General features: G+C 69.1%; 45 protein-coding genes and 2 pseudogenes (1 of these 47 cut by a window edge). 20 read left to right on the top strand and 27 right to left on the bottom strand.

Annotation, left to right across the window (positions count from 1 at the left end):
- On the bottom strand, nucleotides 1–1,811 hold the 5' portion of the coding sequence (locus ACN28I_RS10150) for a DsbA family protein (RefSeq protein WP_420941862.1). It extends 166 nt beyond the left edge of the window; the window shows 1,811 of its 1,977 coding nt (coding positions 1–1,811); it begins with the start codon at nucleotides 1,809–1,811; its stop codon lies beyond the left edge, outside the window.
- 219 nt (nucleotides 1,812–2,030) lie between these two features.
- Between ACN28I_RS10150 and ACN28I_RS10145 the strand changes: the two genes are divergently transcribed.
- Entirely contained in the window at nucleotides 2,031–2,270 is a 240-nt protein-coding gene (locus tag ACN28I_RS10145) for a sulfurtransferase TusA family protein (RefSeq protein ID WP_047858452.1), read from the top strand.
- 11 nt (nucleotides 2,271–2,281) lie between these two features.
- Here ACN28I_RS10145 and ACN28I_RS10140 read toward each other — a convergent pair whose 3' ends face one another.
- Entirely contained in the window at nucleotides 2,282–3,286 is a 1,005-nt protein-coding gene (locus ACN28I_RS10140) for an ABC transporter ATP-binding protein (RefSeq protein WP_420941861.1), read from the bottom strand.
- On the bottom strand, nucleotides 3,283–4,047 hold the full coding sequence (locus ACN28I_RS10135; protein ID WP_420941860.1) for an ABC transporter permease: 765 nt from the start codon (nucleotides 4,045–4,047) through the stop codon (nucleotides 3,283–3,285). The genes ACN28I_RS10140 and ACN28I_RS10135 overlap by 4 nt, the downstream gene beginning before the upstream one ends.
- Nucleotides 4,048–4,208: 161 nt before the next feature.
- On the opposite strand from ACN28I_RS10135, the gene ACN28I_RS10130 reads away from it, so the two are divergent.
- The 3 genes from ACN28I_RS10130 (at nucleotide 4,209) to ACN28I_RS10120 (ending at nucleotide 7,987) form a co-directional block, all read left to right on the top strand.
- Nucleotides 4,209–5,639 carry a penicillin-binding transpeptidase domain-containing protein gene (locus tag ACN28I_RS10130; protein WP_420941859.1) on the top strand — a complete coding sequence of 477 codons (1,431 nt, stop codon included), beginning with the start codon at nucleotides 4,209–4,211 and terminating at the stop codon, nucleotides 5,637–5,639.
- Nucleotides 5,640–5,806: 167 nt separating this feature from the next.
- On the top strand, nucleotides 5,807–6,250 hold the full coding sequence (locus ACN28I_RS10125) for a hypothetical protein (protein WP_420941858.1): 444 nt from the start codon (nucleotides 5,807–5,809) through the stop codon (nucleotides 6,248–6,250).
- 81 nt (nucleotides 6,251–6,331) lie between these two features.
- On the top strand, nucleotides 6,332–7,987 hold the full coding sequence (locus tag ACN28I_RS10120; RefSeq protein WP_420941857.1) for an RluA family pseudouridine synthase: 1,656 nt from the start codon (nucleotides 6,332–6,334) through the stop codon (nucleotides 7,985–7,987).
- An 11-nt stretch (nucleotides 7,988–7,998) separates the two neighbouring features.
- Here the strand turns inward: ACN28I_RS10120 and ACN28I_RS10115 are convergent, their stop codons facing one another.
- Entirely contained in the window at nucleotides 7,999–9,171 is a 1,173-nt protein-coding gene (locus tag ACN28I_RS10115) for a DUF4388 domain-containing protein (RefSeq protein ID WP_420941856.1), read from the bottom strand.
- A gap of 25 nt (nucleotides 9,172–9,196) precedes the next feature.
- On the opposite strand from ACN28I_RS10115, the gene ACN28I_RS10110 reads away from it, so the two are divergent.
- The 3 genes from ACN28I_RS10110 to ACN28I_RS10100 all read left to right on the top strand — a co-directional run bounded on the left by ACN28I_RS10110 (nucleotide 9,197) and on the right by ACN28I_RS10100 (nucleotide 12,277).
- Nucleotides 9,197–9,475 carry a glutaredoxin family protein gene (locus tag ACN28I_RS10110; protein WP_420941855.1) on the top strand — a complete coding sequence of 93 codons (279 nt, stop codon included), beginning with the start codon at nucleotides 9,197–9,199 and terminating at the stop codon, nucleotides 9,473–9,475.
- 129 nt (nucleotides 9,476–9,604) lie between these two features.
- Entirely contained in the window at nucleotides 9,605–10,549 is a 945-nt protein-coding gene (locus ACN28I_RS10105; RefSeq protein WP_420941854.1) for a GGDEF domain-containing protein, read from the top strand.
- Between the two features lie 72 nt (nucleotides 10,550–10,621).
- Nucleotides 10,622–12,277 carry a sigma 54-interacting transcriptional regulator gene (locus ACN28I_RS10100; protein WP_420941853.1) on the top strand — a complete coding sequence of 552 codons (1,656 nt, stop codon included), beginning with the start codon at nucleotides 10,622–10,624 and terminating at the stop codon, nucleotides 12,275–12,277.
- Nucleotides 12,278–12,410: 133 nt separating this feature from the next.
- On the opposite strand, the gene ACN28I_RS10095 is transcribed toward ACN28I_RS10100, so the two are convergent.
- From ACN28I_RS10095 to ACN28I_RS10065, 7 genes and pseudogenes are all read right to left on the bottom strand, one after another.
- The gene (locus tag ACN28I_RS10095; protein WP_420941852.1) at nucleotides 12,411–12,614 is read right to left on the bottom strand and encodes a hypothetical protein; all 204 of its coding nucleotides are present in this window, start codon (nucleotides 12,612–12,614) and stop codon (nucleotides 12,411–12,413) included.
- 122 nt (nucleotides 12,615–12,736) lie between these two features.
- Entirely contained in the window at nucleotides 12,737–15,889 is a 3,153-nt protein-coding gene (locus ACN28I_RS10090; RefSeq protein WP_420941851.1) for a DEAD/DEAH box helicase, read from the bottom strand.
- Nucleotides 15,889–16,599, bottom strand: a complete 711-nt coding sequence (locus ACN28I_RS10085; RefSeq protein WP_420941850.1) for a hypothetical protein — start codon at nucleotides 16,597–16,599, stop codon at nucleotides 15,889–15,891. The genes ACN28I_RS10090 and ACN28I_RS10085 overlap by 1 nt, the downstream gene beginning before the upstream one ends.
- A gap of 483 nt (nucleotides 16,600–17,082) precedes the next feature.
- Entirely contained in the window at nucleotides 17,083–17,838 is a 756-nt protein-coding gene (locus ACN28I_RS10080; RefSeq protein ID WP_420948613.1) for a DbpA RNA binding domain-containing protein, read from the bottom strand.
- A 3-nt stretch (nucleotides 17,839–17,841) separates the two neighbouring features.
- Nucleotides 17,842–17,967, bottom strand: a pseudogene (locus ACN28I_RS10075) (helicase-related protein); the annotation flags it as partial.
- A gap of 325 nt (nucleotides 17,968–18,292) precedes the next feature.
- Nucleotides 18,293–18,769: pseudogene (locus ACN28I_RS10070) on the bottom strand (DEAD/DEAH box helicase); the annotation flags it as partial.
- A 157-nt stretch (nucleotides 18,770–18,926) separates the two neighbouring features.
- Nucleotides 18,927–20,252, bottom strand: coding sequence for a sensor histidine kinase (locus ACN28I_RS10065; RefSeq protein WP_420941849.1), 1,326 nt, complete (start codon nucleotides 20,250–20,252; stop codon nucleotides 18,927–18,929).
- A 196-nt stretch (nucleotides 20,253–20,448) separates the two neighbouring features.
- Here ACN28I_RS10065 and ACN28I_RS10060 point away from each other — a divergent pair, with 196 nt between their 5' ends.
- The 4 genes from ACN28I_RS10060 to ACN28I_RS10045 all read left to right on the top strand — a co-directional run bounded on the left by ACN28I_RS10060 (nucleotide 20,449) and on the right by ACN28I_RS10045 (nucleotide 23,463).
- Nucleotides 20,449–21,243 (top strand): NAD-dependent epimerase/dehydratase family protein, encoded by a 795-nt coding sequence (locus tag ACN28I_RS10060; RefSeq protein ID WP_420941848.1) that lies wholly within the window; start codon nucleotides 20,449–20,451, stop codon nucleotides 21,241–21,243.
- Between the two features lie 126 nt (nucleotides 21,244–21,369).
- Nucleotides 21,370–21,849 carry an RNA polymerase sigma factor gene (locus ACN28I_RS10055; RefSeq protein WP_420941847.1) on the top strand — a complete coding sequence of 160 codons (480 nt, stop codon included), beginning with the start codon at nucleotides 21,370–21,372 and terminating at the stop codon, nucleotides 21,847–21,849.
- A gap of 1 nt (nucleotide 21,850) precedes the next feature.
- Nucleotides 21,851–22,657, top strand: a complete 807-nt coding sequence (locus ACN28I_RS10050) for an ActD protein (RefSeq protein WP_420941846.1) — start codon at nucleotides 21,851–21,853, stop codon at nucleotides 22,655–22,657.
- A 218-nt stretch (nucleotides 22,658–22,875) separates the two neighbouring features.
- Nucleotides 22,876–23,463, top strand: coding sequence for a tetratricopeptide repeat protein (locus ACN28I_RS10045; protein WP_420941845.1), 588 nt, complete (start codon nucleotides 22,876–22,878; stop codon nucleotides 23,461–23,463).
- A 13-nt stretch (nucleotides 23,464–23,476) separates the two neighbouring features.
- Here ACN28I_RS10045 and ACN28I_RS10040 read toward each other — a convergent pair whose 3' ends face one another.
- Nucleotides 23,477–23,920 (bottom strand): GNAT family N-acetyltransferase, encoded by a 444-nt coding sequence (locus tag ACN28I_RS10040; protein WP_420941844.1) that lies wholly within the window; start codon nucleotides 23,918–23,920, stop codon nucleotides 23,477–23,479.
- A gap of 112 nt (nucleotides 23,921–24,032) precedes the next feature.
- Here ACN28I_RS10040 and ACN28I_RS10035 point away from each other — a divergent pair, with 112 nt between their 5' ends.
- From ACN28I_RS10035 to ACN28I_RS10015, 5 genes are all read left to right on the top strand, one after another.
- Nucleotides 24,033–24,584 carry an RNA polymerase sigma factor gene (locus tag ACN28I_RS10035; RefSeq protein WP_420941843.1) on the top strand — a complete coding sequence of 184 codons (552 nt, stop codon included), beginning with the start codon at nucleotides 24,033–24,035 and terminating at the stop codon, nucleotides 24,582–24,584.
- Nucleotides 24,581–25,159: a hypothetical protein gene (locus tag ACN28I_RS10030; RefSeq protein WP_420941842.1), complete on the top strand. Its 579-nt coding sequence runs from the start codon at nucleotides 24,581–24,583 to the stop codon at nucleotides 25,157–25,159. Before ACN28I_RS10035 ends, ACN28I_RS10030 begins: the two co-directional genes overlap by 4 nt.
- A 23-nt stretch (nucleotides 25,160–25,182) precedes the next feature.
- Nucleotides 25,183–25,770: a hypothetical protein gene (locus tag ACN28I_RS10025; protein WP_420941841.1), complete on the top strand. Its 588-nt coding sequence runs from the start codon at nucleotides 25,183–25,185 to the stop codon at nucleotides 25,768–25,770.
- An 85-nt stretch (nucleotides 25,771–25,855) separates the two neighbouring features.
- Nucleotides 25,856–27,310 (top strand): amino acid permease, encoded by a 1,455-nt coding sequence (locus ACN28I_RS10020; RefSeq protein ID WP_420941840.1) that lies wholly within the window; start codon nucleotides 25,856–25,858, stop codon nucleotides 27,308–27,310.
- A 49-nt stretch (nucleotides 27,311–27,359) separates the two neighbouring features.
- Entirely contained in the window at nucleotides 27,360–27,968 is a 609-nt protein-coding gene (locus tag ACN28I_RS10015; RefSeq protein ID WP_420941839.1) for a hypothetical protein, read from the top strand.
- A 54-nt stretch (nucleotides 27,969–28,022) separates the two neighbouring features.
- On the opposite strand, the gene ACN28I_RS10010 is transcribed toward ACN28I_RS10015, so the two are convergent.
- The 3 genes from ACN28I_RS10010 to ACN28I_RS10000 are packed head-to-tail and all read right to left on the bottom strand — an operon-like array spanning nucleotide 28,023 to nucleotide 30,758.
- Nucleotides 28,023–29,006 (bottom strand): hypothetical protein, encoded by a 984-nt coding sequence (locus ACN28I_RS10010; RefSeq protein ID WP_420941838.1) that lies wholly within the window; start codon nucleotides 29,004–29,006, stop codon nucleotides 28,023–28,025.
- 11 nt (nucleotides 29,007–29,017) lie between these two features.
- A complete protein-coding gene (locus ACN28I_RS10005; protein ID WP_420941837.1) occupies nucleotides 29,018–30,319 on the bottom strand; it encodes a DUF2254 domain-containing protein in 1,302 nt (433 codons plus the stop codon).
- 4 nt (nucleotides 30,320–30,323) lie between these two features.
- A complete protein-coding gene (locus ACN28I_RS10000) occupies nucleotides 30,324–30,758 on the bottom strand; it encodes an EVE domain-containing protein (RefSeq protein ID WP_420941836.1) in 435 nt (144 codons plus the stop codon).
- A 107-nt stretch (nucleotides 30,759–30,865) separates the two neighbouring features.
- Here ACN28I_RS10000 and ACN28I_RS09995 point away from each other — a divergent pair, with 107 nt between their 5' ends.
- A complete protein-coding gene (locus tag ACN28I_RS09995) occupies nucleotides 30,866–32,257 on the top strand; it encodes an amidase (RefSeq protein ID WP_420941835.1) in 1,392 nt (463 codons plus the stop codon).
- Nucleotides 32,258–32,346: 89 nt separating this feature from the next.
- On the opposite strand, the gene ACN28I_RS09990 is transcribed toward ACN28I_RS09995, so the two are convergent.
- From ACN28I_RS09990 to ACN28I_RS09980, 3 genes are all read right to left on the bottom strand, one after another.
- On the bottom strand, nucleotides 32,347–32,550 hold the full coding sequence (locus tag ACN28I_RS09990) for a cold-shock protein (protein ID WP_043433126.1): 204 nt from the start codon (nucleotides 32,548–32,550) through the stop codon (nucleotides 32,347–32,349).
- Nucleotides 32,551–32,692: 142 nt separating this feature from the next.
- A complete protein-coding gene (locus ACN28I_RS09985) occupies nucleotides 32,693–33,361 on the bottom strand; it encodes a spermidine synthase (protein ID WP_420941834.1) in 669 nt (222 codons plus the stop codon).
- 82 nt (nucleotides 33,362–33,443) lie between these two features.
- Complete coding sequence (locus tag ACN28I_RS09980; RefSeq protein ID WP_420941833.1) at nucleotides 33,444–34,331, bottom strand: RNA polymerase factor sigma-32; 888 nt, start codon at nucleotides 34,329–34,331, stop codon at nucleotides 33,444–33,446.
- A gap of 365 nt (nucleotides 34,332–34,696) precedes the next feature.
- Between ACN28I_RS09980 and ACN28I_RS09975 the strand changes: the two genes are divergently transcribed.
- Entirely contained in the window at nucleotides 34,697–36,220 is a 1,524-nt protein-coding gene (locus ACN28I_RS09975) for a PAS domain-containing sensor histidine kinase (RefSeq protein ID WP_420941832.1), read from the top strand.
- A gap of 160 nt (nucleotides 36,221–36,380) precedes the next feature.
- Nucleotides 36,381–36,821, top strand: coding sequence for a DUF6918 family protein (locus ACN28I_RS09970; RefSeq protein WP_420941831.1), 441 nt, complete (start codon nucleotides 36,381–36,383; stop codon nucleotides 36,819–36,821).
- 58 nt (nucleotides 36,822–36,879) lie between these two features.
- On the opposite strand, the gene pip is transcribed toward ACN28I_RS09970, so the two are convergent.
- The 8 genes from pip to ACN28I_RS09930 form a co-directional block, all read right to left on the bottom strand.
- Nucleotides 36,880–37,803, bottom strand: a complete 924-nt coding sequence (pip, locus tag ACN28I_RS09965; protein ID WP_420948612.1) for a prolyl aminopeptidase — start codon at nucleotides 37,801–37,803, stop codon at nucleotides 36,880–36,882.
- A gap of 64 nt (nucleotides 37,804–37,867) precedes the next feature.
- Nucleotides 37,868–39,904: an amylo-alpha-1,6-glucosidase gene (locus tag ACN28I_RS09960; protein ID WP_420941830.1), complete on the bottom strand. Its 2,037-nt coding sequence runs from the start codon at nucleotides 39,902–39,904 to the stop codon at nucleotides 37,868–37,870.
- A complete protein-coding gene (gene treZ, locus ACN28I_RS09955) occupies nucleotides 39,901–41,781 on the bottom strand; it encodes a malto-oligosyltrehalose trehalohydrolase (protein ID WP_420941829.1) in 1,881 nt (626 codons plus the stop codon). Before treZ ends, ACN28I_RS09960 begins: the two co-directional genes overlap by 4 nt.
- Before the next feature lie 231 nt (nucleotides 41,782–42,012).
- On the bottom strand, nucleotides 42,013–47,037 hold the full coding sequence (locus ACN28I_RS09950; RefSeq protein WP_420948611.1) for a CARDB domain-containing protein: 5,025 nt from the start codon (nucleotides 47,035–47,037) through the stop codon (nucleotides 42,013–42,015).
- Nucleotides 47,038–47,083: 46 nt separating this feature from the next.
- Complete coding sequence (locus ACN28I_RS09945) at nucleotides 47,084–49,216, bottom strand: CARDB domain-containing protein (RefSeq protein ID WP_420941828.1); 2,133 nt, start codon at nucleotides 49,214–49,216, stop codon at nucleotides 47,084–47,086.
- 122 nt (nucleotides 49,217–49,338) lie between these two features.
- Entirely contained in the window at nucleotides 49,339–50,634 is a 1,296-nt protein-coding gene (locus ACN28I_RS09940; RefSeq protein ID WP_420941827.1) for a glycosyltransferase, read from the bottom strand.
- Nucleotides 50,635–50,646: 12 nt separating this feature from the next.
- Entirely contained in the window at nucleotides 50,647–52,716 is a 2,070-nt protein-coding gene (locus ACN28I_RS09935) for a heparinase II/III domain-containing protein (protein WP_420941826.1), read from the bottom strand.
- A 33-nt stretch (nucleotides 52,717–52,749) separates the two neighbouring features.
- The gene (locus ACN28I_RS09930; protein WP_420941825.1) at nucleotides 52,750–53,955 is read right to left on the bottom strand and encodes a glycosyltransferase; all 1,206 of its coding nucleotides are present in this window, start codon (nucleotides 53,953–53,955) and stop codon (nucleotides 52,750–52,752) included.
- A gap of 295 nt (nucleotides 53,956–54,250) precedes the next feature.
- Between ACN28I_RS09930 and ACN28I_RS09925 the strand changes: the two genes are divergently transcribed.
- Complete coding sequence (locus tag ACN28I_RS09925) at nucleotides 54,251–55,459, top strand: glycosyltransferase family 4 protein (RefSeq protein WP_420941824.1); 1,209 nt, start codon at nucleotides 54,251–54,253, stop codon at nucleotides 55,457–55,459.
- Between the two features lie 313 nt (nucleotides 55,460–55,772).
- On the opposite strand, the gene ACN28I_RS09920 is transcribed toward ACN28I_RS09925, so the two are convergent.
- On the bottom strand, nucleotides 55,773–56,990 hold the full coding sequence (locus tag ACN28I_RS09920) for a glycosyltransferase family 4 protein (protein ID WP_420941823.1): 1,218 nt from the start codon (nucleotides 56,988–56,990) through the stop codon (nucleotides 55,773–55,775).
- Nucleotides 56,991–57,018 lie beyond the last annotated feature (28 nt).

Genomic DNA, 57,018 nt, shown 5'->3' with positions numbered 1-57,018 from the left:
ACCTGGGCGTCGTACTTGCCCGAGTCCAGCGCTGCCTTGAACTGGCCCATGTTCAGGCCCAGCTCCTGAGCGTACTTCTCGAGCGAGGCGCGATCCAGGGCACGCTGATTCTGGAACAGCTTGTCGTGGTACTCCCAGAACTTGCCCTGCTCGTTGGCGGCCAGCGCGGCGGCGGCGGCCGGCTTGGCGTTCGCGTGGAAGGGCAGCGGCTGGTTCTTGAAGGCCACGCGGACCTTGCCCTTGTACTCGTCCTCGATCTGCTTGAGCGTGGGCAGCACGCGGCCGCAGAAGGGGCACTCGAAGTCGGAGAAGGCCACGATGGTGATCGGGGCGTTCTTCGGGCCACGCGAGGGGGCGTTGCCGACCTCGATGTTCTGCACGGGGGCCTCGGCCGGGGCCTGGGCCTGGGGAGCGGAGCCGTTGGACTTCACGCCCTCCTCGAGCAGCTTGGCGTACAGGTCCGCCTGCTTGGTGCCGGAGGACAGCAGCTTCTCGGCGCGGGCCTTCTCCTCCTCGATGATCTTCTTGAAGGCCTCGAAGGGCTGGGCGCCCACGAACTCACGGCCGTTGACGAAGAAGGTCGGGGTGCCGTTGGCGCCCACCGCGGCACCAGCGCTGGCGTCCGCCTCCACCTTCGCGCGGAACTTGCCGGAGTCGAGCGCGGCCTTGAACTGGCTCATGTTGAGACCCAGCTCCTGGGCGTACTTCTCGAGGTTGGCGCGATCCAGGGCCTTCTGATTCTGGAACAGCTTGTCGTGGTACTCCCAGAACTTGCCCTGCTCGTGGGCGGCCATGGAGGCCTCGGCGGCGGGCTTGGCGTTCGGGTGGAAGGACAGCGGCTGGTGACGGAACACCACGCGCACGTCCTTGGGGTACGTCTCCTTGATCTGCTTGAGCGTCGGGCCGACGCGGCTGCAGAAGGGGCACTCGAAGTCGGACCACTCGACGATGGTGACCTTGGCGTCCTTCGGGCCGAAGGAGGGGGCGTCGGCGGGGAACTCCACCTTGCGGTAGGCCTGCGCCGGAGCCTGCTGCTGCTGGGCGGGCTTGTTGGGAGCCGCGTCCACGCCCTTGGCCATGATGGCGGCGTACACCTGGTTGGCGGGGGTGCCCGAGCGCGTCAGGGCCTCGGCCTTGGCGAGCTCCTCGTCGATGATGGCCTTGAAGTTGTCGATGGGCTGCGCGCCGGAGAGGAAGCGGCCGTTGATGAAGAAGGCCGGGGTGCCGTTGGCGCCGAGCTTGCCGGCCAGGGCCTGGTCCCGGTCGATGATGGCGGAGAACTCCGGCTTGGCCAGGTCCGCCTTCCAGCGGGAGACGTTCAGGCCGAGCTCGCCGGCGTACTTCTCCAGGTCCGCGTCCTCGAGCGCCTTCATGTTGGCGAACAGCTTGTCGTGGTACTCCCAGTACTTGCCCTGCTCACCGGCGGCCATGGCGGCCAGCGCGGCGGCCTTGGCGCGCGAGTGGAAGGAGAGGGGATTCTGCTTCATGACCACGCGCAGCTTGCTGCCGTAGTCCTTCTGGAGCTGCTTCACCGTCGCATCGGCGCGGGAGCAGAAGGGGCACTGGTAGTCGGAGAACTCGACGAGCGTGACGAGCGCGTCCGCGTTGCCCTTGGTGGGCGAGCCGTCGATGGGCACCTTGAAGACGGTGGGGTCCACCTGGCGGGCATTCGGGCGAGGCGCATTGGCGGCAGCGGCCGCCGAGGGCTTGTTGGCAGCAGCGGAAGCCGAGGTGCCGCCGGTGATGGCACGGCCACCCACAGCTCCCAGCACCAGGCCCACGAGCAGGGCCACGATCACATTGGGTTTCATAAGTCTGTTCTGCTCCTCAGTACGTCGTCAGGTCCGACTACGATCCCGGGCTTTATCAAGTCAGCAGGGCGCGGGTAGATAACAGAGCCCGTTCCGAGCACGCAAGGCAGGCAGGCGTACGCGGACTGGGTGAAGACGCCACCCAGGGCCCCGGAAACACAACGGTTTTCATCGAAAATTCCTCCGGCGCGCCTCGTGCTCCGGGCCTACACTGAGCCCATGCAGCCGGACGTGCGCGTGGACGCCTCGGGAACATACTGCCCCGTTCCCATCCTGGAGATAGCGAAGGCCGTCCGCCGGCTCGCCCCGGGGACGCTCGTGGAGCTCGTGGCGACCGACCCCGGTGTCCAAGCCGATCTGCCCGCGTGGTGCGAGGCCACCGGCCACGCCCTGCTCGGCCTGGAGAGGCGAGGGGCGGCCTGGGTGGCCTGGGTCCGCAAGGCGGGCGGAGGGGCATGAGGGGAAGCGGGTTACCATCCGCTCCCTGGTGACCTGAGCCGCCCCGGAGTTTCACCGGGGATTTTCCGGGGATTTCTTTTCGCCCCTGGAGGCCCGCCCGCTACGTGAGCTGCAGCACCCGCTCTTCCAGCCGGCGGCCCTGGGAGACGCCCAGGATGAGCACCCCGGTCTGCAGCAGGTGGCCCACCACGCGGCTGATGACCTCCTCGGGCCGGTATGCCTGGCCGTCGAAGCGGATGTGCAGGAGCGTCTCGCCCTCCATCCGCGCCGACGTGACGCCGGGCAGGGACTGGAGGCTCCGGGATGATGACGGTGCCGTGGGCCACCTGGACGCGGAACTCGGCGCCCTGGGCGGTGAGCTCGGCCATGGTGCCGGCCTGGGCCAGCTTGCCGCGGTCCAGGATGGCCGCCGCGTCGCACAACTGCTCCAGCTCCTGGAGGTTGTGGCTGGAGACCACCACCGTGGTCTGCTGGTCCTTCATCTCGCGGATGACCTGGCGCACCTGGTTGGCGATGCGCGGATCCAACCCGGCGGTGGGCTCGTCGAGCAGCACCAGCGGCGGTCTCCCCATGAGGGCCTGCGCCAGGGCCGCGCGCTTGGCCATGCCGTGCGAGAGCGCGTGCGTGTCCACGCCCCACGCCTCCATGAGGCCCACCCGCTCCAGCGACGTGCGCGCTTCCTTCTCGGGCGCGTCCAGGCCGCTCAGCCGCGCCCAGTACATGAGCAGCGGCCCCACCTTCCACCCGCCGGGCAGCATCGCGTCCTGGGGCAGCACGCCGATCTTCCCCTTGAGGGCACCGTCCGCGAAGGGATCCACCCCCATCACCCGCACCGTGCCCCGCGTGGGGCGCAGGTAGCCGCACATCATGGAGAAGGTGGTCGTCTTCCCGGCGCCGTTGGGGCCGATGAGGCCGTACACCTCGCCCCGCTGGATGGAGAGGCTCACCCCATCCACCGCCACCTTGGTGCCGAAGCGCCGGGTGGCCTCGAGGATCTCGATGGCTCGCTCGCTCACAGGTCCCTCTCGCGCAGGATGAACAGGCCACCACCCAGGAACAGCACCGTGAAGACGAGGTAGGCCACGACGGCTCCCGCCACATCCCCGGCGTCCGGATAGAGCAACCGCGGCGAGTACCTCAGGGGCGAGAGGTAGCGGATGAGCCGCAGCGGGTTGCCCTCGTCCATGCGCGCCGTCGTCCAGAAGAGGAAGGAGATCAGCAGGGCGCTGAAGTTGATGAGGAGGCTCACCGCGGGGTTGGGCGAGAGGGTGGAGCAGAACGAGGTGAGCGCCAGGAAGGCCAGCGAGAAGACCGTGGAGACCATCCAGAAGCGCAGCAGGTTCAGCCCGAAATCGGCGGCCCCGAAGCCCGGCGTGGTCACCCAGGTGTAGACGCACAGGCCCAGGTCGAGCAGCCACACGAGTCCCAGGAGGATGGTGGTCTGCGCGAGGAACTTGCCGAGCAGCACCGACGAGCGCCGGGCGCGCACCGTGAGGTAGCGGATGGAGCGCGGGCCCAGCTCTCCGCTCACCTGGTCGAACCCCATCAGCGCCACGTAGAGCGGCAGGAAGAAGAGGCTGAGGTAGAAGGCCACCAGGATTGGCAGCGGCATCCCCCCGGTGGAGACGAGCCGCTGGGTCTCGCCCAGTTGGGAGGCCAGGGACCAGAAGAACGCGGCCGCCAGGATGACCACCAGGGCGATGAGCACGTAGAGCGCGAGCAGCGCCAGCACCCGGGAGCTGCGCAACGTGCGGCGGCACTCCGCGCTCCAGATCACTGCAGTCTCATTCAAGACATTCAAGGCGGGTGGACCCTACCGGGCCCACGAGGCGCTCGCCAGGTTTCTCGCCCTCCAGGGGAACGCTCGTGGCGGAATGGACGTCTCGACCTGAGCGGGTACCATGCCAACCCCCCACCCCCTTCGCGCGACGGTTCTGCATGACGCTCTCCCGGGCCCTCCCCGCCACGCTGCTCCTCCCCCTGTTCCTCCTGCTCGTCGGTGCGGACGATACGAGCCCTCTCGAGGGTGGGACGGAGTCGGTGGCCGAGGCCGCCCTCCTGGAGGGTGGGCTGGCGGACGCGGGCGTGGCCGGGGCCACGGACGGCTCGGATGCCGGGGTGATGCTGGGACTCGTCCCGCCCGTGCCGGTGCCCTCGCGTGAGGAGGACCCTCCCATCACCCGCCTGCGCTCGCTGCCGGCGAAGCAGGACGTGCTCGCCCGGGCGAAGAAGGACGCCCAGGGCCGCCTGGTGGTGCCGGGTCCCCAGGGGGACGTGCCGCTGACCATCGATCCGGTGCTCCAGTCGCAGCTCACCGGCATCCTCTCGCAGTACCGCGTGCCCTACGGGGCGGTGGTGGTGGTGGAGCCCTCCACGGGCCGCGTGCTGGCCATGGCCGAGCACTCGCGGGCCCAGCCGGGGATGCGCGGACTGGCCACGCGCGCGGTGTACCCCGCGGCCAGCATCTTCAAGATCGTCACCGGCGCCGCGCTGCTGGAGGCCGGGGTGACGCCCGAGAACGAGACGTGCTTCCACGGCGGCAAGCGGCGGCTCTCCGAGAAGCTGCTGCAGGACAGCGCTCGGGACGGCCAGTGCCACTCGCTGGCCGAGGCCATGGGCAAGAGCGCCAACGTCATCTTCGCCAAGCTGACGCAGCGCCACCTGTCTCCCAAGGCGCTGAAGCACGCGGCGGCCCGCTTCCGCTTCAACCGGGAGCTGTCCTTCCCGGTGCCCACGGACGTGTCGCTCGCCGCCGTGCCGGAGGAGGACGAGTTCCGCTTCGCCCAGACGGGCGCGGGCTTCGGGGACGTGTACCTCTCGCCGCTGCATGGCGCGCTGCTGGCCTCCGTCGCGGCCAACGGGGGCGTGTGGAGGGACCCCGTCCTCTTCGAGCCCGGCGCGGATGCGCAGCCCCAGACCGCCGAGCAGGTGCTGTCGCCCGAGGTGGCGCGGGACCTGGCGACCCTCTTGGAGGCGACGGTGACGAAGGGCACGGCGCGCCGGATCTTCCGCGAGCGCGGCATGCGCGTGCCGGGCGCGGTGGGCAAGACGGGCACGCTGGCGGACCGCAGCCCCTTCCGCGACTACTCGTGGTTCGTGGGCTTCGCCCCCAAGGACAACCCGAAGGTCGCGGTGGCCGCGGTCATCGTCAACGAGCCCATCTGGCACATCCGCGCCACGTGGCTCGGCCGCGAGGCCATGCGGCTGGGGCTGGCCCGCCTGCCTCCGGGCGCTCTCGAGGCCCCCGCGAAGGACGAGCCCGCCGAGTCTCCCGAGGAGGAGTCCGCGGACGAGGAGCTGCCCTCCGACGAGATGGCCGGAGCACCCGCCGCGCCGGCGGCCAGCCAGTCGGCGATGACGCGGCCCTGAGCGGGTGAGGAGCGCGGATCCTCGCGGGCCCGCCCCACCACGAGCTCAACTCCTGAGAAGAGCAGGAAAATCGTTGTTCTGGAGCGGCTCGGGGGCATAGGTACGCCGGGCGGGAGGCCAGTCCGGACAGCTCCTCGGGAGGCTGTATGGCAGGGCAGGACGAGCTCATGAGCAGGATCGCCGAGGCCATCGAGCGCGGCCAGAGCGGTGACCGCGAGGCCGCCCGCCAGATGTTCTCCGGGATCTGGAAGGAGCTCGCCGCTGACGGAGATCCGTTCCACCGCTGCACGCTCGCGCACTACATGGCGGATCTGCAGGACGATCCGCACGAGGAGCTGGCCTGGGATCTGCGCGCGCTCGAGGCCGCGGACCTGGTGCCCGAGGCGCGGGCGCGCGAGTACCACGACCACGAGGCGCTCTCGGTGCGCGGGTTCTATCCGTCCCTGCACCTCAACCTCGCCGAGGATTACCGCAAGGTCGGTGACGTCGCGCGGGCGCGGGAGCACGTGGCGCGAGCAAGAGCCTCGGCGGTGATCCTGGAGGAAGATGGCTATGGCCAGATGATCCGCGCCGGCATCGAGCGCCTCTCGCGGCAACTGCCTCCGGAGTGAACCGGTGGGGGCGAGCGCTCTGCCGCTCCTACACCGGGCAACCGCTCTCCGCCCGCCCACGGTTCGTGTTACGGGAGAGCCGTGGAGACGTGGGTCACCCCCTTCGAACAGCAGCCAGCCCCTGGTGACGCCGCCGGGTCCTTCCCGAGTCCCTTCGACGAGCTCGGCCCCCAGGCCCTGGCGCGCCAGGCCGCGGAGGTGTTGCAGGCAGAGTTCCGGGCAGGCTTCGTCGCCCCGGGGATTCCGGCCGCGATGCTCGACGGCCCCGAGGGCGGCAAGATGTTCGGCGTGCTCGTCGTGCGGGAGCCCGGCGGACGCATCGGATTCCTCCGCTCCTTCTCCGGCATGCTCGCGGGGCGCTGGGAAGTTCCAGGTTTCGTCCCGCCGCTCTTCGACCGCGAGGCGAGGGAGCGCGTGGAGCCCGCGGGCGAGGCCGTGGTGAAGGCGTTGCTCGCCCGCGCGGAGGAACTGCGGACCTCGCCGGAGCTCACCGGGCTCCGTGCCGCCCACGAGGCGCAGCAGGCGCGCCATGCCGCGGAACGCGCGGAGCTGCGCACCCGGCACGAGGAGCGGAAGCGGCGGCGCCACACGCTGCGGGCCGGGCTGGAGGCGTCGCCCGAGGCCCTCCACGCGCTCGACCAGGAGAGCCGGGGGGACAAGGCGGAGAAGCGCCGGATGGAGGCGGCCCACGAGGCGGAGCGCCGGGAGCTCGAGCCCAGGCGGGCGCGGCTCGAGCGGCGCCTCCGGGCCCTCGAGCGTCTGCGGTGGATCGTCTGCCGCGCGCTCATGAAGCGGCTGCACGACACCTACGCCGTGCCCAACGCGCGGGGCGAGCGCCGTCCGCTCCGGGCCCTGTACGCCCCCGGAGAGCCGCCCTCGGGCGCCGCCGACTGCGCCGCCCCGAAGTTGCTCGCCCATGCCTTCACGCACGGCCTGCGCCCGCTGGCCCTCGCCGAATTCTGGTGGGGGGCTCCACCGTCCTCGGGGGGCCGTGCCTCCGGGGCGTTCTACGCCGCCTGCCGCGACAAGTGCGCGCCGCTGCTTCCCTTCATGCTGGAGGGCCTCCGGGTCTCGCCCCCGAGGGTCTTCGCGCCACCGGCCGCCGTGACCGAGGGGCTGTCCGTCGTCTACGAGGATGCCTGGATCGTCGTGGTCGAGAAGCCGGGCGGCCTGCTCTCCGTGCCCGCGAAGGACACCTCGGTGACGGACTCGGTGCTCGCCCGGCTACGGGCCCGCTACCCGCACGCGACGGGCCCGCTGCTCGTGCACCGGCTCGACCTGGACACCTCGGGCCTGCTCGTCGCGGCGCTCGACTCGCGGACGCACGCGGCCCTTCAGCGGCAGTTCGCCCAGCGGGAGATCCACAAACGCTACGTGGCCTGGGTCGAGGGCCTCGTCCAGGGCGAGGAGGGCACCATCGACTTCCCGATGCGCGTCGACCTCGACGACCGGCCCCGGCAGATTCACGACCCGGTGCACGGCAAGTCCGCGGTGACGCGGTGGCGGGTGCTCGAGCGGCGCGGACAGCGCACCCGGGTGGCCTTCTTCCCCCTCACGGGGAGGACCCACCAGTTGCGCGTCCACGCGGCACATCCGCTCGGGCTCGGGGCCCCCATCGTCGGGGACCGCCTCTACGGACACGAGGACGTCCGCCTGCACCTGCACGCGGAGTCGCTCTCCTTCCAACATCCGGAGACGGGCCAGCACGTCTCCTTCGAGCGGCCGGCCCCGTTCTGAGAGTGCCCTCCCTACCGCGGCGTGAGCTTCACCAGCCCCGAGTCCACGAACTCCCGGAAGTACTTCAGCGCCTCCAGCTCCTTCAGAGGCGACATGGAGATGATGGCGCCCAGGTCGCGCTTGCCGTCGATGCGGGACAGCAGGTAGCGCTCGGGCGTGCCGAGCTGCAGCGTCTTGAGCTGCCCCGCCGACACCAGCAGCGAGGGCACCTGGGGTTTGTCCACCATCTCCCGGCGCAGCGCCCCCACCAGGGCGGCCTCCGCCGAGCGCAGCAGCGCCTCCGTCTCCGGCGTGGGCTCCAGCTCGTGCGCCCGGCGCGCCAGCGCCTCGCCGTCCTTGAAGTTGCCGTTCTCCAGGAAGGACTGCGCCGCCTCGATGATCTCGCTCGAGGGGGACTCGGCGCCGATCACCTCCACGTCCACCACCTGCGCCTCGTCCTCCTCGTCGGAGGGCGGGGGCCGCTGGCGTCCCGGCGGCGGCGTGGCCGAGACCTTCACCGCCTCCAGCCGGTGGAGCGCGTACAGGCGCTGGTACACCAGGAAGTCCGAGGCATGCAGCACCTTGGCCATCTCGTCGATGGTCAGCCCCTCGCGGATGCGCTTCACCAGCCGCGCGTCCAGGGTGCCCGGCTTGGGCGGCTCCGGCAGCCGGCCCTCGTCCACCGTCAGGTACAGCGTCCCCGAGGGGAAGGCCGCCCGGATGGACTGCCAGGCCGTCTCGCGGAACTCGCCCTCGCGGTACACGTCCGCCAGGGCCACCCGCGCGTCCACGCCCTCCACCTCCGCCACCGCGCCCGCGTCGAAGGAGAACTCGCCTTCCTCCCAGCGGAACATGTCCAGCAGCGACTCGCGGAACTTCAAGGAGAGCGTGGCCTTCACCGTCTGCTCGGTCACCAGCCCCGCCATCACCAATATCTTCCCCAGCGGCACCCGCGTCTCGCGCTGGGTGGCGTAGGCCTTGCTGAACTGCTCCTCGCTCAGGTTCCCCATGTTGATGAGGAACTGGCCGAGGAACTCGCGCGGCTGGTTGGAGCTGGCGCTGATGACCTGTCCGGCGCGCAGGAGGATCAGCTTGCGCACGCCCGCCCGCATGACGCGCAGCGTCCCCGTGCTCTTCCGGTTGCCGAGGTACGCGACGAGATCCTTCAACGGCATCGTCGAGAAGTCACCTGACAGGCCGCGCATGACGTCACATCCTTCTACCGACCGAATGATTGTCCGACTCTACTCGAAACCGAACTGTTGCCTCTGCGACCAGGCGAAGGAAGTGCTGGAGCGGGTGCGCGAGCGCATCCCCTTCGATCTGGTGGAAGAGGACATCCGCGCCGACCCGGCCCTCTTCGCCGCGTACCGCTACGACATCCCCGTGGTCATCATCGACGGCCGGGACACCTTCAAGCTCCGCCTGGAGGAGGCCGAGGTCGAAGCGTGCCTCCGGCGGGCAATGAATGGCACGCCGGTTGCTCATTCCGGTGGCCAAGGGGAGTAACTCCCTTCCCACCCCCAGGAAAAACAGGGGGATGCGGAGAGGCGGCGGTGGGTAGGGCTGTAAACCTGGGGAGAACGCCGGAGGAACGATGGGGAAAAAGGTTCTGGCCGGACGGGGGATACGGTGGCGTTGAGGAGCAAGCACAAAAGGGCGGATCAACCCCTGACGGTGTTGGTGGTGGAGCCCCGGGCGGGAGACCTGGAGCGCACCCGGATGGTTCTCGGGGAGGCGGGCTTCCGGGTGGTGCCGGTGACTCGCTTCGACGCGGCGGGGCCGCTGTTCGAGGCCATCCGTCCGGACGCGGTGGTGCTGGCGGCGCAGCCTCCGGACTACGCGGCGGTGTCGGTGGCGCGGCGGCTGCGGCAGTTGGGCCGGGGCGCGGTGCCCATGCTGTACCTGGTGGATGGCGGGGACCCGGACACCTGGCGCTTCTGCATGGACAAGGGCCTGTGCGTGGACATGGTGCCGCGCAGCGGCTCGGGCGAGGAGCTGGTGCTGCGCCTGCGCGCCCAGCTTCGCCTCAAGGCCTCCGTGCGCCGCTCGATGCTGCCCGAGGACGCGGGCTCGGCGGCCATCCATGATCCGCTCACCGGGCTCTACAACCGGACGTTCCTCCTGGAGCTCATCGCGCTGGAGACGCGGCGCATCGAGCGCTTCGGTGGCGGCTTCTCGGTGGTGGCGGGGGCGCTCGAGGACTTCCGCGCCATACGCAAGGAGTCCGGGCGGGGCCTGGCCGAGCGCCTGCTCGTCTACTGCGCGGTGGTGTTGGGCCAGACGGTGCGCGAGGCGGACATGGTGGCGCGCGTCGGCGAGGACGAGTTCGCCGTGCTGTTGCCGGGGACTCCGGCGGAGGGCGTGCCGGACGTGATGGCGCGCGTGGGCGAGCGCTTCGCCCTGGCGCGGCTGCAGGTGCAGGGCAGGGTGCTGCGCCCTTCGTTGGCCCTGGGCGCGGTGAGCTACCCGGACGTGATGGGGTCGCCGGTGCAGTTGCTGACGAGCGCGTTGCAGTCGCTGCGCAGGGCTCGCGAGGAGCGCCGCGGCATGGGCATGGGCGCAATGGGACTGACGGTCTGAACGAGGGATGAACCCGGAAACGGGCGTCCCACGGAGTGAATCGAGATGGACAGGGTGAGGGGAGGCGAGGGGATGGATCGGATCGCGGTGCTGGTGGTGGACGACGAGGAGCAGGTGCGGACGTTCCTCGGAGAGCTGCTGGGCAGCTCGGGGTACCAGGTGCGCTGCGCGTCGAGCGGCTCCCAGGCGCTGGAGATGCTCTCCGGCGGCTCGTTCGATGTGGTGCTGCTGGACGTGATGATGCCGGAGATGAGTGGCCTGGAGGTGCTGCGGCGTTACCGGGCTTCCGGCGGAGGCGCACCCGTCATCGTGCTCTCGGCGCTCTCGGGCGCGGAGGACGCGATGCGCGCCATGAAGATGGGCGCCAGCGACTACCTCTCCAAGCCGTTCAGCAATGACGAGCTGGAGGACGCGATGAGCCGCGCCGTGGGCGCCAGCCGCATGCCGGCGCGCCAGGCTCCGGCGGTGCAGGCGGCGGGCGCGGGGTCGTCCCGGGAAGAGTCGAGCGGGGAGCGGATCCTCATCTCGCACTCGCCGGCCATGCGCAAGGTGCGCGCGCTGGTGGAGCGCATCGCGGACACGGACGTGCCGGTGCTGCTGCTGGGCGAGTCCGGGACGGGCAAGGAAGTGATTGCCCGCGAGGTGCACGCGCGCAGCAACCGGCGCAACCGGCCGTTCATCAAGGTGAACTGCGCGGCGCTGCCGGGCGAGCTGCTGGAGAGCGAGCTGTTCGGCCACGAGCGGGGCGCCTTCACGGGCGCGACGGCGGAGAAGCCGGGCAAGTTCGAGCTGGCGGACCAGGGCACCATCTTCCTGGACGAGATCGGCGAGATGGCGATCCGCCTGCAGGCCAAGCTGCTGCAGGTGTTGCAGGACGAGGAGTTCTTCCGGGTGGGCGGCAAGAAGAGCGTCCGGGTGGACAGCCGCGTGGTGGTGGCGACGAACCGGGAGCTGGAGCGGGAGATCGAGCTGGGCAACTTCCGCGAGGATCTCTTCTACCGCCTGAACGTGGTGGCCATCCGGCTGCCGGCGCTGCGCGAGCGCCCGGAGGACGTGGTGCCGCTGACGGACCACTTCCTGAAGAAGTACGGGAAGCAGTTCATGAGCGGGGTGGCGGAGCTGCCGCCCGAGGTGCTGAGGGCCTTCACGGAGTACGAGTGGCCGGGCAACGTGCGCGAGCTGGAGAACATGGTGCGCCGGCTGTGCGTGCTGAAGGATGCGACGCTGGTGCTGGACGAATTGCGCTCGGGAGGCCGGACGCCGGCGAGTGCGCCGTCGCTGCCGACGTCGTACGCGGGAGACGGGGACGTGGAGCCCCCTGCGCCGACGATGCGGATGCCGGTGCCGGTCTCGGGGCCCTCGGCCACGGTGACGGCGGCGGGCCCGGGCGGCTCGGTGCAGGTGCTGGAGATGCCGGCGCGCGGGGTGGTGCCCGCGGCGGAGGTGCCGGTGAACCAGGTGGTGGCCGCGCCGAAGTACACGAATCCGTTCGACGTGCCGCAGCCGCCGCCTCCGCCGCCGACGATGCCGGAAGCGGAGATGTCGCTGAAGGACATCGGCAAGCGGGCGGCGATGTTGGCGGAGCGGGAGGCGATACTGGCCATGCTGCAGCGCACGGCGTGGAACAAGCGCCGGGCGGCGAGCAAGCTGCGCATCAGCTACAAGGCGCTGCTCTACAAGATCAAGGAGTGCGGCATCGTGGACCCGAGGGCCTCGGCCGAGTTCTGAGCCGAGAACCCATCTTGAGGATCCACTGAGCCTCGACCCCTCTCCCCTCGGGAGAGGGACGGGGTGAGGGTATCAGGGCCCTGAGTTGAGCCCCATGCGCCAGAGCTCCCTGGCCCATGGGGCTTCTTCCGTCTCAGGCATTGTCCCGGCGGACCTGGACCTTCTTGCCGCGCAGGGTGGCGCCACTGCACCGGCTGGCGCGGTGGCACGTGCTACTGTGCCTGTCCGGGCGAGACACGGCGCTCGCCACATGGCTGGCGCCGCTTGCGTGGTTGCAGCAGTCCACGGCACGGCTGATGCTGGTTGTCACGAAGCCACGCACGCACCTGCCGCCCATCCCTTTCCTCCTCGCGAGCCTTTTCGATCTGGCCGGACTGGATAACTTGGGATCAGTTCGTACGGAGCGTGGCCGGTGGGTCCCGATTCTCCCAGCAGTTCAGTGGCCACGTGTAGGGGTGATCACCCCTTTTCTGCGATGCCCTGCATTTGTCGCCATATTGTGCGTAGATCGTCGGCTCGGACCTTCAGCGAACTCCGCGTCACAATACGTTCCCATCTAGCGACATCGGCTGTTTCCACGAACGCCTTGAATTTGGACGCTTCAGACGGTGTGAGTGCGCCGTGCGTATGACGGAACTCATCACCCACAGCTTGTGAAAAGGCTCTTGGTACTCCTAGAAGCGAGGCTACGGCTGCTTCGGGAGAGTGGACGCCGTACTGGATATAGGCCGGCAGCATGGCGTCTGCGGCGGGAATCTTATCCACGTCGACATGCGCTCTCATGCTCCAGCCACGAAGGTAGGCGTGCGCGCCCCATGAGATGGTCTGCGATACCTTGCTGTAAACGTATGTGCCAGCCTTGCGAACTTGGTCAGGAAGGTCTTTGCCCCTAAATTCGGGTGCGAGTTGATGGAGGGGAGTGCCATCCATCCAGCCTTGGACGACGCGTGCGACGGCTTGCACATCCATCTGGCCTTCACCAACACCGATAGCTAGGTTGAGTTCTGGTAGCCATTGGAGCGCACTGACAAGGTGATCGAGTCCCTCCTGTCGCTGGCGCAGGATCTCTCCGGGGCCGCTGCGCAGTACCTCATCATGAGTGATCTGCGCGAATAGTGAGTCGAAGCTGAAGGAGCCAAGTCCGGTGGTATCCGCAATCTTCAGGTAACCAGTGTTCACCCCGCTGATTTCTCGAAGGTACGAGCGAGCAATGTCTCTGAGCCGCTGTGCTTGTGCTCCAGACTTTACCTGTCTGTTCGCAAGACTTGCTTGAAGCAGTTCTTCAAGGTCGTTAGTGGCCTTCGCTGGGCCTAACGTTGCGGCAGCGTGCGCCAAATACTGAATGAAGGGTCTGAGTTGAGGATGCTTCCTATAGAGTTCCTTGAGCGAGGAACCGTCGCCTAGTTGGCCGAGAATTGAGAGCAGGGCTGATGTGAGCGACTCCGATAGGCTTGAGGAATACTTCTCCCAGTGCTCACGGTCCTTTGGGTTAACGAAAATGATGATGCCGCGATCTGCAACACCGACCCTTCCGGCACGGCCAGCAATATTCCAAAACTCCCCTGGCGTCAGAGGTCCCGCGCCATTGGGCTTGTGGACTGACTGCACGAGGACCGCGGCGACGGGAAAATTCATTCCCTGTGCAAGGGTAGATGTTGCTGCCACAAACTTGATGGTGCCAGCGCGGATCTGATCCTCAATGAGATATCGCAGAGTGGGAGACAAGGCCGAATGGTGAAATGCAACTCCCCGTTCGAGGCAACTAGCAAGGAGGCTCTCCTCTCCATAATCATGGTGGGCCAGCGCTATTGCCACCCGGAGGGCGGGAGTTGTCGAAGTCAGCTCGGGCTGCTCGAAAGCAACTCTGCGGGCTACCTGTTCGGCAGCAGCACGCGAGCCACTGCACATTGTCAGGACGGTTCCAAGCTTGCTGAATCGATTGTAAAGGTAAGCAACACGATCCTGCGCGGAGTTCACCGAGCCGGCGGGTACATCGACGTGCACTTTGAGGTTGTCCGGCTTTCTCGCGCTTTCGTGTGGCTCCTGCCATTCAACTGTTAGTGCGCGATTTTTTCCTCCACCCTTGATGGTTGCGAGACCCAAAAGGACACGCGAGGGGCGCCAATGAACAGAAATCGGCGTACCGCGACCTTCTCCGAGCCAGTTCGCAATTTGGGGAGCATTTTCGACGAACGGGGTCAGCAACAGGAGGCGCGTCGCTGGATGCTCACGACGGAGGTTGGCGAGAAGCAATTCTAGCCGCACTCCTCGCTCTGAATCCTTCAGGAGATGTGCCTCATCGACAATAACGAGGCGCAGTTTTTCGGCCCATGTCGGATGTGCTCGCAGCAGTAGGTCGAGCTTCTCGGGTGTCGCGACGACCACGCCATCGGACGACTTGAGCAGTTCGATTTCAAAGGGATCCTCTTCGAATGCGCTCCCCGCTACAGACACCTCAATGCCCAGCCGCACCAAGTCTTCACCGAGTGTCCGGCGGACCTGGGTAGCCAGAGCTCGAGTAGGGCAGAGATAGACGACGCGAGTGCCCGTCTTGTACGCCTCGAATGCTTGGACGATTGCGAATTCGGCAAGAAGTGTCTTCCCCGCACTCGTCGGCATCTGAAGGACAACAGCGACTCGAGTTGGGTCGAGAAGATGCTGACGCAGCGCCTCTTGCTGGGACGGAAGGAGGCTGAAGACCGGCTTTTCTCGCACATTACTGGTAATGGTTGCGACCAGTGCGTCGAGACCTTCTGAAATGCCTCGCGCCTGGGTCCAGAGAGAGTCGCTCCGGATACACTCAAGGACGAGTGCGACGCCAGTCAGCCAGAGCAGTGCTTCCGGATCCCCTGCGAGTTCAAGATACTCTTCGGCTCGGGTGAGAAGGCGGCGCAGTTGAGGGGCAAAGTCTCGGTTCTTTTTCTCCCCATTTCCCGCAACTCCCGAGAGGACGAACTCGGACGTTCGAATTGTCGCTTCAGCAAGATGGTACAAGCCAAGCAACCCGAATGCGCCCGCCTTCGTGCTCTGTTGCTCAAAGCGCTGCGACTCAGCAGTTCTCTGATTCATCATCAAACTGCGGATGACTTCGCCGGATGCTGCGACGTCTGCGTGATCTCGCTGACGCACGAGATGTAGGAGAGACCGTCCAATGTCGTCACGTACGCGCTGGTCCCACATTGGCTGCGCGGCGACAGCTCTCGCCAAGGCGGTACCAACAAACGGACGATGGAGCATGAAGCGTACGTCGCTCTGCCGTCGGGCTGCTAAACCGGAGGCGGTCGCAAGGACGAGATCGTCTATGGATGGAGGCGTTCCTTGCGCCTCCATGGCACTGAGACACCCAGTCCACTTGTGGAACACCGAGCGCCAAGCATGCTCATGTGCCGCATCGAGCGCCTTAATGTCGTTCCGGAGGAAGTCAGGGCCGCCGAGTTCATCAAGGCGCTGCGCAAAAGCTGTCACTGCGGCGACCCGCAGTCGAGCCTCGGTATTCGGTGGAGTGGCTGCGGGTACGTCGATGCCTAGACGCGCGGCGAGCTCGGCGGTGTCAACCTTGCTCAGTAGGGTGGACACTTCTTGGGATTCAGAGAGTTGGATCAGCTCGTCCATCAGTCAGCCCTCGCCTTCAGCATGACTGAGTGGCCGAAGTCTCCGAGCGCGGTCCCCACGCCCAAGACGAGTCCATACGTCGTGGCGGGCGAAAACTGGGCGACCGAGCTCATGACTGAACCGAGGTCATCGAGATGGGCCGAAATCTTTCCTCGAACGAGCACTGGGGCGACGACAATCTTCGGGAGCACAGCCTTTCCCAAGAGTTCCAGCATCTTGATGATGGATGCCTTGAGGGCTGCGCTCTTCACTCGCAGCAGTAAGGCTGTGAGGGTGCGGCACAGTTTGTCTGGCTCCTTGGGGGCTTTCGTGCATTCTTTGATAAGGTCTTGAGCGATGGCAGGAGGCCGCTCCGCATCATCGCTCCCCTTGACGGTCACCAGCACGAGCGCGGTTGAACCGCCGAGCGCGACGAATCCACACCCATCGAAACCCAAAACGGGTTGGTTCGCGTTCGGCTTGCTGGCCTGCTCGGAAACGGGAAACTCAACAGCGTAGATGTCGGCCAGAGCCGCCTTTGCAAGAACCTCCGCCGTCTCAGCCCGGAAGTTCGAGAGATGCCGAGGCTTGTTTCCTTCAGTCTTCGGATCCGGTAGCCCTCGGCCAAATGCCTTCATGATGCTTGAGAGGTCGAAGTCCGCAGCAACGGCGGGGTCTACCTGACCGAGCTGCTCCAAGAGCTCGTGCTCGCCGTAGGCCTCTCTCACCATTTCCGCAGCATCCTCCTCTAGGGTGACACCGGGATCACAACCGCATGCTACTGCTGCCCAGCGATGGGCGTCCGGCGGTGGCGCATGTTGCTGAGCGATGACCGAGAAGTGCATGCGGTAGTCTTGGCGAAGGCTTGTGAGGAGGGCAGATTACTCTGGGCCCCACGGCCTCCAGCAGAAGATTCTTCATACCCTTGACGCGCCCGTCTCGCTGTGCGTGAGGAACTGGATCACTGCGCAAGCGGGCGGGAGGAAAGGACATACCACTCCCGGCAGTCTCCGGCGCGGTGGCTGTCCGAATGCGCGTGGGGACCGACGCAGTTCTCGGATGTGGACGAGCTGGTGCCGTCGTCCACAAGGAAGGCGATTTCCACAAGACGTTGGGGCGAACTGGTGACCTTGAAGCAGGGACTACTCGGGTTATCGAGGTCCCAGGTTGAGCCCCATGCGCCAGAGATCCTGGCCCATGGGGCTTCTTCCGTCTCAGGCCTTGTCGCGGCGGACCTGGACCTTCTTGCCGCGCAGGGTGGCCGAGCGCAGGGCGGTGACGATCTGATCCGCGAGGGGCTCGGGCACCTCGACGAGGGAGTAGTTGTCCCCGATTTCGATGGCACCGATGCGCCGGCCCTCGACGCCCGCCTCGCCGGCGATGGCGCCCACGAGGTCCGCGGGCCGGACCCCGGCATGCCGTCCCACGCCGATGAACAGCCGAGCCATGTCGAACTCCCCCGCCGAGGGAGGGCCCGCGCGCCGCTTGTCACCGCGGGGCGCCTTGGGTCCGCCGGGACCCGGCCGCTCGCCGAACCCGGGACGGGCCGCGGCCCGGGCGTTCTTGCCGGGCTTGGAGGGCCTGTCCGAGGGCGGGGCTTGCGTGGGGATCTCCTCCTCGGCCTCGTCGCGGCCCTCGACCTCCGCGTCGTGGAGGAGCTTCACCGCGGCGGCGGCCACATCCACCAGGTCGAACTCGGAGGCGAGGCTCTCCACCACGGTGCGGTAGGAGTCGAGCTCGCCGGCCACGAGGGCCTCGCGCAGGGAGGCGCGCACCAGCTCGAGCCGGCGGGCGCGCAGATCCGCCACGGTGGGCACGGTGGCGACCTCAATCCGCTGGCCGGTGAGCTTCTCGATGTTGCGCAGCAGCCGGTGCTCGCGCGGCTCGGCGAGGGTGATGGCGACGCCCTCGCGCCCGGCGCGGCCCGTGCGGCCGATGCGGTGGACGTACGCCTCGGGGGCGTTGGGCACGTCGTAGTTGACGACGTGGGAGAGCTTCTCGATGTCCAGACCGCGCGCGGCCACGTCGGTGGCGATCAGCAGCTCCACCGCGTGCGTCTTGAACTGTTTGAGGACGCGGTCGCGCTGGGCCTGATCCATGCCGCCGTGGAGGGCCTGGGCGCGCCAGCCGCGGCCGTTGAGGGACACGGTGCAGCTCATCCACCTCGGTGCGGGTGCGGCAGAAGACGATGGCGGCGGTGGGGGCCTCCACGTCCAGCACGCGTCCGAGGGTGGCGGCCTTGAAGGCGCGCGGGACGATGTAGGCCGTCTGGCGCACGCGGGGCCCGGTGCCGGGGGCCAGCTTTTCCTTGGCGATGCGCACGTGGACGGGGGCGTGCAGGTGGCGCTCGGCGATGGAGGCGATGCGCGGGGGCAGGGTGGCGGAGAAGAGGGCCGTCTGGTGCTTGTCGGGGGTGGCGTCGAGGATGGCCTCGAGGTCCTCGGCGAAGCCCATGTCCAGCATCTCGTCGGCCTCGTCGAGCACGACGGTGCGCACGGAGTCGAGCAGGAGGGACTGGCGCTTGAGGTGATCCAACGCGCGGCCCGGGGTGGCGACGATGACGTCCACGCCGCGCTTGAGCACGCGCAACTGCTGCGCGATGGGCTGGCCGCCGTAGAGGGGGAGCACGGTGACGCCGAGCTTCTGGCCGTAGCGGTGGATGGCCTCGGCCACCTGCATGGCGAGCTCACGGGTGGGGACGAGCACGAGCGCGGAGGTGGAGAAGGGCGCGAGCTTGCCGGGCGTGGTGAGGTTCTGGAGGAGCGGCAGGGAGAAGGCGGCCGTCTTGCCGGTGCCGGTGGCGGCGATGCCGAGCAGATCCTTGCCGGCGAGCAGCGGGGGCAGGGAGGCCCGCTGGATGGGGGTGGGCTCCTCGTAGCCAAGGCCACTGAGTGCCTCCACGAGGGCGGGCCCAAGGCCCAGTTGTTCGAAAGTCGGAATGGTCTCGGAAGGGGTGCTCACGATGGAGCGGGCTTGTACCACCCCTCTCGCCGGAGGTCTCTCGTCGTGTGCGCGGGTTGTCGGAGCGATGACTGCGACCCGGGGGCGAGGGGGGTGCTCAAGCCGCCGCGGCGGCCTCGAGAACTTCCTTCAGCGTGAGAACGAAGCGAGCTCCGCCCTCGGGCCGGTTCTCCGCGGTGAGGCTTCCCCCGGCCCGGCAGACGTACTCGTGGCAGAGCGCCAGCCCCAGCCCGGTGCCCTTTCCCGGCGGCTTGGTGGTGAAGAAGGGCTCGAAGAGCCGCGGCAGCGCCTCGGGCGGGATTCCCGTGCCGTTGTCCTCCACCTCCACCCGCACCCCGCCGTCCACCCGCCGGGCCCGGACCTCGATGCGGGCCCGGCGCGGGGGCACCGCTTCCTCCACCGCATCCGCCGCGTTGAGCAGCAGGTTCACCAGCACCTGCACCAGGTGCCGCTGCCCCAGGAGCACCTCGGGCAGCCGGGGCGTGATGTCCACCACCACCTCCCCCAGGCTGCGCAGGCGGACCGATGCCAGCCGCCGGGCCTCCTCGATGGCCTCCGCCGCCGAGCCCTGCTCGGTGGACGCGGGGCCCTCCCGGGCGAAGCGCCGCAGGTCCGTGACGATCTGCTGGATGCGCAGCACGCCCTGCCGCGTCTCGTCCAGCAGCTCGCGCAGCTCCGCCTTGTCCGGAGAACCGTCCACCTCCAGCAGCTCCCGCTCGAGGTAGTGCAGGTTGGACTTCACGAAGGCCAGGGGGTTGTTCACCTCATGGGCCACACCCGAGGCGAGCTGTCCCACCAGTACCAGCCGCTCCACCTCGGCGCGCTCGCGCTCGGCGCGCAGCCGGAGGCGCTCGCTCTCGGCCAGTTGCTCCAGGGCGTGCAACCGCTGCTCCTGCGCCACCTTCTCCGCCTCCCGCAGCCGCCGGTAGGTGCGTCCGCCGTAGAGGCCGAACGACCCGATGCAGACGAACGTGAGGATCTGGGGCAGGAAGGTCCGCGCGGGGATGCCCGCCAGGACGTTCAACACCGTCACCGCACCCAGCATCGCCCCGAGGCAGACCAGCGTGGGCAACCGGGAGTCCGGGGTGAACAGCGCGAGGATGAGGGGGGCGGAGACGAGCGTGACGAAGTAGGGGCTCGCCGGTCCGCCGGTGAAGTGGATGATCCCCGTCACTCCGGAGATGGACACCAGTCCGGCCGCTATCCCCGAGGCCCAGGGGGCCAGCCATCCCTCGCCGATGGCCACTCCGAGCAGCACGTAGCACAGGCTCCAGATGAGCTGGACGAGCGTGGGCCCGGGTTGGACGGTGCCGGAGAGCAGGATGTGCGCGAGGCAGATCGCCAGAATCGCCCCCGCGGAGACGAAGTAGAGCCTCCGTTTGACGCGGAGCTGCGCCTGGAGGGCGGTGTTGTCTGCGAGCATCACCCTGAACGCTGCCACGTCGCGGTGCACCCGCACGGTGACGCCCGGGACGCGCTCCCACGGACATCCGCTATAGGACACATGGCAATCACGGCTCCTCCCAGCGGCTGGCGGCGGGCTTCAGGTGTGGACGTCTCCATCTTGGGTGGGTTTTTGTGGGATATCGTTGGAAGGCGTCTATCACCGAGGCACGGACATGGCTCCTCTCTACCTGCTGGGATGTGGCTACACGTTGACGCGGCTGGCGCGCGAGGAGGCCCGGCGGGGACGTCCCGTGCGAGCGGTGACGCGCGACGAGACGCGCCGCGAGGAACTGTCCCGCGAGGGCGTCCAGCTCCTCTCGCTGGACGAGGCCGTGGCGTCGTCGAAGGGCGCCCACGTGGTGATCTCCATCCCTCCGGAGGCCGGGCTCGACCCCTCGCTGGCCGAGTCCCTGGCGCGCACCGGTCCCTCCCGCCTCGTCTATCTCTCCTCCACGGGGGTCTACGGCGGCGCTCGGGGCCACGTGGACGAGGACACGCCGGTGGACTCCACCTCCCCGAGAGCCCAGGGGCGTATCGAGGCGGAAGCGAGGTACCGCGCGCTCGGGGGAATCAGCCTGCGCATCGCGGGCATCTATGGTCTCGGCCGGGGCCTGCACGAGCGCATCCGTGCCGGCACGCTCCGCATCCCCGAGAGCGGGGGAGGCCGCATCTCCCGGGTGCACGTGGATGACCTCGCCGAGGCCATCCGGGTGGTGCTGGAGCGGGGAGAGCCGGGCGGGACGTACTGCGTGGCGGATGATCGGCCAGCGACCCAGGCGGAGACCGCCGCGTGGCTGTGCGCCCGGCTGGGACTGCCCCTTCCACCCTCGGTGCCCCTGGCTTCACTGCACGAGTCCCTCCAGGGGGACCGGGCCATCTCCAATGCCCGGTTGAAGGCGCTGGGGTGGCGGCCGCGCTACCCGGATTTCATCGCGGGTTTTTCCGCCCTCCTGGACGCCGGGGGTTGAGCTGACAGGCGCGATTCCGGCGACTTACGATGCCTCGCCACCTGTTCCACCCGGCTGACGAGGCGCGCGGTAACAGTTCGCGCCCGCTCCGGTGTTGAGGTGCGTGCAAGGCATGGAGGGACGACGTTGGCCATCGATGTGGAAGCCTGCTACCGCCGGTATGGACCGATGGTGCTCCGGCGCTGCCGCTTCCTCCTGCGCGACGAGGAGCGGGCGGTCGATGCCATGCACGACGTCTTCGTCCAACTGCTCGACCACCAGGAGGAGTTGAAGCAGACGGCCCCCTCCAGCCTGCTGCACCGCATGGCGACGAATGTGTGCCTCAACCGGATGCGCTCGGAGCGCCGGCGCCCGGTGGACTCGGACGAGGAGCTGCTGGTGCGCATCGCCTCGCTGGAGGACATGGAGGCCCGCACGGGAGCGGCGGCGGTGCTGGACAGGCTCTTCGGCCGGGAGCAGGTGTCCACGCGCACCATCGCCGTGCTGCACCTGGTGGACGGGATGACGTACGAGGAGGTGGCCCGGGAGGTGGGCCTCTCCGTCTCCGGTGTCCGCAAGCGCCTGCGCACGTTGCGCGCCCACCTGCAGGAACTGGAGGCCGCCTGACATGGCCCACCGCACGCCCGATTGGTTGTTGGAGCGCATCGCCCTGGGAGAGCTGCCGCCCGAGGAGCTCTCCGCCGCCCGCGCGCGGCTGGCCGCGGAGCCCGGTGGACTCGAGCGCCTCGCCAGGTTGGAGGCCGATGACGGCGCCACGCTGGCGAAGCTCCCGCCGTCCCAGGCCGCCGCCGAGGTCGCGCGCCGCCGCCGCGTCGTGGAGGCTTCCCGCTCGCTGTCCGCCTCCAGCCCTCCGCGCCGCTGGCTGCCGGCCGTCGCGCTGGGAGCGCCCGTGGCCGCGGGGCTCGCGTTGCTGATGCTCTTCTCCCAGCGGGAGCTGCCCGAGGAGTCCCGGCCCCAGCAGGCGGTGTTGCTGGAGACGACGCGCACCAAGGGCCTGGAGCCGAAGCTCCTCATCCACCGCCAGACGGCGGGGGCGCCCGAGCCGCTCGCGGACTCGGCCCGGGTGCGAGCGGGGGACGTGTTGCAGCTCAGCTACGTGTCCGGGGGCCGGCCCCATGGCGCGGTGCTGTCCATCGATGGCCGTGGCTCCGTCACGCTCCACGCCCCGGAGTCGCCCACCGGCCCGCTCGAGCTGAAGGGCGGCACGGTGCCGCTGCCCAGTGCCTACGAGCTGGACGACGCACCCGCCTTCGAGCGCTTCTTCTTCGTCACCAGCGACGAGCCCTTCGACGTGAACGCGCTGATGGAGTCGGCCCGCGAGCTGGCACGAGATCCCGAACGCGCGCGCCGCGAGCCATTGCCGCTGCCGCCGCCGCTTTCGCAGTCCTCGCTCACCCTGAAGAAGGAGCCTTGAGCCTGACGCATCGCGTGGTGCGTCAGGGCAGAAGATGGGCTTTCCGCCCGGAGAAGCCGGGCGCCCGGCGGAGCCGTGATCCGGACAACGGAGTGGCGCGGTGCCTGCCGTTTCAGGGTTCTCGGCGAGCCCCCCGGCCTGTCACGCTCGTGGGACCCGGCTGTAGACTGAAGGACCGGGAACTCGGGCCGGCATGTGGGCCGGCGAGAAGGGGCCATATGTCCACGCTGTTAGCGGCATTCAACGAGGGCGTCAGCCACTCGATGTCCGGCAACCACGCGGCCGCGCTCAAGGTGTTCGACCACGTGCTGTCCCAGGACCCCAGCCACGTGCTGGCGCTGAGCGCCAAGGGATCCTCGCTCACGAGTCTGGGCCGTCCACGCGAGGCGCTGAAGTGCTTCGAGCGCGCCATCGACCTGGACCCCGAGACGGCGGAGCACTACCGCAACGCGGCCATCTGCCAGTTGGAGTTGGACGAGCCGGAGGCGGCGAGGACGCTGCTGGATGAGGCCCTGCAGCTCAACACCGAGCTGGCCTGGCGCGAGGCGGCGGCGGTGGAGATCGCCAGCCTGGGCGAGGCGCTGCTGACGGAGTCGGGCAAGCACCGCACGCGGGGCATCGGGCTGACGGGCAAGGCGCGCTACCGGCACGCGCGCCACGTGCTGGAGATGGCGCTGGAGCTGTACCCGGCGCTGACGGAGGCGGCCCGCTCCCTGGCGGACGTCTGGGCGCACCTCGGGGACACCGAGAAGCGCGATCAGTACACGCAGCTCGCGGGCCGGCTGCTGCGCTCCTCCGCGGGCTGACCTGGTTGCCCGCTCAAAGCGGGCGCCACATGAGGTAGTGCGGGCCGATGCCGGGCAGCTCGAACTCGGCTCCCTCCGCGGCGAAGCCCAGCCGCTTGTAGAAGCCGGACGCCGTCGTGCGCGCGTTGCACCACAGCCGGGTGCCGCCCTGACGCGCCGCGTGATCGATGCAGGCCTGGAGCAGGGCCGCGCCGTAGCCCCTGCCCTGATCCGAGGCGAGCACCGCCATGCCCCGCAGGCGCCACTCGGAGGTGGACTTCGTGCCCGGCCGGGGTTCCCGGTAGAGCGAGGCCACGCCGTGCTGCTGGTCCCCCACGTACAGTGCCAGGTGGACGGTGTCCGGGGCGTCATCGCCCGGGTAGACGAGCTCCTCGGGCCGCTGGTGCGGGCGGAGCACGACGTGGCGGAGGTAGCGGGTCTCTGCGGCGGGAACCTGTCGGAGCTCGTACGGGGCCATGGCGCGGGGGATTCTCCCGGAGGGGCCGGAAAATAGGGGGAAAATTCAGCGGTATGCCGCCCGGGCGCCTCGTGCGTCCTCCTTTCTGGAAACCGGGCAACGAGGTCCAACCTTGAAGGGCACCGCCGTCATGGACGAGACGCCGATGGAAGCGAGGGACAATCCCCTCGACTTCGACGTGCTCGTGGAGGGGGAGCAGGCGGCCCTCCTGCGCCTGGCGCGCCGGCTCGTCTGGGACGGGGAGGAGGCGAGGGATCTGGTGCAGTCCACCCTGGCCGACGCCTACGAGAAGCGCCACACCCTGAGGGACCCGAAGGCGGGCCCGGCCTGGCTGCGGCGCATCCTCGTCTCGCGGGCCATGGGCCACCTGCGGCGGCGCCGGGTGTGGAACCTCGTGCGCGAGGTGTTGGACCTGGGCCCCGCCCCGCAGCCCTCGCCCGAGGAGCGCTTCGCCGGTGCCGAGCGCTGGCGCGCCTTCGGCCGGGCCCTGCGCACGCTCCCGGCCCAGCAGGCCACGGCCTTCTCCCTCCGCTACCTGGAGGGGCTCGATCTCGATGCCATCGCCGATGCCATGAACATCGGCCGGGGCACCGTCCGCATCCACCTGTACCGGGCGCTGCAGAAGCTCAAGGCCGCTGACGCGCTCCAAGGAGACACCCCATGAGTTGCCAGGACTTCGCCGCGGCCCTCGTGGACGAGCGCCTGCCCAGGCCTCCCGGCTTCCAGGCCCACCTGGAGCAGTGCGCCGCATGCCGCGCGCTCGCCGGGCTCCACGCTTCCGCCACTTCGCTGTGTCTGCCGGACCCGCCGGTGCCGGCTCCCATTCCGCGCGAGGCCATCCTCGGCGAGGTGCGCCGCCGCCAGTACCGCCGCCGCACGGTGGCCGGAGCCGGTGCCATCGCCGCCGTGGTGGCCCTGGTGCTGCTCGTCGCGCCCCGGGTGGGGACGCCGGTGGCCATCGAAACCGAGCCGGTGGTGGGGGGCCCCATCGAGGGCTCCCTGCGAGCCGGAGCGCCCATGGCGGAGGTGCCGGTGGGGCAGGGGAGTGAGGCCGCCTCGCTCGCGGTGCTGTTCGACGAGGTGCACGGCTACACGCGCACCCACCCGAGCGTCGAGGACGAGACGTACGCGCCGTTCGGAGCGCTCGCCGCGTGGGTGCGCCCGCCGGACGTCACGGCGCTCGACTCGGAGCCCTTCCAGACGGCCCTCGCGGCCTTCCATGTGTCGCAGTCCCGTTGAGCCGAAGTGAAAGGAGCAGAACCATGATGAAGAAGCTGCTGTGTGCCCTCGTGATCCTCACCGCGGTGCCCGCCTTCGCGCAGGACAGGGAGGAGGACGTGCGCATCCGGATGCACGGGCCGGTCAGGGCGCCGATGCCGCCCATGCCGCCGATGCCTCCCGAGCCGCCGATGGCACCGCCGTCCTTCGGGATTCCGGCGGATGTGGCGGCGAGGATCGGCCTGCCGCAGAACCTCGTGCAGAAGGTGCAGGACCTGAGCTTCGACGCCAATGAGGCGCTGATCGGCCTGGAGGCGGATCTCAAGCGGGCCCAGTTGGTGCTGGAGAAGGAGTTGCGCCAGCCGGCCCCGAACGAGGGGACGGTGAAGGACCTGGTGGAGAAGGTGGGCCGCGCGGAGACGGCGGTGCGCCAGAACCGGGTGGGGCTGATGCTGGCCATCAAGAAGACGCTGGGCCCCGACTACTGGCAGAAGCTGGAGGCGGAGATGGGACCCATGGGCATGGGCAGCATGCAGCGCCGGATCCTCATCCAGCGGCGCCTCGACGGCGTGCGCGGTGCTCCGGGTGCTCCCGCGGCTCCCGGGCAGGAGCGCGAGGAGCCCAAGCGCTAGGGCCGCCTCCCCGGAGTGCCGACGAGCCCACACTCGGCCCCGCCGTCCCCTTCCATCCCCCGGCCGAGTGTCCATGGTGCCGGGCATGGAAGCAGACAAGAAGCACCAGTTGGACGCGGATGCGGCCCAGCTCCAGCAATTGGGGTACGCGCAGCAGTTGCTGCGTGACATGGGCGGCTTCTCCAACTTCGCCGTCTCCTTCTCCATCATCTCCATCCTCACCGGAGCGGTGACGCTCTATGGCCATGGCCTGCGCTTTGGCGGGCCCTTCGTCATGACGGTGGGGTGGCCGTTGGTGGCGGTGATGACGCTGTTCGTGGCGGCGAGCCTGGCGCAGCTCGCCTCCTCGTTCCCCACGGCGGGAGCGCTCTACCACTGGTCGGCGATGCTGGGAGGCCCGCGGGTGGGCTTCTTCACGGCGTGGCTGAACACCATCGGCCAGTTCGCGATCACCGCGGGCATCGACTATGGGCTGGCGGAGTTCCTGGTGGACATGCTCGGGTGGCCGCGGGAGCGGGGCTATGTGCTGCCGATCTACGCGGCCATCCTGTTGTCGCACGCGGTGCTCAACCACGTGGGCGTGCGCGCGGTGGCGCTGCTCAACAACGTGTCGGCCTGGTACCACGTGGCGGGCGTGGCGGTGGTGATCGGGGCGCTGGTGGCCTTCGCGCCCCGGCAGGACGCGGCCTTCCTGCTCACGCGCGTCTCCTCCGAGAGCAATTTCTACATGTACGGCTTCCTCATCGGCCTCCTGCAGGCGCAGTGGACGTTCACCGGCTATGACGCCAGCGCCCACGTGTCGGAGGAGACGATGGACCCCACGCGCAACGCGCCCTGGGGCATCTTCCTGTCGGTGGCGGTGAGCGCGGTGGTGGGCTACGCGCTGCTGGTGGGGGTGACGCTGGCGATCGGGAACCTGCCGGAGGCGGCCGCCGCGCCCAACCCCTTCCTGTACGTGCTGCGCCAATCGCTCGGGCCGGCGCTGGGCGGGGCGCTGGTGTGGATCGCCATCGGGGCCATGTGGTTCTGCGGACTGTCCTCGGTGACGTCCAACTCGCGCATGCTCTTCGCGTTCGCGCGGGATGGGGGGCTGCCGGGCTCGGCGCACCTGGCGAGTGTGTCTCCGCGCTTCCGCAGCCCGCACGTGGCCATCTGGGTGTCGGTGGCGGCGGCCTTCGGGGTGGCCATCTGGAGCGGGGCCTACGCGGCCATGGTGGCGCTCAGCACGCTGGCGCTCTATGCCTCGTATGCGCTGCCCATCTGGGTGGGCCTGCGGGCGAGGCGCACCGGGGCGTGGTCGCACCGGGGGCCGTGGGACCTGGGGCGCTTCTCCTCGCTGGTGAACGGGGTGGCGCTCGGCTGGTGCGCGGTGGTGATGGTGCTGTTCGTCCTCCCGCCCAACCAGTTGGCGGGGTACACCTTCGCGGGCGCCCTGGCCCTGCTGATTGTCTACTGGGCGGCATCGCAGCGGCACACCTTCGTTGGACCCAAGGTGACATTGCTGGCTCCGGCCCCAGTCCAGGCGGGTTCCGCGAAATGAGATCTGCTAGGACGCGTTCCAAGGTCCCTTCTTCTGGAGTGGCACACGTATGAGCAAGCGGCAGCAATCCGATTCCTCCGAGCTGGTCAGCGCCGCGGCCTCCATCGAGGAGGAGCTGCGCAAGTTCGAGTCGCTGGCGGAAGAGGTGCGCACGGGCACGATGAAGTCGCAGAAGAACCTGGAGAAGATGGGCAAGCTGCTGACCCAGGTGGCGGACTGCGACGAGCGGCTGGTGGGGCACATGCGCACGCTGCTGGGGGTGCTCAACGGGTGGAGGGATCGCCAGCAGGCGTTGGCGTCCGAGGTGAATGAGCGGGCGCTGGAGCTGCAGGAGCGCACGAAGGTGTACCAGTCGCTGATGGAGCGCTTCGGCGAGCTGGGGCAGCAGGCGGCGTCGCTGAGCTCGCAGATGCACCAGGTGGCGGGGATGACGCAGCAGGGGCAGGCGATGAAGACGGAGGAAGTCATCGCCTCACTGCAGGCGGTGAACGAGCGGATGACGGAAGTGGCGGAAGGGGCGGGGAAGCTGGCGAGCGACGCGGAGGCACAGGACTTCGTGGACGTGTCGCGCGATGCCGAGTCCCTGCGTCAGCAACTGCTGTCGGCGCGCAACCGGGCGAACCTGCTGCAACAGAAGCTGCACTCGGCGAACGCCTGAGCCCCAATATCCCCTCTCCCGGGGGGAGGGTGCCCGGACCCCGGGTTGAATCCGTCACCCGCCGGTCTGTGTGCCGGGCTCCGCCGGAGCCTCGGGCTCCTTGTGGAACATCTGGGCGAGGAGCCGCTCCGCCGCATCCGCGAGCAGATCGCGCTCCAGCCGGATCTCCTCGCCGAAGAAGCGTTTGCCCACGGAGGCATCGAGCACGTGGGTGGCGAGCAGCGCAAACGCGGCCGCCTCGTCGAATGAGGTCTCGGAGGCGAGCACACGCTTGCCGGGCTGGAGATCCTCCTGATCGAAGCGACCCTCCCAGTTCTCGCCGAGGGTGACGGAGAAGTACTGCACGGCCACGTTGCCGGGGCGGGCGGTGTGCGAAACCGCGACCACGGCGCGCAGCCGGGAGAGCTCCTCCGGAGTCATCTGCTGCTTCCAGGCCTCGACGGTGGCGTGCATGGTGTCGAGCTGGTCGCGGGCGGCGTCCTCGGCATTGCGGAGGATGTCCGGGACCTGGGCGCGGGTGAAGGCGGCGAGGGCCTCGGCCGTGACGCTGCCCTGCGCGAGCACCTGCTCGAGGAGCGCGGATGACGCATCGAGGATGCGGCGTTGGCGCGCACGCTGCTCCTGGGAGAACCCGCGGTGCTCGAGGCTCTCCGAGGCCGAGGCAATGAGCCGCCGGATGTCGGAGAGCCGGCCGCGCAGGGCCGCGTCGATCGCGCCGCGCCGGTCCGAGAGCAGCACATGGAGGGCGAGGGGGATATGGGTGACGACCTTGAGCTCATGGTAGCGCCGGGTGCGCGCGGGCCCCACGAGGCGCTGGCCGCCGCGCCGGAGGATGAGCAGGTCGTCGATCTGGGCGATGACGGGGCCCATGTTGGCGAGGACGGCATCGCGGCGAGCGGCGTAGGCCTCACGGAAGGCCGTGTTGAGGGCGAAGAGCGGATCAGCGGGCTCCAGCGCGGCGGGGGTGCTCGGTGGGGCGGAATCAGCGGGGCTTTCAGCCATGCGGGCACGGTAGCGCAGGTGCGGCAACCCCAACACCGTCACGAGTCCTACGGTTGTCCCTGGGTACTGGGGATGCGTGCGGATTGTTGTTCGGCCTGGGTGTGGAAGCCCCGGCGTATGGCCGCCTCCAGCAGGTCGAGCTGCTCCTGGATGACAGTCCGGCGCTCCGCGGGTGCCACCGAGAGGAGATCCACGAGGACGGCGCGCAGCCGCCGCGCCACCTGGATGTCGCCTTCGCTGTACTCCCGAATCTCGTCCAGACCGAGTCTGACGAAGGTCTCCCAATCCGGGCGCGGAAGGATGAGGCGGAGCTGGCCGGAGGCGTCCACGCGGGTGGGCGCGGGAATGGCCCGCGTGGCCAGTGAGCGGAGCAGGTCATGGATTTGATCCAACGCCTGGACCGCCGTGGTCGGATCATTGATAGCCGCCGACAGCGCGCGGTCCGCCACATCGACCAGTTGGCGGAATCCGAAGGCAGGGTCCTGGTGGGGGGTACGCTCAGCCCCGACCACCACGTAGTCCCGGGGCTCCTCCGGGCTCAACCGCCCCTTGCCCCACACCTTGAAGAGGGGCGCCCCTCGCGGGAGGAAGTCGCCGACCAGCGGCACGAGCCCGATGATCACATCCCGGTGGCGCGCCAGCGTCATCAGCTCCTCCTCCTCGACGGCCACCACCACGCCGGGAGGCCGGTCGTGGGGAATCACCAGATCGGGCGGCTCCGGGGGAAGCGGGATGGGCTCCGCTGGCTCCTCGGCCTGCTCCGGGTACATCCGTTGGATGCTGCGCCGTGTCTCGTCCGCGACCCGGCGGACCACGTTCACGGCCCGGATGGAGTGGGCCATGTGATGGATGTAGCGGACGAAGACCCCCAAGCACAGGATGACCAGGGCGAAGGCGACGAAGATGGAGAAGGCCGGCACGAACCCGGGATTCTGGTCCGTGCCGTCGCGGACCTCCGGCAGCAGCATCATCGCGTAGGCGAAGCTGCCCACGAACATCCCCATGGAGAACTGCGTGAGCTTGTCCTCCAGGAAGGTTCTCAGGACACGGGGAGAGAACTGGGAGCTGGCGAGCTGAAGCACGAGGATGGTGATGGAGAAGACCACTCCCGTGAAGGCCATCAACGAGGAGGCAATCGTGGACAGGAACTCCCGCGCGCTATCGGGCTGCCCGTTGAAGAGATACCAGGCCTGCCGGTGCTGCCCGATGCTCTGGTCCACCCGCAGCAACGCGGCCACGAGGCTAATCGCGGCCAGCACCGAGGCGGCGGGTGCCAGCCACAGGCTGGTCCGGAAATACTCGCGGAGGAACGAAGGGTGAACCTTCCTCAAGACGCCCATGTAGCGCATACGCTCAGCGCCCCCTGGGCAGCTTCGTCCCGCCCAGCTCGAGGATGCGCTTGAAGTGCTCGGCGCTGACGGGGACCACGCTCACCCGGCTCCGGGTGAGGAGTTGAATGTCCTTCAAGTCTCGCGTGGCCTTGACGGTGGCGAGCGTCACCGGCTCCTTCAGGGCCACCACGGGGCCCACTTCCACCGAGGCCCAGTTCTCCCCGGGCGCGGTGGGGTCCTCTCCCGGCTCGGTGAGCACGCGGGCCACGGCCACCACGGCCTTGCCCTCGTTCGAGTGGTAGTAGAGGCACAGGTCTCCGGGCTTCATGGCCCGGAGGTTGTTGCGAGCCTCGAAGCTGCGCACGCCCGTCCACTCCGTCCTGCCGTCCTTCTCGAGCTGAGCGTAGGCGTAGACGGAGGGCTCGCTCTTGATCAGCCAGTACTGGGGTTTCGCCATGGCGGTGCTAGATAGCAGGCCCATGGCCATCCAGGGATACGACGCACTCGACGCCACCGCACTCGCCGAGCTGGTCCGCGAGAAGGAGCTTCCATCCGACCGAGCTGGTGGAGGAGGCCATCTCGCGCATCGAGGCCGTCAACCCGAAGCTCAACGCCGTGGTCCACAAGATGTACGAGCAGGCGCGCAAGGCGGCCGCGGGCCCGCTGCCCGAGGGGCCCTTCTCCGGGGTGCCCTTCCTGGTGAAGGATCTGGACGGCTATCTGGCGGGAGAGCCCTACGCGGGCGGGTGCCGGGCGCTGGTGGGCTTCGTCCCGGACCACGACTCGGAGCTGATGGCCCGCTTCCGCCGCGCGGGTGTCATCTTCGTGGGCAAGACGGCCACGCCCGAGCTGGGCATCCTCGGCGTCACCGAGACGGCGCTGAACGGGCCGACGCGCAACCCCTGGAACCCCGAGCACACGCCGGGCGGCTCCAGCGGAGGCTCGGCGGCGTGCGTGGCGGCCCGGGTGGTGCCCATGGCCCACGGGGGCGACGGAGGCGGCTCCATCCGCATCCCCGCGTCCGCCTGTGGCCTCTTCGGCCTCAAGCCCACCCGCGCCCGCAATCCACTGGGCCCGGACGTGGGGGAGGGGTGGGGTGGCTTCGTCCAGCAGCACGTGCTGACCCGCAGCGTGCGGGACAGCGCCGCGATGCTCGATGCGACCCACGGAGCGGATCCGGGCGCGCCCTATGCGGCGCCGCCGCCCGCGCGGCCCTTCCTCCAGGAGGTGGGCACCGCGCCCGGCCGCCTGCGCATCGCCTTCTCCACCGGCTCGCTCTTCGGCAGGTACGTGCACCCGGACTGCAAGGCGGCCGTCCAGGACGCGGCGAAGCTCTGCCAGGAGCTGGGACACGAAGTCATCGAGGACGCCCCGCGCTTCGATCGCGGGGAGATGGTGCGCGCTTACCTGGTGAACGTCGCGGCCAACGTGACGGTGCAGCTGGAGGAGATCGGCCAGCAGATGGGCAAGACGGTGGGCGCCGCCGACGTCGAGCCGTCCACCTGGGCGCTCGCGCAGCTCGGCTCCATCCTCACCGCGGCCGATCTCCAGCGCGCGCGCAACGCCATGCACCACGCCAGCCGGCTCATGGCGGCCTTCCACGCGCGGTACGATCTCTTCCTCGACGCGACGCTCGCGTACCCGCCGGTGCGCGTCGGGGAGCTGGCGCTCAAGCCCGCCGAACTCGCCGCGCTGGCCGTGCTGCGCAAGCTCCCGCTGAAGCCCGCCTTCCTCAAGCTGCTCGACGAGCTCGCCGGCAACAGCCTGGAACGCACCCCGAACACCCAGCTCTTCAACCAGACGGGGCAGCCGGCCATGTCGGTGCCGCTCTACTGGAATACCGCCGGGCTGCCCGTGGGCGTGCAGTTCGCCGCCCGCTTCGGAGACGAGGCCACCCTGTTCCGCCTGGCTTCGCAGCTCGAGCAGGCCCGCCCGTGGGCCGGGCGTATTCCCTGACCTCCAGAAACACCAAGGGCCTGCCTCCGTGGTTGGGAGGCAGGCCCTGGATTGAGCCTCATCGCTCGGCGAAGTGGCTCACGTCCCCATCAGATGGGGCGCACGTTCTGCGCCTGCAGGCCCTTCGGGCCGCGGGCGACGTCGAACTCAACGCGCTGGCCCTCGGCCAGGGTGCGGAAGCCCTCGGTCTGGATGGCGGTGTGGTGGCAGAACAGATCCTCGCCACCGCCCTCCTGCGTGATGAAACCGAAGCCCTTCGCGTCGTTGAACCACTTCACAGTACCAGTAGCCATTACTTGTCTTCTTTCTCGTCCGACGCGTTGGAATGCGCCGGATCTCCGCCGCTCTGTGCGACCGGAGGCCCCTATCTGGCAGCTTTGAGGGAACAAAGGAAGTCCCCCCTTTCATTTCTTCGCGAAAAGTGTCGGGGGGGAGTCAACTGGAGCGCCCGATGAAGAGGGTGTGGAGGGCTCCACCCCCCTTGCCGCGCGCCGGGGTCTCCACCACGTCGGTGGCGAAACCCGCCCGTTTCAATCGCGTGACGAAGGCCCTGTCCGGAGCGGCGGACCACACCACCACCACGCCCCGGGGCTTGAGGGCGCGCCGGATGGAGGCCAGTCCCCGCTCGCCGTAGAGCCAGCGGTTCTCCTCCTGGGTGAGCGCCTCGGGGCCGTTGTCCACGTCCAGGAGCACCGCGTCGTAGTGGCCCTCCGCCTGGCGGAGCAGCTCCCCCACGTCGCGTGTCTCCACCTTCACCCGGGGATCATCCAGCGGCCGTCCGGCCAGGGGTCCCAGGACGCCCTGATTCCACGCGACGACCGCGGGCACCAGCTCCGAGACCACCACCTCGGCCCCCGGGGGGAGCCGCTCCAGTGTGGCCCGGACGGTGTAACCCAGCCCCAGTCCGCCGACGAGCACCCGGGGCCGCTTGCCGCCGAGGCCCGTGCAGGCCACCTCGGCCATCTTCTCCTCGGAGCCATGCTGGCGGCTGGACATGAGCTCGTGGCCGTTCACCCGGATGGCGAACTCCTCGCCCCGTTGGTGCAGCACCAGCTCGCCACCGCCCGGCGCGGGCGACCGATCAATCACCTTCCACGGCTTCATCGCCCGCTACCTTACGCGTTCCCGAGGCGCCGTGGAGGTCCCCTCTCCCTTTGGGAGAGGGTCAGGGTGAGGGTCTTCCGGACTAGCGGGCCTCGGCCGCCTCGTCGTGACCGACCTCGGCCATCAGCGAGGCCAGCTCGGCCTTGAGCTTGTCCTTGGCGCGGATCTCGAGCTGGCGGGCGCGCTCGCGCGAGAAGCCGAAGTGCTCGCCCAGCTCGCTCAGCGTCATCTCCGCGTCACCCATCACGCGGTTCTCGATGATGAAGCGCTCGCGCGGATCCAGCCGCTGCAGCGCGAGGCGGATGCGCTCGCGGGTGATCTGCGCCTGCTGCCGGTCGGCGACCTCGTCCACCTGGGAGGCGCCCTCGGACTCGACGAAGTCCAGGTGCGTGGCGTCACCCTCCTCGCCCACCGGGGCGTCGAGGGACAGGTCGCGGCCGCCCATGCGCTGCTCCATCTCGCGCACCTCGGAGGCCTTCACGTTGAGCTTCCGGGCGATCTCCTCGGCGTCCACGATGGCGCCGTCACCCGAGCCCAGCTTCTCCAGCTCGCGGCGCGTCCGGGCCAGCGAGAAGAACAGCCGGCGCTGCGCCTGCGTGGTCCCGAGCTTCACCAGCGACCAGTTCTTGAGGATGTAGTTCTGGATGTACGCGCGGATCCACCACACCGCGTAGGAGATGAGGCGGATGCCCTTGTCCGGATCGAACTTCTGCACCGCCTTCATCAGGCCGATGTTCCCCTCCTGGATGAGGTCGGACATCTTGATGCCGTAGGAGCGGTACTCGTAGGCGACCTTCATCACGAACCGCAGGTTGCTCGTCACCAGGCGGTGGCCGGCGGACAGGTCGCCCGAGCGGAAGCTGCGGGCCAGCGTCTGCTCCTGCTGCACGGTCAGCAGCGGGTACTGGCTGATGTCCGAGAGGTACGTGGTGAGGGTTTCGGCGGAGGAGAGGGAGGAGGTGGCCTGCATGGGGTCTCTCGGGGGATGGAGGACGTTGAGCTTCGCGCTGCGACTTCGTGCCCATTGCCAAAAGCAACCGGGATGCCAGCGCCCGTCTGGCAACGTTCCTCAGTGAAAGCAGGTGGTTGCATCGCGAGCCCTTCGTGCCTAGGGCGGAACGCTGTCGTTTTTACAGGGCCCGTTTTGGAGGTTTTTTCGGGCCCTACCTGGGCGTACGGCCGCCTACTTGCTGCCCCGAGGTAGGAGTCAGGTGTGAAGCACTGGACGGGAGGGGGGCCTGGCCGGGGCCGAGCGTGCGCTGCTGGACGTCTGGAGGGCCCGGTGTACGGGGGTCCAAATGCTCGGGTCCGGCGGTTTGTGGATATTTGATCATCATGAAGAGCCTCCCAGAGCTGCCGTACCGCGAGCTCTTCCTATCCATCGTCGAGGAGATGCCGGACGCCGTCTTCACCAAGGATCTGCAAGGGCGCTACACCTTCATCAACGGTGTGGGTGCGCACTACCTCGGCAAGCCGGTGGAGGAGATCATCGGCCGCACCGACCGCGAGCTGCTGTCCGAGGAGGAAGCGCAGAACACGCTGGAGTTCGATCGGCAGACGCTGCTGGCCGGGCGCACGCTCTATGCGGAGATGAGCGAGGAGATGGCGGGGGTGCAGCGTGAGTGGCTCTCCACCAAGGGCGTCATCCGCCAGCCGGATGGGCAGGTGGTGGGGCTGTTCGGGATCGCCCGGGACTTGTCGCACCACCGGCGGGGCGAGGCGGCCCAGCGCCAGAGCGAGGCGCTCTTCCGGGCGGCGGCCGGCAACAGCTTCGACGCCTTCTTCATCCTCCGGGGCGAGCCGGAGCTGCTGCGGCTGCTGCGCCTCAACACGCACGCCGAGTCCCTGCTGGGCTGTGAGGCGCGCGTGGCGGAGGGAAAGCCGCTCTCCGGCTTCCCGCAGGCGGCCTTCATCGCGCCACGCCACCTGTGCGACCAGGTGTGGCGGACCGGCCGGACGCATGACGACGAGGTGGATCAGCTCCTGCCCGGCAAGGGCCGCCGCTGGTTCCGCCGCCAGCTTTGCGCGGTGGGCGACTGCATGGCCGTCACGGTGCGCGACATCACCGCGCAGCGCGAGAACGAGGTGCGCCTGCGGCTCAACGAGCGCATGGCCTCCATCGGGATGCTCGCCGCGGGGGTGGCGCATGAAATCAACAACCCGCTGGCCTTCGTCTCCAGCAACCTCGGCTTCATCGGCACCGAGCTGCGCCGGCTGTCGCTGCCGGAGGAGGACGGGCAGGAGCTGATGGAGGCGCTCAACGAGGCCCGCGAGGGCACCGAGCGCATGCGCCTCATCGTCGAGAGCCTCAAGGCGCTCTCGCGGGGCGACACGGTGACCACCCACCCGTTGGATCTCCACGAGCTGCTGGAGAACGCGGTGCACCTGGCGTGGGGCCGGTTGCGCAGCCGGGGACGGCTGGTGCGCGATTATGGAGAGTTGCCCCAGGTGCTGGGCAACTCCGTGCAGCTGGCCCAGGTCTTCACCAATCTGCTGATCAACGCGGCGCAGGCGCTGCCCAAGTCGGGCGGGGAGATCCGCCTGGTGACGCGCATGCACGGCACCTCGCAAGCGGTGGTGGAGGTGCAGGACAACGGCTGCGGGATTCCCGTGGAGAACCTCGAGCGCATCTTCGAGCCCTTCTTCACCACCAAGCCGGTGGGCGAGGGCACGGGCCTGGGGTTGTCCATCAGCCACGACATCATCCGCGGGCTCGGAGGAACGATGTCCGTGGAGAGCATCGTGGGGCAGGGGAGCACCTTCCGCGTCCTGCTGCCGGTGGCGCACGAGCACGAGGCGGAGGATCCGCGCTCCGAGGACCCTCGTTCCGAGGATCTCCACCACGGCTCGGTGGCCTAGCGCCCCTCCTTGATTCGGACCCCGAGGGTGTTTACCTGATGGAGCGGCCCGAGGAGCGAAGGCCCTCCGGTGCGAGGGATGTGCTATGCGCCCGGGCGGACAGGACGGGGCATCGCGGCCTCCGGGCGCGTTCCGTCCAGTGAACGAAAGGCACGATTCGATGGCGTCACTCACCGAGACGTTGACCAACGAGAACAAGAAGGCGGCGGTCGTCGACGACTGCTGCGCGCTCATCGACGCCGAGGTCGCCGACAAGGGCGGCATCTCGGGTCTCGCCATCAAGGCGGGCTACAGCGCCGTGAAGAACATCAAGCCCGGCTTCATCCGGCACGCCGTCGTGGATCTCCTCCCCGACTTCGCCAAGGCGCTGGATCCGCTCTTCCAGGAGGCCAAGACGGGCGGGAAGCCGGTCGGGGCCCACATCGCGTCGAACTCGGGGCGCGCCGCGGATGCCCTGCTCGCCATCACCGACGGGAAGGTCCGCAACGCGCAGAGCGGTCTCGTCAAGGGCACCTACGAGAAGCTGCGCGGCACGGCGAAGAAGAACGTCGAGGCCGCCATCCCGCGCATCGGCAAGCTCATCGAGAAGCACGGGGGCTGAGCCCGGAGCCCAACCCGGTCCCCCTCCCGAGGGCAGAGGGGTGGGGGAACGGAGGGGCCTACCGGCGGAACTTGTCCGTGGCCTCGATGAGCGCGGACGTGGTGCCCGGCTCGTACGCCGCGTGGCCCGCGTCCGCGATGATCTTCAGCTCCGCCTCCGGCCAGGCCTTGTGCAGCGCCCAGGCACTGTCCATGGGGCAGCACATGTCATAGCGGCCCTGGACGATGACGGCCGGGATGTGGCGGATGCGCGGCACGTCGTCCAGCAGTTGCGTGTCACTGCGCAGGAAGGCGCGGTTGACGAAGTAGTGGCACTCGATGCGCGCGAAGGCGAGCGAGAAGTCGTCCTCGCCCAGGTGCGCGATGTAGTTCGCGTTGGGCGCGAGGTAGCTGGTGCGGCCCTCCCACACGCTCCAGGCCCGCGCCGCCTCCTGGCGCACCTTGGGATCGTCTCCCATCAGCCGCCGGTGGTAGGCCTGGACCAGGTCCCCCCGCTCCTCGGGGGGAATGGGCGCGAGGTAGTCCTCCCACGCGTCCGGGAAGATGGTGTGCGCGCCGTGCTGGTAGAACCAGCGGATCTCCTGCTGGCGCAGCAGGAAGATGCCGCGCAGCACCAGTTCCGAGACGCGCTCCGGGTGCTTCTGCGCGTAGGCCAGCGAGAGCGTGCTGCCCCACGAGCCGCCGAATACCTGCCACTTCTCGATGCCCAGGTGGCGGCGCAGCGTCTCCATGTCCTCCACCAGGTGCCAGGTGGTGTTCTCCTCCACGCTGGCGAAGGGCGTGCTCTTGCCGCAGCCGCGCTGGTCGAACAGGACGATGCGGTACGCCGCGGGATCGAAGAAGCGCCGCTGCTTGGGATCCGTGCCGCTGCCCGGCCCACCGTGGACGAACACCACCGGCTTGCCCTTCGGGTTGCCGCTCTCCTCGAAGTAGAGTTCGTGGAGGTCGGACACGCGGAGGCGGCCGGTGTTGTAGGGCTCGATGGGCGGGTAGAAGGTGCGGAAGCTCGGTGGTGGCCATGAGCGCGCACCCTAGCAGACGAGGCCTTCAGTGCACGCCGGTCTTCAGGAAGACGCGGAGCGCTTCCGCCACGCTCCAGGCCTGCGCGACGCACCCGCGTGGCCGGTACGGCTCCGTGGCGTCGAAGATCTCGCTGATCTGCCCCACGCCCGAATGCTCCAGGTGCTCCTCCAGACCCTTGAGCAGTGCCCGCGCCGCCGCCTTGTCCGAGTTCACCTTCATCGTCGCGTCCACGTAGTGGCCGATCAGCCAGCCCCACACCGTGCCCTGGTGGTACGCCGCATCGCGCGCCCGCAGGTCGCCGTCGTACTTCGGCTTGTAGTCCGCGTGTCCCGGCGCGAGGCTCCGCAGGCCCACCGGCGTCAGCAGCTCCTTGCGCACCTTCTCCATCACCGGCTCCCACTTGTCCCGCCGGAGCACCGGGTACTTCAACGAGATGGCGAACACCTGGTTGGGCCGCACCGCCGGATCGTCCTTCCCGTCCTCCCCATCCACCACGTCGAACAGGCACGCCGCCGCCGCGTTCCAGAAGCGCCGGTTGAAGCTCGCGTAGGCCTTCTCCGCCGCCGCCGCGTAGGGCCTCGCGTCCTTGCCCAGCCGCTCCGACCACTCCACCATCAGCCGCAGCGCGTTGAACCACAGCGCGTTGATCTCCACCGGCTTCCCGCGCCGCGGCGTCACCACCCAGCCGTCCACCTTCGCGTCCATCCAGGTGAGCTGGTAGCCCTCCTGTCCCTGGCTCAGCAGGCCATCCGCCGGATCCGCGCGGATGTTGTGCCGCGTCCCCTTCAGGTGGTGCTCGATGATGCCCGCCATCGTCGGGTAGAAATCGCGCAGCAGCTCCTCGTCCTGGGTGTGCTCGAGGTAGCGGTCCACCGCGTGGAAGAACCACATGGTCGCGTCCGCGGTGTGGTACAGGCCCTCGTTCCCGCCCTCGGGGAAGAGGTTGGGCAGCAGGCCGTCGCGCACGTAGTGCTGGAAGGTGCGCAGGATGGCCGCCGCCGTGCGGGGCCGGCCCGTGCACAGCGTCAGCCCCTCCAGGGAGATCATCGTGTCCCGGCCCCAGTCCGTGAACCAGTGGTAGCCGGCGATCACCGAGCGCGCGTCCTGGCCCACCGCACGCGCCCAGGCGTCGTCCGCGGCGCGCATCGGATCGATGATGAACTGGTCCGCCGCCAGCACCAGCCGCGCCGGCACGCCCGAGCGCGCCTCCTCCGGCACCCGCACCAGCAACCGCCGCTCGCGCTCGTACTCCAGCGCCAGCGTCTCCACCGGATCCCGCTCCAGGACGGCCTGGTCCTCCGTGGTGATGCCCATCGCCAGGTGCTCGCCCGGCCGCAGGGTGCACTCGAAGTAGCCCGGGCTCGACAGCGTCTCCACGAAGTCGTACCCGCGCGACTTCTCCACCCGGTAGAACTGCGGCGTGCTCGTCTCGCCCAGGCTCACGAACGGCGCCGGGCAGGGCGAGTAGATGCGCATCCGCATGGGCGGCGCGCCGTCCGTGGCCTGCAACTCCACCCGCGAGCCCCTCAGGTGCACGACGGGCTCGAGCAGCGTGGCGTGCAGCTTGTCGTCGTGCATGCGCAGGGCCGGGAAGGGGCGCAGCCGCAGCGTCACCTCCGGACCCGACACGTGCTCCCACAGGATGACGAGCGTGTTCTCCCCGTGCACCAGCGCCAGCTTGCGTTGGAGGCGCGTCTCGCCCACCTGGTAGCTCCAGTGCGGCACCAGGCCGTCCAGGTGGAAGCCGCGCAGCAGCGTGGCGCTCTCGGACACCTGCGTCCCGTCCGCGCGCTCCTCCGCGTCCAGCCGGTACGTCTTGCCGCCCACCACGGCCTGCTCGTCCAACCGCGCCAGCATCACCGTGCGGCCGCGCTTCTCCAGGCCGGGAATGAACAGCCCGTGGTAGCGCCGCGTGTTGCACCGCGCCACCGTGCCCGAGGCATAGCCGCCGCGCCCATTGCTCACGAGCCACTCGCGGGTGAGGACGTCCGAGAAATCCGCGCCCGTGGGCCACTCGAAGGCGAGCCGGGGCAGGGAGGGGCACTCAGTTCCAGGGGTCACGTCTTCGTCTCCTCGCTCGCGAGCACGAGCGATGTCTGTGCAGGCACTCTCATGCGCGTCTCGTCCGCGAAGGAGGGGCTTCCCATTCCGCCGTAGCGGACCTGCTCAGAAGCCAGCAGGAGGCTCCACTTATTTCCCGGAGGCGGAGCCAGCAGCGGCTCCGGGCACGGGGCCACTTCCAGCTCCGCCCCGAGGTTGAGCAGGACCAGCCGGTCGCCCTCCTGCCCGCTCCCGAAATAGCGCAGCACCAGCGCGTGCGGCGACAGCACCGCCCCCGCCATCCGCCTCAGGTCCTGCGCCGCGAATACCCGGTCCTCCCGCCGCAGCTTCAGCAGCTCCCGGTGCAGCGCCAGGGCCCCCGCGTTCTTCTCGCGCTCGGACCAGTCCAGCTTGGACAGCCGGAAGGCCTCTTCCCCGAAGGGCACCTGGTACCCCTCCTTCTCCAGGGCGTGACGGGCGCTCGGGAACTGGGAGAGGAAGTCATTGCGCCCCTTGCGCACCAGCTCCTGCAATTCCTCGTGATGGTCCACGAAGTAGAGGAAGGGCGAGGAGGCGAAGAATTCCTGCCCCATGAAGAGCATGGGCGTCTGGGGCAACAGCAGGAAGAACGTCGTCAGCGCCCGGGCCCGCGCCGGCCCCGTTTGCTGGTGAAGCCGCTCGCCCTTCAGGGCGTTGGCGAGCTGATCATGGTTCTGCAGGTAGAAGACGGCGTGCCGCGCCTCCGTGTGCAGCAGCGGCGTGCCCCGGGGCTTCTTCTGCCACTTGTAGTACTGCCCCTGGTACAGCGAGTTGCGCAGCACGCACGACAGCAGCTCCTGCGCCGTGCCGCAGTAGTCCTGCAGGTACGCCTCGGAGCGGCCCGTTGCCGCCACCTTCGCCGAGTGGTGGAAGTCATCCACCCAGAGGGCGTCCATTCCGTGCCCGCCCTCGGCGGGGGGCTTCACCAGCTTCACGTCCTGGGGCTCGTTCTCCCCGATGAGGAGGACACGCCGCTTGCCCGCCGCCTCGCGCACCCGCTCGGCGAGCTCCCCGACGATGTTCCGCGGCGAGGCGTCGTACAGGCTCTGCGTGGCGTCCACGCGCAGTCCGTCGAAGTGGTACTCGGCCACCCAGTAGCAGGCGTTCTGGAGGAAGAAGTCCCGCGAGGGGCCGGCCGCCTCCCCGTCGTCGAAGTTGGTCGGGTCCCCCCACTCGTTGGGGTACTTCTTGTTGAAGTAGCCCTCGGAGTATTGGGCCAGGTAGTTCCCGTCCGGCCCGAGGTGGTTGTAGACGACGTCCAGGATGATGCCGAGCCCCAGCCGGTGGGCCTCGTCCACCAGGAGCCGCAGCGCGTCCGGGCTCCCGTAGGCGGGGTGGGGCGCGTAGAGACTCACGCCGTCATAGCCCCAGTTGAAGCGGCCGGGGCAGGTGTGCAGCGGCATCAACTCCAGCGTGGTGACACCCAGCTCCTTGAGCAGCGGCAGCTTCCGGGCCGCCGCCTCGTAGGTGCCCTCGGGCGTGAAGGTGCCCAGGTGCACCTCGTAGAGGACCTGTCCCTTGGGCGTGATGCCGGGCCAGCCCTCGTCCTTCCAGGCGTAGCGTGAGGGGTCCACTACCTGCGAGGGGCCATGCGGGCCCTCGGGCTGGAAGCGGGAGCAGGGATCCGGGAAGGCCTCGCCGCCATCCAACCGGTACTTGTAGAGGCTTCCTACCGGGACGGGGAGCGTGCCCTCGAAATAACCGCCCCCGGAGTGCTCCAGAGGCAGGCAGCGCAGACCTCCGGGCTCATGGACACAGACGTCCACCCGCCGGCGCCGCGGTGCCCAGACACGAAACTGCGTGCGGCCATTCTCGAGCGGACGTGCGCCCAGGTTGAGCTGGAAGCTTTTGGACCCCAATGGCTCCTCCCAAGCGGTAGGGGATGCCGTGAGGGTGTGCAGGGGGACGGGGAAGGAAAAGACGTGTGCCTCTCCGGGCATACCCGTCTGCCTGGATAGACATCGGCCGGGAGGTACAATCCCACCATGGAAGCCAGGGCCCGCTCGTCCGTCAGGGCTCCTGGCTTGCGTGGGACTTCGGCCGGTACGCGAGGCGGGGCCGCTCCTCGCGTACCGGTCACCTTTCCGAGGCTAGTCGGTGACCTCCAGGGTGTTCTCCGCGCGGGTGTTGTTGTCCTCGCGCAGCTCCTGCACCCAGCGGTCCGGGTCGATGATGGCACCCAGGTGGAACACCCCGGGAGCGGAGGCCCCGGCCGGCAGGGACGCGTAGGCGGGGATGTCCTTCGTCACGCACTGACCGGCCGGCAGCGGCGCCACGTCGATGCCGCCAATCATCATCTGATCCGCGGGCGGCGGGCTGCCCGGGTGGGGCAGCGAGAGCTGGGCGTCCGTCGAGAGCACCACCATCAACCAGGCCGTGTCCATGGAAGCGGCCGTTCCCTGGTTGCACACCTTCACCGAAGTCGTGAAGGACTGCCCATGATGCAGGCTGGCCGGGGCGCTCACCTCGGTCACCACGAGGTCGGGCCTGTGGCCCACGCCCATCAGTCCCTTCACGAAGACGTTGTTGTCCTCGCGCAGCTCCTGGTCCTCATGGGCCGGGTCGACGGCGGCCACCAGGTAGTACGCGCCATCTCCCTGGGCCATGGGCGGCAGGGAGGCGTGGGCGGGCACGTTCGCCGTCATGCACTGGCCTGCCTGCAGGGGGTGGTCCAGCTTCACGTACCCAAGGGACACCGCGTTCGTCAGCGGGCCCGGGGAGGGCATGGACGGATCCGGCAGCGTCAGCCCGGCCTCCGTGGACAGGAACAGCTCCACCCGAGGGTTGCTGTAAGAGGGGTAGCCGCTGGAGGAGGAGGTGCCCTGGTTGCAGAGCTTGACCGAGGCCGTGAAGGGCTGGCCCTGCTCGACGCTGGCCGGGGCGCTCACCTCGCTCACCACGAGGTCGGCCCGGTGGCCCACGCCCAGCGGCCCGCCCACGTGGACGTTGTTGTCCTCGCGCAGCTCCTGCTCCACCCCCGTCGTGTCGACGGCGGCCAACAGGTAGTAGGCGCCATCCCCCTGGGCCGCGAGCGGCAGGTGGGCCTGGGCGGGCACGTCCTTCGTCACGCACTCCCCCGGGTTCAGCGGCTGGCCCAGCTCCACGTACCCGATGGCTCGCTGATCCATCTGCGTGCCGGGAACCGGGGAGGGCGTGGCCGGAGAGGGCAGCGACAGCTCGGTGTCCGTGGACAGGAACAGCTCCACCCCCGGCCCGTAGGAGGGGCCACCCGAGGAGGGGGTCTTGCCCTGGTTGCACACCTTCACCGAGGGGGTGAAGGACTGCCCGGGCGTGACGCTGGCCGGGGCGCTCACCCCGGTCACCACGAGGTCGGGGAGGTGGCCCACACCCATCAGGCCGCTTACGTGGACGTTGTTGTCCTCGCGCAGCTCCTGCTCGGCGTGGTTCGTGTCGACGGCGGCCACCAGGTAGTACGCGCCATCTCCCTGGGCGTCGGGAGGCAGGTGGGCGGAGGCGGACACGCTTCGCGTCACGCACTGCCCGGGGGGCAGGGCCTGCTCCAGCTCCACGTACCCGATGGGCATCTGGTCACTCTCCATGCCCGCGTACGGATTGCTCCAGGACGGCAGCGTCAGCTCGGTATCCGTCGACAGGAACAGCTCCACGCTCGGCCCGTAAGAGGAGCCGGTGTAGGTGGGCGACTGGCCCTGGTTGCACACCGTCACCGAGGCCGTGAAGCTCTCTCCATGGCCGGCGCTGGCCGGGGCGCTCACCCCGGTCACCACGAGGTCCGGCCGGTGGCCCACGCCCATCAGCCCTCTCACGTAGACGTTGTTGTCCTCGCGCAGCTCCTGCTCGGCATGGGCCGTGTCGATGATGGCGGCCAGGTAGAGCGCGCTATCGATCGGCGCGCCATGGGGAAGCTGGGCGGAGGCGGGCACGCTCTTCGTCACGCACTGTCCCGGAGCCAGGGGCTGGTCCAGGTCCACGTACCCGATGCGCATCTGCTCGTTCTCCAGGCCTGGAGACGGCATGTCCGGCTCGGGCGGCGTCACCTCGGTGTCCATGGACAGGAACAGCTCGAGGCGCGAGGAGCCCATGCTGGACTGGGTGCCCTGGTTGCACACGTCCACCGAGGCCGTGAAGGGCTGGCCGGGCACGATGCTGGCCGGGGCGCTCACCCCGGTCACCACGAGGTCGGGGAGGTGGCCCACGCCCACCAGGCCGCTCACGAGGACGTTGTTGTCCTCACGCAGCTCCTGCTCGGCATGGGCCGTGTCGACGGCGGCCACCAGGTAGTACGCCGTGCCGTCCTGGGCCTCCGGCGGCAGCGAGGCGTGGGCGGACACGTTCTTCGTCACGCACTGCCCAGGGTACAGGGGCTGGTCCAGCTCCACGTACCCGAGGGACTGCTGGTCCCCGGGCATGGCGGGCGAGGGCGGCATGGACGGATCCGCCAGCGTCAGCGCGGTGTCCATGGACAGGAACAGCTCCACCCGCGGCCCGGAGGAGGAGGAGCCGCTGTGGGCGGGGGTGGTGCCCTGGTTGCACACCTTCACCGAGGCCGTGAAGGACTGCCCGTGCCCGAGGCTGGACGGGGCGCTCACCTCGCTCACCACGAGGTCGGGGCGGTAGCCCACGCCCACCGTGCCGCTCACGAGGACGTTGTTGTCCTCACGCAGCTCCTGCTCGGCGTGGGCCGTGTCGACGGCGGCCACCAGGTAGTAGGCGCCATCGCCCTCCGCCGCGGGCGGCCTGGCCGCGTAGGCGGACACGTTCTTCGTCACGCACCGCCCCGGGCTCAGGGGCTGGTCCAGCTCCACCGACCCGATGGACACCTGATCCATCGGCGTGCCCGGGTAGGGCATGTACGGCTCCGGCAGCGTCAGCTCGGTGTCCATGGACAGGAACAGCTCCACCTGCGCCCCGTAGTAGGAGCTGTCGGTGGAGACCGTGCCCTGGTTGCACACCTTCACCGAGGCCGTGAAGCTCTGGCCATGCATCAGGTTGGGGGGCGTGCTCACCTCGGTCACGACGAGGTCGGAGCGATAGCCCACGCCCACCAGGCCGCTCACGCGGACGTTGTTGTCCTCGCGCAGCTCCTGCTCGGCATGGTTCGTGTCGACAGCGGCCGCGAGGTAGTACGCGCCGTAGTCCTGCTCCGCGTACGGCAGTGTGGCGGAGGCAGACACGCTCTTGGTCACGCACTGCCCCGCGGCCAGGAGCTCGTTCAGCTCCACGTACCCGATGGGCTCCTGAGCCATGGGCATGCCGGGGTAGGGCGAAGATGGATCCGGCAGCGTCAGCTCGGGGTCCGTCAAGAGGAACAGCTCCAGCCGCGGCCCGTAGTAGAAGCCGTTGGTGGGACCGGTGCCCTGGTTGCACACCTTCACCGAGGCCGTGAAGCTCTGTCCGGGCCGCAGGCTCTCGGGGCCACTCAGCTCCGTCACCACGAGGTCGGAGCGGTAGCCCATGCCCACCAGGCCGCCCACGAAGATGTTGTTGTCCTCGAGCAGCTCCTGCTCGACCTGGTACGTGTCGACTGCGGCGATCAGGTAGTACGCCCCATCTCCCTGCGCCTCGGGCGGCGGGTAGGGGGGAGCCCTGATGCTCTTCGTCACGCATTGGCCCGGAGCCAGTTGCTGATCCAGGTTCACGGACTCGAGGAGCCGCTGGTCCAGCGGCATGCCCGGGTAGGGCATGGACGGGTCCGGCAGGGCCAGCTCGGTATCCATCGACACGAACAGATCGATGTTTGCCATGGAGTAGGAGGTACTGGTGCCCTGGTTGCACACCTTCACCGAGGCCGTGAAGACCTGGCCGGGCGCGACGCTGGCCGGTGCGCTCAGCCCGGTCACCACGAGGTCCGGCCGGTAGCCCACGCCCACCAGGCCGCTCACGAGGACGTTGTTGTCCTCACGCAGCTCCTGCTCGGCGTGCTGCGTGTCGACGGCGGCCACCAGGTAGTACGCGCCGTCTCCCTGCGCCGAGGGCGGCGGCCAGGCGGAGGCAGACACGCTCTTCGTCACGCACTGCCCTGGAGCCAGGGACTCGTTCAGCTCCACGTCGCCAATGGACCGCTGGTCGTCCGCGGGGCCCGGGTAGGGCATGTACGGCTGCGGCAGCGTCAGCTCGGTGTCCATGGACAGGAACAGCTCCACCCGTGGCATGCCGTAATAGGGGTAGCCGCCACTGCTGGTGGGGGCGGTGCCCTGGTTGCACACCTTCACCGAGGCCGTGAAGCTCTGGCCGTGCCCGAGGTTGGCCGGAGCGTTCACCTGGGTCACCACGAGGTCGGAGCGGTAGCCCACGCCCACCGGGCCACTCACGCGGACGTTGTTGTCCTCGCGCAGCTCCTGCTCCATGTGCGTCGAGTCGGCAACGGCGGCCAGGTAGAGCGTGCTGGCTTCCGTCGACGCGGGCGGCGGCATGGCATGGGCGGACACGCTCTTCGTCACGCACTGGCCCGCCTGCAGGGACTGGTACAGGTCCACGTACCCGATGGGCGCCTGATCCATGGGCATGCCGGGGTAGGGCGAAGACGGATCCGGCAGCGTCAGCTCGGTGTCCATCGAGAGGAACAGCTCCACCCGGGGGTTGCCGTAATAGGGGTAGCCGCCACTGCTGGTGGGGGCGGTGCCCTGGTTGCACACCTTCACCGAGGCCGTGAAGCCGTAGCCGGGCCGCACGCTGGCGGGGACGCTCAACTCGGTCACCACGAGATCGGCGCGGTGGCCCACACCCACCGGGTCGCCCACGCGGACGTTGTTGTCCTCGCGCAGCTCCTGCTCGGCTTGGTTCGTGTCGATGGCGGCCACCAGGTAGTACGCCCCATCCTGCTGGGCCGCGGGCGGCGGGTCCGCGGTGACGGGCACGCTCTTCGTCACGCACTGCCCCGGCTGCAGGGACTGGTACAGCTCCATGTACCCGATGGACCGCAGGTCATCCACAGGGCCCGGGTAGGGCATGGACGGCTGCGGCAGCGTCAGCTCGGGATCCATCGACAGGAAGAACTCCAGGCGCGAGGAGCCGGAGGCGGAGCTGGTGCCCTGGTTGCACACCTTCGCCGTGACCATGAAGCCATGGCCGGGCCGCACGCTGGTGGGGCCGCTCAGCTCGCTCACCACGAGATCGGCGCGGTGGCCCACGCCCATCAGCCCAGCCACGTAGACGTTGTTGTCCTCGCGCAGCTCCTGCTCTTCATGGGCCGGATCGACGGCGGCCACCAGGTAGTACGTGCCGTCCGGCTGCTGCGCCGAGGGCGGCGGGAGCGCGGAGGCGGGCACGTTCTCCGTCACGCACTGGCCCGCCTGCAGGGGGTGGTCCAGCTCCACGTGTCCGATCGGCACCGGGTTCATGCCCGGGAAGGGCAGGGACGGAATCCGGCAGCGTCAGCCCGGCCTCCGTGGACAGGTACAGCTCCACCCGTGGCGTGCCGTAATAGGGGTAGCCGCTGGAGGAGGTGGTGCCCTGGTTGCACACCTTCACCGAGGCCATGAAGCCCTGGCCGTGCCTCGCGCTGGGCGGCGCGATGACCTCGGTCACCACGAGATCCGAGCGGTGGCCCACGCCCACCAGGCCGCTCACGTGGACGTTGTTGTCCTCGCGCAGCTCCTGCTCGGCATGGTTGATGTCGATGGCGGCCGCCAGGTAGTACGCGCCGTCTCCCTGCGCCGCGGGCGGCAGCATGGGGTAGCCGGACACGTTCTTCGTCACGCACTGGCCCGCCTGCAGCGCGTCCAGCTCCAGCTCTCCGATGACCTGCTGGTCCATGGGCATGCCCGGAGAGGGCATGTACGGATCCGGCAGCGTCAGCTCGGCATCCATGGACAGGTACAGCTCGAGGCGTGCCCGGGGGTAGTAGCTGTTGGTGGAGGAGGTGCCCTGGTTGCACACCGTCACCGTGGCCAGGAAATCCTGGCCCGGCCGCATGCTGGAGGGGCCCTTCACCTGGGTCACCACGAGGTCGGAGCGGTGGCCCATGCCCATCAGGCCGCCCACGCGCACGTTGTTGTCCTCGCGCAGCTCCTGCTCCAGGTGGGTCGTGTCGACGGCGGCCGCGAGGTAGTACGCGCCATCCCCCGTGGCCTCGGGAGGCAGGCCGGCGGAGGTCATCACCCGCTTCGTCACGCACTGCCCCGGGAACAGGGTCTGGTCCAGGTTCACCGACGTGATGGGCATCAGGTCCGGCGGCTGTCCGGGCGCCGGCATCGCGACCGTGGCGTCCGTGGACAGGAACAGATCCACCTGCGCGCCGGAAGAGGAGCTGGTGGGGGCCGTGCCCTGGTTGCACACCTTCACCGAGGCCGTGAAGCCCTCCCAGGGCCTGATACTGGCCGGGCCACCCACCTCGGTCACCACGAGGTCCGGCCGCTCGCCCACGCCCATCAGGCCGCTCACGTGGACGTTGTTGTCCTCACGCAGCTCCTGCTGCAACCGCGTCGTGTCGATGGCGGCCACCAGGTAGTACGCGCCATCGCCCGTCGCCGCGGGCGGCGGGGTGGGGGCGGCGTGCACGTCTTTCTTCACGCACTGCCCCGGGTACAGGGTCTGGTTCAGATCCACATACCCGATGGCCGACTGATCCATCGGGGCCGGATGGGCCGGATCCGGCAGGGTCAGCTCGGTATCCATCGACAGGAACAGCTCCAGCCGGGACATGCCGTAGGGGTAGGAGGAGCCTTCCGAGGTGGGGGAGGTGCCCTGGTTGCACACCTTCACGGTGGCCTTGAAGTCCTGGCCATTGCGCACATTGGCGGGCGCGCTCACCTCGGTCACCACGAGGTCGGCGAGGGAGCCCACGCCCATCAGGCCGCTCACGTGGACGTTGTTGTCCTCGCGGGCCTCGGTCTCCTGGTGGGTCGTGTCGACGGCGGCCGCCAGGTAGTACGCGCCATCGCCCGTCGCCGCGGGCGGCAGGATGGCGTGGGCGGACACGCTCCGGTCCTCGCACTGCCCGGGCTGCAGGAACTGGGACAGATCCGCGAACCCGATGGACACCTGATCCCCTGACGGGCCCGGCGGGGTGCCGGGGTCCGGCAGCGTCAGCGTGTCATCCGTGGACAGGAACAGCTCCACCCGCGGCAGGGTGTAGGCCGGGCCGGTGCCCTGGTTGCACACCCTCACGGTGGCCGTGAAGTCCTGCCCGTGCCACACGCTGGCCGGGCCACGCACCTGCGTGACGGCCAGATCCGGCCCGGACTCCAGTGCCGCCGGGGTGCTGCGCAAGGGCGCTGCGTCAGCGGGTACGTCCTCGCGGCCACAACCCGCCAATGCCAACAACCCCATCACGAGGCAGCGCGTGGCGCCCCTCCGTGCATCTGGCCTTCTCATCCATACCCCCTCTGTTCAGCGTAGGTGCTTCGCACCCCAACCCTATCAAAACGCTGAAAACAGGAGATACAGAGAAATGCAGTGTGGCCGGATCGTGACGGTTCCGGCCTCCACCTGGTGGTTCATCGGGTTTCGTTGCCGAGGCCAAGAAGGGCCTCGGTGGCCGACTTCCCCGCCATGAGCCGGCCGCCCGGGGTGCTTTCGCCGGGCATTCCTCCCGCGGAGGGCTCGAAGGTGGCTTCGGGCTCCTGTCCCGCGTAGAGCGCCTCGAGCCGCGCGACGTGCACCTCCCACCGGAAGCGCTGCTCGACGAGCTCCCGGCCGTTCGCGCCCAGCCATCGCCGCAGGCCCGCATTCAACAGCAGCCGCTCCACGGCGAGGGCGAACGCCTGGGGCGTATCGCCGATGAGGAGATCCCGTTCCGGGCAGGCCTGGACACCCTGGTTGGCCACCGCCGTCGAGACCACCGGCGTCCCCGAGGCCATGGCCTCCAGGACCTTGTTCTGGATTCCGGAGCCGGACTGCATGGGGCAGATCGCCACCGTGGCCTTCCCGAGCCGCTCCTCCATCATCGGGACCCGCCCCAGCACCTGGATGTTGCCGCCGGGCCCGGCGAGCGCGCGGATGCTCGCCGGGGGCTCCGCCCCGACGATCTCGAGCTGGAGCCGGGGCCACCTGGGCCGGAGCAACGGCCAGACCTGGCGCACGAACCAGCACACCGCCTCCTGATTGGGCGGATAGGCCATGTTCCCCGTGAAGATGAGCGTCGCCGGCTCCCGGCCCTCGGCGCCGCGGAACTGGAACTTCTCGACGTCCACGCCGTTGGGGTTCACCAGGATGTGGGGGCTCCCGAGGAGCCGCCGATCGATGGGCGAGGAGATGACCAACGAGGGGAACCGTTGGACGACGGCCCGCTCATAGTCGCGCACCCGCCGGTACTCCAGGCCGTACGCGAGGCGCATCGCACCACGCGCCTCGTTCCTCCGGGACAGCAGGTTCAGGCTCATCGAGTCGATCAGATCCACCACGATCACCCTCTGCCCCACGAGGTTCCAGACATAGGGGAGCATGCGGATGAGCGAGACGTGGATGGCGTCGAACTTCCCGTTGGCCAGCACCGTGGACAACGTCCGCTCGAAGCGGGAAGAGCGGTGGTACTCTACCTGCAGCGGCCGCGGAGTGAACAGGCCCGTGGCGAGGTTCACCGCGGCCTTCCAGCGAGGCAGCGGGACGACGTGGACCTGTTCGCACAACCTGGAGAGCGGCTCGAGCTGCCCGGGCTCCAGGGGCGAATCGTTCAAGCTGACGAGCGTGACCTGGTGCCGCCGGCTCAGTCCCTGGAGCTGGTGGAAGACACGCAGCGAGTCGCCCTTGATGAGCGGGTACGGAAAGCGCGGCGTGATGAGGCAGATTCGCACGGCCACTCTCCTTCAGTGAAACAGCACCCACATGCCGAGCCGGATCGGCACCTCGGTTTCGATGCTTCCCAGGACGACGCGGCAGTCGCGCACCTCGCCGTAGCCGGGCGAGTACCGGGCCGGTGCCGTGCCGGGCCGGAGTGGGAGGGAGAAGAGGACGACGGCGCGGATCGCGCCCTCTGGCCCGAGCTCGGCGGCCACGGGACCGACGGTGTCCGGCAGCACTCCGGCCTGGGCCACGCGTTGCCGTTCCTCGGGAGTGATGGGCCGGAGCCGGACCTGCTCGTCCGGCAGGTGCAGCCGGAGGACCAGCCGGTGGCGTCCCTTGCCCTCGATGGCGTCCCTCACGGCCAGCACGCGCGCGTCCTTGTGAAGGACGAAGGTCCTTTCCACCTGGACCGGGGCGTGAAGCGCCGCGTAGCCGCGGTGCCTCGCCACCAGGCGCTCCGTCCGTGGGCCCGGCTCGAACGCGAGGACCTCGCAGCCGCCGTGATCCGGCAGGCTGAACAGCCGGGTGGCCTGGAGGGGGGATTGCTCCTGCCTGTCGATCTCGAGCGTGTTGTGCGCCGCCGTCGACCGGAAGGCGTTTCGCAGGGCGGGATCGCGCGTGTAGGTCGCGGTCCCTGGATCCACGATGACCGGATGGCCCGCGAGATGGAGCTCGAAGGACAGCCGGTCGTTGTGATTGTGGCCACCCAGCCCGCGCTGCCCCACCGGCCCCGCGCTCACCGTGACCACGGCTCCCGCCCCACGGAGCACGTGCAACCCGCTCTCCGGGGAGCTGAAGCTTCGGGGCTCCGCCTGTCCCCGCAGCCGGTTGAAGCATTCGTGGCCGTGCGCGCCGAGGAGCCAGGCCGCCTCATCCGGAAGCCCGGTGTCCCGCGCCTTGAGCCCGGCGTCCATGAAGAGCACCGCACCCAGGAGGGGCAGGTACCCGTGCACCAGGCTGGGCCGATCACACAGGGGGAAGACGCGCCCCGAATCGTTGTCGCCGATCTGCGGCGCCAGCCCCCGCTCCGAGCAGTAGTCGCGGCTCACCTCGAACATCCGCCGCAGACGGTGCGCGAAACGTGCGCCGAGCGACAGGCCGGCTCCACCCGCCACCACGTACGCCAGCGTGAACAGCTCGACGGACAACCGGTGGTAGGGCACCGAGCCCTCGAACGACACCCCGTCCGGGTGCACCTGGAGCTCCATCTGCCGCCGGAGTCCGTGCAGCGCACGCGCCACCTGACTCTGGGCTCCGGGCAGGGCAGGGTAGAGCGCGCCGGCCACGAGGAGCCCGACGTAGTCGGAGATCAGGTGGTTGTTGGGGACGAGCCAGTGGTCCTCGAGATGGTGCTCGATGAAGCGGGCATGCTGCTCGAGGGCCCCCAGGACCCGCCTGAGGAAGGCTGGCTCGCGGACCGCCGGCGCATCCGCGAACATCTGCAGGGCCTGGGCGAGGTTGGCCGCTCGCAGGGCCACCTCCATCGTGCAGGCCCACTGGATGCCGTGGCCGGCCGGGTTCGCGTCGAGGAAGCTGGACACCTGGGCGACGAATTGCGCGGCGTAGCGCTCCCGCCGGGCCGTGTCCTCCGCCACCCAGTACCCCTGGCCGAGCGCGAGGAGTTGATCCAGCCGTCCCAGGGCCCAGGGGTACTTCGGGTCCATGCCCTCGCGGATGATCTGGAGCTGGGAGACGGGCTGCAGGGGGTAGCGCTCCCCGCTCAGCGGATCCCACGACCAGTCGATGGCGCCCGACTCTCCGAATCGCACCTCCGTCCCGAAGACGTTGAAGGTGCGCCGCGCGGCGGCCTCGGCGCGCTCGAGCGCTCTGTGACTGGCCCCGGGAATGGCCCGCAGGGCCGTGAGCGTGCCCTCGCGCTGACGGGTGCTGCACCAGCAGGAAGACACGGCGGACACCGCCGCGCGCACCTGCTCATCGCTCCAGGCCGCGATGGCGGGGTGGACGCGTGGCTCCGCGCCGGTGTCCTCGGGTACCAGCACGTTGCGAAGGGCCCGGAAGACCCTCCGTCCGGCGATGCGCGTCAACTCGCTCCCCGGCGAGCGTCTCGCGACTTCCATGTAGTGGTTGAACATGAACCCCCCTTGGCCCTTCGTCCGCCCCAGACGTCAGTGGGGGTCCTGTCCCAACCGCAGCATCGTCTCTCCCACGTGCCGGCGGATCTCCTCGACGCGGGCGTGCCAGCTCTCGTGGAAGATCCGCTGCGCGCGCTCACGGCTCGGCCCGGCTCCCTCCTTCAGGCACGCGTCGACCTGGCGGACATACTCCTCGGTCTCCCTGGCCAGCTTGCACAGGCCCACCTTCTCCACCTCGGGCAGCGGGGTGGACACGCACGGCAGGCCCGCGGCGAGGTATTCGCGCACCTTGAGCGGATTGGCGTTGAGCGTCAGCTCGTTCCACTTGAAAGGCATCAGCGCCACGTCGAACGCCTTGCAGTAGCCAGGCAGCTCGGCGTACGGCTTGCGGCCCAGGAAGTGGATGTTCGGTATCGCCCGGAGCCGTGAGACGTCCACGTCCGGAGCGATCTTGCCGATGATGACGACGGAGCCCTCGGGGTACGCCCTGGCACACGCCTCGAAGACATCGAGGTCCACCCAGTCCGCCACCAGCCCGAAGAAGCCGAGGATCGGCCCGGGCAGCTTCGCGATGTCCTGGGGGACGATCGTGTCCGGATCGCACGCCTTCACGAAGTGCTCGAAGTCGACGCCATGCGGCACGAGCACGGTGTTCGGGTTCACCTTCGCCTTGCTGTCGCGCAGCAGCTCGGCGGAGGTGATGCACAGGTGCGCCTTGTGCAGCAGTTGCTCCTCGAGCTCGGCGATATGGCGGCCATTCGTGTCCGAGAAGGCCGAGAACTCATCCACGCAGTGGTAGACCACCAGCTCCTCGCCGAGCGTCCCCGAGACCGGAGCCGAGGCGGGCAGATAGGACCAGGAGATCACCTTCTGGAAGCCGAGCGTGGCCATGGCCCGCTTGACCTGGAGCGAGAGCAGGGTGCGGTTGGTGGCGCGCACCAGCTTCGAGCCATACAGCGGAATGGCGAGCGGGGAGAGGACATGGAAGTTGGGTTCGATCCGCTGGAGGCCCTGGGTGAACCGGGAGAGCTTCTTCCAGAGGCGCAGCGCATCGTGCGCATTGGCCCGGGGCGCGCGGTTGCCGATGCTGTTGACCCAGAGGATCCGGTTCTCGCGGGCCAGGAGCCGCATGATGTGCATCTTCGACAGCGGGTCCCCGTCCCAGTCGGTCGAGAAGACGACGATGTCCCGTCCCCGCAGGGCGTTCTTCGCGAGATCCACCTCTTCGACACGCCTCATTCCCATCCTCCTCGAGTCCGAGGCGGACACTGGCTCTTGCCGGTCCGGTCTCAGTGGGACGCAGGGTGCGCATCACCCGGCGGGGTCGAGAACCCTGGCGCTGGGGGCGGCCTGCCGCCACTTGCAAGACAATCACGGTGCTCCGCTCCAGGGCGCCGCGTGGAGGTCTGTCTTCCGGTGCATGTCGTTCGTCACTGGATGACGTTTCTCACTCCCCAGCGGCAGGGTGCGCTTCGCGGCCCGACATGCCCAACCTCCCTCGCTACGGGGGGACCCGCTCTCCAGGCGGGGGGAGATGATGAGACTGCGTATCGCACTGCTGATGAATCTGGCTCCGCGGAAGCGTGGCTCGTTGGAGGATTGGATTCTTGCTTTTTGCCGGGAGGCCGCGCGGCGCGGCCACCAGACCGATGTCTGGCTGCGTCAGCCCATGCTGGCGTCCTTCGCCGCGGACCTGAAGGCGAGCGGTGCGCGGGTGGAGGACCTGGAGGACTTCGAACAGGCCGGGATGTGCACCATGACCCGGCGCCTGGCCGGGTATGACGTCATCCACCTCAACTTCATCTGGCCACGCGGCCGCAGCGCGCTGGCGGCCTACGCGGCCTGGCCGGCCCGGGTGCTGTTCACCGCCCACTCGGACTTCATCGAGGGGCAAGAGGGCCTCCTCCATCGCGGCATGCATTGGACGCTCAACCACGCCCTGATGCTCCGGGTGCATGGCCTGGCCGGTGTCTCCGAGCACGTCCGTGTCAAGGAAGGCCATCGCCTGGGGCTCCCCCTCCACCGCTCCCGCACCATCTTCAATGGTGTGGACACCCAGCGCTTTGTCCCCCGCACGCGGCCGGGTGGGCGAGTGGAGCTCATCACCATCGCCAACCTCGTGAAGAGCAAGGGCGTGCACCACCTGCTGCGAGCCCTCGGGCGGCTGCGCTCGCCGATGGTGCGCCTGCGTGTCGTGGGAGACGGCCCGGAACTGCAATCCTTGCGCGAGCTCGCGGTGGCGCTTGGCATCCAACACCAGACGGAGTTCCTGGGGCTGCGCAACGACGTGCATGAGCTCCTCGGCTCGTCGGACATCTGCATCCAACCCACGCTGCTGGAGGCGTTCGGCCTGACCATCGCGGAAGCCATGGCCTGCGGTTGCGCCGTGGTGGCCTCGCGGGTGGGCGGAATCCCCGAGGTCATCCAGCACGGCGGCACCGGTCTGCTGGTGGAGCCGGGGGACGAAGCCGCCCTCGCCGGCGCGCTGGACCGCCTGGTGCGTGATCCGGAGTTGCGGCGTCAGCTCGGTGCTTCGGCGCGGCAGCATGCCCGTGAGCACTTCAGGCTGTCCCGCACCGTGCGGCAGCACGTGGACTGGTGCGAGGAGGCGGCTGGGCTCGTCTCCCACCCGCCGGGCCACCTCACCGCCGTCCCGGAGGCTCGCGGTAGCGGAGCCCGAGCCGGACGTTTCCCCTCGAGCCGGTCCCCTCGCTCCCTGAAGCAGCCCTTTCTCGAAGGGTGACCCCGGCATGCAAGCTCCAGGATTCATGTTCTGACTGATGAGTGGGCAGAACGCATGAACCCCGGTGCATTCGCGGCCCCATTCCGGACCCGCGTTGATCGAGCTTTTCCCCCCCCGGCCATCTCAGGGCTGGGCCCCCCGCCTCCCCCGGCCCCGTCCACACGGGGACGGCGAGCTGTGAGGACAGGGGAGAGGGCGCTCCCTTGGAGGAGGCTCCGGTGGGGGAGGCTCCGGTGGGGGAGGCTCCGGCGCGGGGGGGGCCCGGCTCCTGCACGGAGTCCCTGCTCCGGAACCGGCCCGTTCGCTGGAACGCTCAGCCCTGAGGGCCCACCGCATCGGCCGGTCCCCCCCGCGGCCCCATCTGCTGGACCGGCACGGTGGCGGCGCTGAACGCGGGCCGCGCCGGGGCCTCGGGGGTGGGGCGCAGCCGCACCGGGACGCTCCTGCGCTCGGCGGCCACCTGCTCCATGCAGTCCACGTGCTCGCTGATGCAGCGCGCGAGCGTGAAGGCGCGCTCCACCTTGCGCCGGCCCTCGGCTCCGAGCCGCGCGCGCAGCGCCGGATCGAACGCCAGGGTGTCGATGGCGCTCGCGAGCGCGGCCACGTCGCCCTTCGGCACGAGCAGGCCGTTCACCCCCTCGTCGATGATCTCCGGGATGCCGCCGCTGCGCGTGGCGATGACGCCGCACCCGCTGACCATTCCCTCGGTGACGGCGAGCCCGAAGGCCTCTTCCAGGATGGGCGGGTGCACGCACACCTCCGCATCGCGCAGCAGCAGGTGCACATCGTCGCGCATCCCGAGGAACTCCACCCGCTTCTCCAGCCCCAGCTTCCGCACGAGCGCCTTGTAGGGCTCCTCCATCCGGCCATAGCCCACCACGCGCAGCGTGCAGTCCTGGGCGCGCGTGCGCGTCATGGCCCGCAGCAGCAAGTCGATGCCCTTCTCGGGGATGAGCTGCGACACGCAGATCATGCGCAGCGCGCCACTCGGATTGGGGGTCTTCTCCGTCGTGAACCGGCTGGGGTCCACGCCGTTGTAGATGACGCGCGTGCACCGGGCATCCAGGCCGAAGCGTTCGACGTCGCGCCCGCGCACGTACTCGGACACGCCGACCAGCTCGTTCACGCGCAGGAGCGTCACCTGGTCGAGCGCCCGGGAGAGGTACCTGCGCAGCGGTGCCACGGGCATGTGGATGTCCCCGCAGTGTTCCACGAAGACGAGCTGGGCGGGCCAGGCGGCGTAGCAACTGAACGCCACCTTCGAGCGCGGTGGCAGCATGTTCGCGTAGATGAGATCATAACTGGCGAGCCGCCGCGCGGCGGCCATGGGCGCGGCCCTGAGCGACTCGATGGAGCCGAAGCCGACGCCCAGCATGTCCAACTCCTGCTGCACCACGGGGTGCACCGGCAGGAGGGTGTACAGGTCCAGCGTGTGGCCGCGGCGGAGCGCCTCGGCGCAGACTCCGAGGACCCACTGCTCCAATGACCCGAGCTTCTTGGGCGGCGTCCCGACGATGAATGCAATCCGCATGGCTTCATGTCCTCCAACGGCTGACAGC

Source organism: Archangium gephyra, from assembly GCF_049060025.1.
GTDB classification, from domain to species: Bacteria; Myxococcota; Myxococcia; order Myxococcales; family Myxococcaceae; genus Archangium; species Archangium gephyra_A.
Note: the sequence above shows the minus strand (reverse complement) of the source record. Positions and strands in the feature narration are given on the sequence as shown.

Excerpts from the sequence above, each read along its gene's own strand:
- ACN28I_RS10145 (WP_047858452.1), top strand. The coding sequence starts at position 2,031 with ATGCAGCCGGACGTGCGCGTGGACGCCTCGGGAACATACTGCCCCGTT.
- ACN28I_RS10130 (WP_420941859.1), top strand. The coding sequence starts at position 4,209 with ATGACGCTCTCCCGGGCCCTCCCCGCCACGCTGCTCCTCCCCCTGTTC.
- ACN28I_RS10125 (WP_420941858.1), top strand. The coding sequence starts at position 5,807 with ATGAGCAGGATCGCCGAGGCCATCGAGCGCGGCCAGAGCGGTGACCGC.
- ACN28I_RS10115 (WP_420941856.1), bottom strand. The coding sequence starts at position 9,171 with ATGCGCGGCCTGTCAGGTGACTTCTCGACGATGCCGTTGAAGGATCTC.
- ACN28I_RS10110 (WP_420941855.1), top strand. The coding sequence starts at position 9,197 with ATGATTGTCCGACTCTACTCGAAACCGAACTGTTGCCTCTGCGACCAG.
- ACN28I_RS10100 (WP_420941853.1), top strand. The coding sequence starts at position 10,622 with ATGGATCGGATCGCGGTGCTGGTGGTGGACGACGAGGAGCAGGTGCGG.
- ACN28I_RS10095 (WP_420941852.1), bottom strand. The coding sequence starts at position 12,614 with ATGGGCGGCAGGTGCGTGCGTGGCTTCGTGACAACCAGCATCAGCCGT.
- ACN28I_RS10090 (WP_420941851.1), bottom strand. The coding sequence starts at position 15,889 with ATGGACGAGCTGATCCAACTCTCTGAATCCCAAGAAGTGTCCACCCTA.
- ACN28I_RS10085 (WP_420941850.1), bottom strand. The coding sequence starts at position 16,599 with ATGGTGAGAGAGGCCTACGGCGAGCACGAGCTCTTGGAGCAGCTCGGT.
- ACN28I_RS10065 (WP_420941849.1), bottom strand. The coding sequence starts at position 20,252 with ATGCTCGCAGACAACACCGCCCTCCAGGCGCAGCTCCGCGTCAAACGG.
- ACN28I_RS10060 (WP_420941848.1), top strand. The coding sequence starts at position 20,449 with ATGGCTCCTCTCTACCTGCTGGGATGTGGCTACACGTTGACGCGGCTG.
- ACN28I_RS10050 (WP_420941846.1), top strand. The coding sequence starts at position 21,851 with ATGGCCCACCGCACGCCCGATTGGTTGTTGGAGCGCATCGCCCTGGGA.
- ACN28I_RS10045 (WP_420941845.1), top strand. The coding sequence starts at position 22,876 with ATGTCCACGCTGTTAGCGGCATTCAACGAGGGCGTCAGCCACTCGATG.
- ACN28I_RS10040 (WP_420941844.1), bottom strand. The coding sequence starts at position 23,920 with ATGGCCCCGTACGAGCTCCGACAGGTTCCCGCCGCAGAGACCCGCTAC.
- ACN28I_RS10030 (WP_420941842.1), top strand. The coding sequence starts at position 24,581 with ATGAGTTGCCAGGACTTCGCCGCGGCCCTCGTGGACGAGCGCCTGCCC.
- ACN28I_RS10025 (WP_420941841.1), top strand. The coding sequence starts at position 25,183 with ATGATGAAGAAGCTGCTGTGTGCCCTCGTGATCCTCACCGCGGTGCCC.
- ACN28I_RS10020 (WP_420941840.1), top strand. The coding sequence starts at position 25,856 with ATGGAAGCAGACAAGAAGCACCAGTTGGACGCGGATGCGGCCCAGCTC.
- ACN28I_RS10015 (WP_420941839.1), top strand. The coding sequence starts at position 27,360 with ATGAGCAAGCGGCAGCAATCCGATTCCTCCGAGCTGGTCAGCGCCGCG.
- ACN28I_RS10005 (WP_420941837.1), bottom strand. The coding sequence starts at position 30,319 with ATGCGCTACATGGGCGTCTTGAGGAAGGTTCACCCTTCGTTCCTCCGC.
- ACN28I_RS10000 (WP_420941836.1), bottom strand. The coding sequence starts at position 30,758 with ATGGCGAAACCCCAGTACTGGCTGATCAAGAGCGAGCCCTCCGTCTAC.
- ACN28I_RS09990 (WP_043433126.1), bottom strand. The coding sequence starts at position 32,550 with ATGGCTACTGGTACTGTGAAGTGGTTCAACGACGCGAAGGGCTTCGGT.
- ACN28I_RS09985 (WP_420941834.1), bottom strand. The coding sequence starts at position 33,361 with ATGAAGCCGTGGAAGGTGATTGATCGGTCGCCCGCGCCGGGCGGTGGC.
- ACN28I_RS09980 (WP_420941833.1), bottom strand. The coding sequence starts at position 34,331 with ATGCAGGCCACCTCCTCCCTCTCCTCCGCCGAAACCCTCACCACGTAC.
- ACN28I_RS09975 (WP_420941832.1), top strand. The coding sequence starts at position 34,697 with ATGAAGAGCCTCCCAGAGCTGCCGTACCGCGAGCTCTTCCTATCCATC.
- ACN28I_RS09970 (WP_420941831.1), top strand. The coding sequence starts at position 36,381 with ATGGCGTCACTCACCGAGACGTTGACCAACGAGAACAAGAAGGCGGCG.
- ACN28I_RS09950 (WP_420948611.1), bottom strand. The coding sequence starts at position 47,037 with ATGGGCGTGGGCCACCGCGCCGATCTCGTGGTGAGCGAGCTGAGCGGC.
- ACN28I_RS09945 (WP_420941828.1), bottom strand. The coding sequence starts at position 49,216 with ATGAGAAGGCCAGATGCACGGAGGGGCGCCACGCGCTGCCTCGTGATG.
- ACN28I_RS09935 (WP_420941826.1), bottom strand. The coding sequence starts at position 52,716 with ATGTTCAACCACTACATGGAAGTCGCGAGACGCTCGCCGGGGAGCGAG.
- ACN28I_RS09930 (WP_420941825.1), bottom strand. The coding sequence starts at position 53,955 with ATGAGGCGTGTCGAAGAGGTGGATCTCGCGAAGAACGCCCTGCGGGGA.
- ACN28I_RS09925 (WP_420941824.1), top strand. The coding sequence starts at position 54,251 with ATGATGAGACTGCGTATCGCACTGCTGATGAATCTGGCTCCGCGGAAG.
- ACN28I_RS09920 (WP_420941823.1), bottom strand. The coding sequence starts at position 56,990 with ATGCGGATTGCATTCATCGTCGGGACGCCGCCCAAGAAGCTCGGGTCA.